Raw genomic sequence first — 56,733 nt, forward strand, 5'->3', positions numbered from 1 at the left:
ATCGTCGATACGCTGCGCCACTTCGGCCCGCGCTACGACTATCTCGTCACCGCCTACCCGCCCTTCCTCAAGCATCTGCGCGACCGGCTGGCCGCCGAGGAATGGTTCACCGCCACCCGCAAGGACTACCGGCTGGCGGCGATGGTCGGCGGCGAGGGCATGACGGAGGCGCTGCGCGACTACGTCGGCGACATCTTCGGCAAGGTCCGCTCCGGATACGGCGCCTCGGACCTGACCATCGGCATGGGCGGCGAGACCACCTTCACCGTCTGGCTGCGCCGGCTGATCCGTGCGGACGCCGCGGCGCGGGCCGCCTTCCTCGGCAGCGACGAGCAGCGGCTGCCGATGGTCTTCCAGTACAACCCGCTGGAGACCTATCTGGAGACGGCCGGTGACGGCCGCACCGGCGAGGTGCTGTGCACCATCAACTCCACCGCCGTGATGGCCCCGAAGCTGCGCTACAACATCGGCGACGAGGGAACGCTGACCACGTTCCCGCAGGTCTGGCGGAAGCTGGAGCAACTCGCCGTCTCCCGGCCCGAGTTGCTGGCCCAGGCAAAGGCCGCCGCGGGCCGTGAGCGGATGCGGCTGCCGGTGCTGTTCCTGTACGGACGGGCCGATTCCACCATCTCTTACATGGGGGCCAACATCTATCCACAGGACGTCGAATACGGGCTTTACACGGGAAATCCACTGGCCGAGCTGATCGAGGGGTTCTGCCTGGCACTGGACGCGGGCGGCGATCTGGAGGCGCGGCCGGTGGTGCATGTCCAGCTGCGGCGCGGGGCAACGCTGTCGGCCGTCGAGGCGGACCGGCTGGCGAAGGCCTGCCAGTACGGCGTGCTGCGCCATCTCACCGCCACCAGCCGGGACTTCGCCCAGTCGGTGGAGGAGGACCCCGCCACGGGCGAGATCTCCATAGAGCTGCATGCCTACGGCAGCGGACCGTTCGCCGGGGCCTCGTCCATCAAGAACCGCTATCTGCTCCGCGGCGGCCAGGTGGGGGCCTGACGTGCGCAGCACCGACTTCTCCCGCACGCCCGCCCCGGGTCCGGCAGGCGCCATGTTCGTCGGCGCCACACGGTATTCCGGCCTGCGCGCGATCCTGTCCCTGGGCCCCCGCTGGCTGCGCATGGTCGGCGAGATGAAGCGGATGCGCGGCTATGTCTGGCACAAGGTGTACTGGCGCTTTCCCTACACCCTGGGCACCATCGCCTTCTTCACCGACCGCGACGAGCTGCTGAAATTCGCCCGCGGCAAGGCTCATCACGAGCTGATGTGCTGGCTGACGGACGAGGGCACCAACCGGGCCACCGGTGGCTGGATCCGTATCTATACCGCCGAGGAGTCGGGCTACACCAACGGCATCTGGCGCGCAGAGGACGGCCGCCTCGGCCATATCGACACCTTCACTCCGCTGTCGTACGAGCACGCGACCCGTGCCGTCGGCCATCGCCACCCGGACGCCGGCCCATGACCACCACTGCCCCCCTCGCCCTCACTCCCGTCACGGACCGCCGCTCCCTGCGCGCCTTCTGCGAGCTGCCGCTCCGGCTGCATCCGCCCGGCAGCTACGTCCCGACCCTCGCCGCCACGATCTCCGACTGGCACCGCACCGGCGCCACCGCCCTGCACCTCGCCACCGACACCCGGACGGGCCGCCCGGTCGGCCGGATCTGTCTGCATCGCTCGGAGGCGATGGACCGCCGACTCGGCCGTCGCACCCAGCTGTTCGGGCTGACCGAGTTCACCGATGCGCAGGTCGCGGGGCACCTCTTCGCTCTCGCGCTGCGCTTTGGACGGGAGGCGGGGGCGGCCGGGGTCTTCGGGCCGGTCAGCCTCCTGCCCAACCAGTCCGGCGGGGTGATCACCTCGGGCTTCGAGGAGCGCGGCTTCATCGACTCGGCCTGGAATCCACCGCACTATCCGGCCGCGTACGAACGGCACGGCTTCACCCGCCGCTTCCCCTCCGACACCTGGATCTGCCCGGACCTGGACACCCTCGACCCGGACGGGAGATTCCGCTTCGACGACGCCCGCATCGCCGCCGAGGACCTCCGCATCCACCACGGCTCCCGCCGCCGTCTCGCCGAGCAGCTGCCGCTCCTGCGCACCATGCTCAACGCCTCCTTCGCCCAACTCCCGTACTACACCGAGATTTCCGCCGCCCAACTCGCCGCCCAGACGGACGGCCTGGCCCATCTCCTGGACGAGCGGCTGCTCCTCTACCTCACCAAGGCGGGCCGCCCGATCGCCTTCGTCCTCGCCGTCCCGGACATCTCGGCCTTCGTGATGCGCGTACGGGGACGGCTGACGCTCCCCCGTCAGCTGCAGCTGCTGGCCACCCGCTCCCGCTACCGCAAGGAGGCCGTACTGATCATCAAGGGCACCGTCCCGGACGAACAGGACAACGGCTATCTCACCCTGCTTTCCCGGGAGTTGCACCGCGGCCTGCGCACCGGCGGGTACCGGACCCTGCGCAGCACCTTCGTCGAGCACGCCAATCGCGCGTCGGCCGCCTCCTACCGCCGCGTCGGCGGCCGCCCGCTGCACGGCTACACCTTCTACGAACGGGATCTGTGATGACCCGCCTCGCGCCATGGGTACGCGCCCTGCGCGACCTCGAGGCTCTGTGCCGCCGGGCACCCAGCGCCCACAACACCCAGCCATGGACGCTGGGTTACCGCGCCGACGCGATCGTCATCGGCTGGACCGCCGACCGCGAACTCCCGGCCGGTGACCCGACCCGCCGTGATCTGTATCTGTCCCTGGGCGCATTCGTGGAGACCTGTCTGACCGTGGCGGCCGACGCCGGCCTGTCCCTACGCGCGGAGATCACCGTCGATCCGGCACAACGGACCGCCGCCCGCCTTGTGCCCGCCACGTCGCCCCACCCCACGCCCTTCACCTCCGCCGCGGTCACCCGCCGCGCCTGCGCCCGCGGCCCCCATCTCCCGGGCCGTCTCACCCGGCGCCAACTCGAAACCGTGCAAGGCGCGTTGACCGCGGTCCACACCGTCTCCGAACTCCCCGCCCGCGACCTCGCCGATCTCGCCGTACGCGCCGACCGTCACCTCTTCGCCACCGCCCCCGTCGCCAGGGAACTGCGCAACTGGCTCCGGCTGCACCCTGACCACCCCCGCTATCGCCTCGACGGACTCACCTACGAGGCACTGGAGCTCTCCCGTACGGACGCGGCCGCGCTCGGTGCCGTACTGGCACCCGGTCCCTACGCGGTGCTGCGGCGGCTCGGGCTGGCCAGGCTGCTGGCGCGCTCCCAGCGTGGCCTGTTGCGTTACGACGGCAGCGTGCTGGTCTTCGCCGGGCAGCGGGACCTGAGCGACAGCGATCTCGTCCGCGCCGGCCAGGATCTCGTCCGCGCCTGGTACGCACTCACCGAACTCGGCGTGTCCGTCCACCCGTTGAGTCAGCTGATCGACGATCCCGGCACCGCCGCGTCACTCCAGGCGCTGCTGCCGGGGGACGTGGGCCGGGTGCTGGCCGTCTTCCGGGCCGGCCGCCCGTCGGCCGCCCCCGCCCGTTCGGCCCGGGTCCTGGAAGTGGGCGACGGCCAGATCGCGGAAGCGCGCGGCGGCTGTGGAGAGATAACTGTCCTCGCGCCGGACGAGGCTGAGGGTGCGGGTGCAGCCGGGGGCGTCGAGGCGTAGCCAGGACAGGGCGGCCTGGGTGAGATCGGCGCGGGCGAGGGACGGCATCAGGCCGACGCCGATTCCGGCCTCGACCAGGAAGTGGGTGGCGCCGGGTTCGTCCCCCTCACAGGAGACGACCGGTCTGCGGTCGATGGACGCGAACAGCTCGTCGAGCAGCGTGCGCTGCCAGTGACCTGGCCGGGTGGTGATGAAGGGCTCGTCGACGAGGTCGGTCAGCGCGACCCGGTCCCGGCCTGCCAGGCGATGGCCGGCCGGCACCGCCAGCAGTACCTCCTCGTGCAGCAGTCGCTCCGCGCCGAGCCCCAGCCCGCGCAACGGCTGGGAGGCGAAGCAGAAGTCGACGTCGCGGGCGCCGAGTTGCTGGAGCATCACCTCGGGGGTGGACTGGAAGCAGCGGAGGGTGACTCCCGGGTGGGCGGCGCGGAATCCGGCCAGAAGTTCGGAGAGGGGCAGCAGGGTCTCCGCTGCGACGGCGACGGTTCCCTGGTCGAGGCCGGCGGCGTCGGTGATTTCCCGGCGGGCGTCGTCGAGTTCGTCCAGGGCGCGTTCCACGCGGCGCAGAAGGACGGATCCGTAGCGATTGAGACGGATGGTGCGGCCCTGGCGGTCGAAGAGCGGCACGCCGAACTCGGCCTCCAGGCGGGCGATCGTACGGCTCACCGAGGGCTGGGCCACCCGCAGTTCCTCGGCGGCCCGGCTGATGTGTTCACGGCGTGCGACCGCCCGGAAGTATCGCAAAGACAGCAGATCCACTGGTCGTCAGCCGCGCATCGACACCGTCGCCCAGACGGTCTTGCCCAGCCGGTCCGGCGGGGTCCAGCCCCAGGCATCGCTCAGCAGGTCGACGATGTGCAGTCCCCGTCCGGACTCGGCGAGCTCGTCATGGGTTTGTACGACCGGGGCGGTGGTGCCGGAGTCCGAGACCGCGCACAGCACGGTGGTGTCCTGCCGGGTCAGCGCGAGCCAGGCGGAGCAGACGTCGGCGAGTTCGCCGTCCGCGGTGCCGTAGCGCAGGGCGTTGGTGACCAGTTCCGACACGACCGTCGCGGCGTCCTCGGCAACACCGGCGCACATTTTCCAGCCTTCGAGGGTCGCGCGGGTGAAGCGGCGGGCGTCCGCGACGGTGCGCGCGGAACCGCTGAGAGCGCAGGCGGCGAAGCTGTCGGGGCCGGGCATCCACCAGGTGTCGTCACACGGTTCCTCCCGAAGGGCGTGGTGCACGGTCTCGGCCGGATGTGTGGTCATCACCATCTCCGCGAAGGGCTTTCGGGTCTGGGCGGGGAGTCCTCTGGAGAGCTAATATCCTCGTCAGCCGCCCCCCGCTGCAAGTGCATCTGCAATTACATCGGTAAGGACGGTCGCTCAGGAGCTCGTTCACGCCAACCTGATCGCGAGCTCGGAACGGTAGGAGGCACGGCCTCCAGCAAGGGAGCAGCTGTTATGGAGTCAGTGACCAACGGCATGCCGGCGACTGGCATCGAGGGCGCCCAATGGCGCAAGAGCCGTCGCAGCAATCCCAGTGGCAACTGCGTTGAGCTGGCCGTTCTTTCGGACGGCGGGGTCGCGGTGCGCAACTCCCGGTTCGCGTCGGGCCCGGCGCTGATCTACACCCACGAGGAGATGGCCGCCTTCGTCCAGGGCGCCAAGGACGGCGACTTCGACGATCTCGTCGGCCGCGGCTGACACAACTGGCGCATATGTCGGCCGGATAGTCGCCATGGCTGTACGTCCGCACCGGCCGATGGGACACTGGGCGCTCGCCCGAACACTCAGGGGAGTCACGATGATGGCCGCGAAGCCGAGCAGCCAACCGTCTCTGCGCCGCTATCTGGAACATCCGCGGGGCGGCCCGACCGTCCTGCGGATCGTGCTGGGCACGCAGCTGCGGCGGATGCGTGAGGCGGCGGGCATCACCCGGGAAGCCGCCGGGGACGCCATCCGTGGCTCCCACGCGAAGATCAGCCGCCTGGAGCTCGGCCGGGTGAGCTGCAAGGAGCGGGACGTCGCCGATCTGCTGACGCTCTACGGCGTCACGGACGAGGCGGACCGCACCGACTTCCTCACGCTCGCCCGCCGGACCAGCACTCCGGGCTGGTGGCATCAGTACGGCGATGTGCTGCCCAACTGGTTCGAGACGCATATCGGCCTGGAAGAGGCCGCGTCCGTCATCCGCACATACGAGGTCCAGTTCGTGCCGGGCCTGCTGCAGACGGAGGACTACGCGCGTGCGGTGACCAAGCTCGGCCATCCGCGGGCCGGCGAGGAGGAGATCGAGCGGCGGGTGGCACTGCGCGTGAAGCGCCAGGACCTGCTGACGATTCCGGATGCGCCGCGACTGTGGGCGGTGATCGACGAGGCGTCGCTACGCCGTCCGCTCGGCGGGCCGGAGGTAATGAGGGCGCAGCTGCGGCATCTGCGGTCGTTGGCGGAGCTGCCGAACGTCACGCTGCAGGTCGCGCCGTTCAGCCTCGGCGGTCTGGCGGCCGCCGGCGGTCCGATCACGATCCTGCGGTTCCTGGAGCCGGATCTGCCGGACATCGTCTATCTGGAGCAGCTGACCAGCGCGCTCTATCTCGACAAGCGCGACGACGTCGATCACTATCTCGCCGTCATGGACCGGCTCAGCGCGCAGTCCGAGTCACCGCGGGAGTCGCTGGCGATCCTGGACCGGCTGATCAAACAGGAGAGCTGACGGCCGCGAGGGGCCGGTCCCCGAAGTGGCCGACATGGTACGTGGAGCGGCGGGACCTCAACGGGGGCCCGCCGCTCCACACGTTTCGGGGCGCGCCCTAGACCTTGCGGGCCACTCCCCCGAACTCGATCCATTCCTTGGTGAGTTGCTTGGGGCCGAGGTCCGCGTCCGGATTCCAGGTGGAGACCTCCACCAGACCGGGCTCCTGGATCTCCAGCCCGTCCAGGAATGCCGTCAGCTCATGCGCCTGTCGCACCCGGCCCCACTGTCCATGAGTGCTCTCGTCCATGAACTTGGTGACGAAGTCGCGGGTCGCGGCGTCCTCGCTGACCAGCTGGCACACCACCAGGAAGCTGCCGGGGGCCAGCCGTTCGGCGACGCGCTTGATGAGTCCGGCAGGGTCGTCGGAGTCCGGGATGCAGTGGAGTACCGAGACGAACAGCGCGGCGACCGGCTGCTCGAAGTCGATCAGCCGCTCGACCTCGGCGCTGCTGAAGATGCCTTCGGTGTCCCGCATATCCGCCTGGATGACGGCGGTGTTGACGTTCTCCTCCAGCAGGGCACGGCCGTGTGCCAGCACGATGGGGTCGTTGTCGACGTAGACCACCCGGGACTCCGGGTCGACCTGCTGCGCGACCTGGTGGACGTTGTCCTGGGTCGGCAGGCCTGATCCGTGGTCGATGAACTGGCGGATTCCGTGCTCGCGGGCCAGCCAGCGCACCACCCGCTGCAGAAAACGCCGGTTGTTGATCGCCAGCACCTGGGTGCTCGGTACGACCTTGCTCAGCTCGTCGCAGGCCTCGCGGTCCACGGCGTAGTTGTCCTTGCCGCCGAGGTAGTAGTCGTACATGCGCGCCACGCTCGGGATACTGACATCGACGGCGCTGGACTGCGGTTGCGTTTCTTGGCTCATTCCACACTTTCCCGTCGCTTCGACAGTCACCAGCCATACGGCCATACGGCAGCGACGCGCCGTTCCGTATCGGAGCGACTACGCCGTGCGGCGTCCAACATACCCACCGGACGGCCGTTGTTGCAGGCAACAGACGTGCGAATAGGGGGCGTTCAACCGGCCATGGCGCGGTCGTCGTGGCCGGTCCCAGGCGTCGCTTTCGGGCCGCCTTCTCATTGCGCTCTCATCCCGCGCTTATCGCCCCGTCACTCCGTCTCCCTATCGTCACGGCAGGCCCGTCGCCCCGCCACGTATCCCCGGCCGACGGCCCGGAGGAGAGTGCACCGTGTACCACCTGACCGGCGTGACCAAGTGCTACCGGAACGGCCGGGGCGGGGTGCGGGCGCTGGAGGGCATCGGGCTCTACGTGGAGGACGGCGGCGCACTGGTGGTCCAGGGGGCGGCGGGCGCGGGCAAGTCGACGCTGCTGCGGATCCTGGGCGGGCTGGAGCGGCCCACCCGCGGCAGCGTGGAACTCGACGGCACGGATCTGGCGACGCTGACGGAGTGCCGGCTCGCGCGGATCCGGACGGAGTCCATCGGCATGGTGCCCCGCGGCGGGGGCCTGGCACCCGGCTGCAGCGCGCGGCAGAACGTTGCGAGCGCCCTTCTGCCGCTGCGGCTGCGGCCCGCCGACCGCTGGGAGCTGGCGGGCGAGGCCCTGCGGGAGATCGGCATGGGCGGCCAACCGGACCTACTCGCCGGTGAGTTGGATGACGGGGACCGGCAGCGGGTCGCGCTCGCCCGTGCCCTGGTGAAGCGGCCCACCGTACTGCTCGCCGATCAGCCGACGGCCGGGCTGGACGCGGCGGCCCGTGAGGAGATCACGGAGATGTTCGTACGTCTGTGGGGCGAGCGGCGCCTGACCTGTGTGGTGGCCACAGAGGACGAGGGGCTCGCGGGGCGGGCGCCCCGGCTGGCGACCCTGTCCGAGGGGAAGGTGACCGCGATCGCCCGTCAGCCGTCCGCCGCCACGGGCGGGTAGGCGGTGACCCAGCGGTGGCTCACCTCCCAGGTGCCGCCCCCGACGGTCGCGCCGCGGAGCTTGTGCAGCGTGTCCGGGCCGGTCAGGGCGGGCAGCCGGGAGTCCTGGAGGGAGGCGAAGGCCACCGTACGGGCCGGGTCCCAGTCGGTGCTGTGCCGCAGGCGGCGGGCGAGCTGGGCGAAGCCGAGCGGGGCCGCGGCGATGACCCAGGCGTCCGGCGCCTCGGCGGTCAGCCGGCCGGCCGGGCGCAGCCAGGAGGCCGCGGACTCGGGCCAGTCGACGACGGCGAGGACCGTGCCGCCGCGGGCCCGCCATGCGGCGGTGAAGGCCGCGGCCGCGGCGCGGGAGGCGGTATCGCGGCTGTGGCCGACGGTGACCGACTCGATCCGGGACCTGGGGCGCGTCAACAGGCCGATGAGGGCGTGGAGTTCGGCATCGGTGTGCGGGGCGGGCGGCGGCAGGTCACCGTACCGGTCGAGGGATTCGGCCAGCTCCTCGGCGCCGATGAGCGGCGATGCGGACTCGTCGCCCGACGGGTACCTGCCCATCAGGCGGCGTCGTGGAAGACCAGGCCGAGGGCGTGCCGGCGGCCGGAGCGGACGGTGCTCACGCCGTGCCGCATGGCGCCGGCCGACCAGCCGCGCTTGGTGGCCACGGGGCGGTCGCGGGTGGTGAAGATCAGGCCGTGGCCCTGCTTGAGGACGTTGGTGGTGCCGCGCGACTGGGCCCGCGGGCGCTGTTCGACGAGCAGGAACTCGCCGCCGGTGTAGTCGGTGCCGTGCTCGTCCAGGCCGATGACGACCTGGAGCGGGAAGAGCATGTCGCCGAAGACATCGCGGTGCAGGGCGTTCCAGTCGCCCGTCTCGTAGCGCAGGAGGATCTGCGCGGAGCGGTCCTGACCCGCTTCGTGGCACCTGGCCAGCCACTCCTCCAGGGTGTCCGGCCAGGGCGCGGGGCGGCCGAGCCGGGCGGCCCAGTCCCGGGCGATGGTGAGCAGATACGGGTAGAACGCGGCGCGCAGGGCGGCGACCGGCTCCGGAAGGTCGTGGTGGAAGTAGCGGTACTGGCCGGAGCCGAAGCGGTAGCGGGCCATGTCGATGGTGGTGCGGAACAGCTCCTCCTTCTCGTACAGCGCGGCGATGTCGGCGCACTGTGCGGGGGTCAGGAGCTGCGGGGTGAGCGCGCCGCCGTAGGTGTCCAGCTCGCCGGCCAGAGCGTCCCAGTCGGCCGCGTCGATCTGACGCTTGGCCTGGGCGGTGGCGTTCTTGGTGGTCATGTGGGGTCTCCGGGATGGGGGTGCGGTCAGGCCGCCGGGGTGATGCCTTCGAGCCGCAGAAGCTGCTGCTTGCGCTCCAGTCCGCCGGCGTAGCCGGTGAGCGAGCCGTTGGCGCCGATCACGCGGTGGCAGGGGCGTACGACGAGGAGGGGGTTGCGCCCGATGGCCGTGCCGACGGCGCGCACCGCGGCACGCGAGGCGCCGATCTGCGCGGCGATCTCTCCGTAGCTGAAGGTCTTGCCGTACGGGATGTCGTCCAGGGCGGTCCAGACCCGGCGCTGGAAGTCGGAGCCGGCGGTGACGTACTCGAGGTCGAACCGGGTGCGCTTGCCCGCGAAGTACGCGGTGAGCTGGGCGGTGATCTCCGCGAAGGCCGCCGCGTCCTCGGTCCAGCCGTCCTGGACGGTGGCGCCGCCCTTCTGGCCGGGGAGGGACAGCGAGGCGAGCGCGGTGCCGCCGGTGGCGGTGTCGGACCGCTCGCCGACCAGCAGCAGTTCTCCGAGCGGGCTGTCGATGGTGGTGTAGACCGTCATCGGTCCGTTCCTTTCTGTCGTTCACGTCTGTCGTTCAGGTCGACGCATGACCGCGTCGGTACATCCCATCCTGCGGTGCCACGCGGCGTATCGCTGGCGGTATTCGGACGTCGCATTTCCGCTTGATGCGGCCGCTTCATGCGGTGCTTCATGCGGTGCCTGCCGGGAGCTTGCGCTGCCGGGGCGCGGCGTTCCAGAAGTGGTGCATGGCATACGAGCGCCAGGGCCGCCAGCCGTCGGAATCGGCCATCGTCGCACCGGCGTTGCGCATGCCGGCGAGCACCGCGACATCGCCCTCCAGCAGCACGTCCGGGTCGCCGAGGGCGCGCATCCGGATGTAGCCGGCCGTCCAGGGCCCGATGCCGCGCAGGTTCAGCAGCTCCTTCTCGGCCTGGTCGCGGTCGGCTCCGGCGTCCAGCGGAACCCTGCCGTCGGCGAGCGCGGCGGCGAGGGTACGCAGGGTGGCGCGGCGGGATTCGGGCATGCCGAGCTCCGTCAGGGCGGCCTCGGCGAGGTCCGTGACGGCGGGGAAGAGGTGGGTGAGTCCGCCGCTGGGCTCACCGATCGGTTCGCCGTGGGCGGCGACGGCGGCATTGCCGAGCTTCTGTCCCGCGGCGACCGACACCTGCTGGCCGAGCACGGCGCGGACGGCGAGCTCATGGCCGTCGCAGGTGCCCGGGGAGCGCAGCCCGCGGCGCTCCGCCACGAGCGTGGCGAGCAGCGGGTCCTGGCTGAGGTGGTCGGCGACCGCATACGGGTCGGCGTCCAGGTCCAGCAGGCGGCGCATCCGCTGGGTGGCGGTGGTCAGATCGCGCAGTTCGCTCAGATGCAGCCGGCATTCCAGCCAGCCGCCGGTCTCCGGCGACAGCGGTGATGCACCGCCCGGACACTCGTCGACCTCGGCGATGCCGGAGCCATTGGGCAGGCGCAGGGTCCGGCGGTAGGTGCGGGTGCCGGGCTCGCCGAGGATCTCCTCGATGCCGGTCAGCGCGCGGCGCTGGAGGTAGTCGAAGACCTCGGTGGCGGCGTACGGCCCGCGGAAGGCGAGGCGTAGCGGTATGCCGCCCGCGCCGGCCTGCTGTGCCACCGGCCCGAACCGGGCGGCCTTGCCGGGCCGGGCGGCACGCAGCGCGGTGGGCGTGAGTGCGTAGATCTCCCGGATGGTGTCGTTGAACTGCCGCACGCTGGCGAAACCGGCCGCGAAGGCGATCTCGGCGATCGGCAGGGGCGTGGTCTGGAGCAGTATCCGCGCGGTGTGGGAGCGCTGCGCGCGGGCCAGCGCCACCGGGCCGGCGCCCAGCTCGGCGTTCAGCTGGCGCTGGACCTGGCGGGCGCTGTAGCCGAGCCGCTGGGCGAGTCCGGCGACGCCTTCGCGGTCGACGATGCCGTCGCCGATCAGCCGCATCGCGCGGCCGACCATATCGGCCCGGACGTTCCACTCGGCGGAGCCGGGCACCGCGTCCGGCCGGCAGCGGCGGCAGGCCCGGAAGCCTGAGCCCTGGGCGGCGGCCGCGGTCGGGAAGAAGCGGACGTTCTTCTGCTTGGGGGTGGTGGCCGGGCAACTCGGCCGGCAGTAGATCCCGGTCGTGGCGACGGCGAAGAAGAAGTCTCCGTCGAACCGCGCGTCGCGGCTGCACACCGCCTCGTACTTGCTGCCATCGCTCATCACCCTTCCACTGTGCGGCAGGCCACGGGGGCAGCGCTGGCGGAAATCGGACGCGGCGTTCGGGCCGTGTTCGCCCGTGGGTAGGAGGGGTGGATGACCACAGAGCAGAGCGAGCCGATGCACGGGGCGACGCCGGGGGCGGGCGCGGCGCCGCCGACCGTGACGGAGATGGTGCGGGCCAACCAGGCGAACTGGGACGCGCGCACGCCGGTCCATGTGGCCAGCGCGTTCTACGGCCTGGACGGCTCGCGGACCGCGGAGGACTGGTTCGCGCCGTTCGAATGGGCGGATCTCGGCGATCTGGCGGGGCGGGAGGTGCTGCATCTGCAGTGCCACCTGGGCACCGAGACGGCCGCCTTCGCGGAGCGGGGCGCCGCGCACACCGTGGGCCTGGACTTCTCCGCCGCGTCCCTCGCGCAGGCGCGACGCCTCGCGGCCGAGGCGGGCCGGGACGTGGAGTTCGTCGAGTCGGATGTCCATGACGCCGTACGGGCCCTCGGCGACCGCCGCTTCGACGTGATCTACACCGGCAAGGGGGCGCTGTGCTATCTGCCGGACCTGGCGGCCTGGGCCGGCACCGTCAGCTCCCTGCTGCGGCCCGGCGGCACGTTCTACCTCGTGGAGTTCCACCCCCTGCTCAACGCCCTGGGCCCGACACCCGGCCCCGACGGCGAGCAACTCCTGCTCCGCCACGACTACTTGGCGGGCCGCGGCCCCCTCCGGAGCGACACCCCGCACACCTACACCGACGGCCCGCCGGTAGTGGGCGCGACGACCAGCTACGAATGGCGGCACGGCCTCGGCGAGGTCATCTCCGCCGTCGTCGGCGCCGGTATGACGGTCGAGCTGGTGCGGGAGACCGAGCTGCTGCCCTGGAAGCGGTTCGAGGCGATGGTGCCGGCCGAGAACGGATGGTGGCGGCTGCCGGATTCGGAGCCGATCGTGCCGCTGCTCTTCGCCGTGCGAGCGGTCAAGAGGTGAGAGGGACCGGTCTCACGGGGCGGCCCGCCGGTACACCGACCGCAGCAGCTGGTCCTTCGCCGGGCCGCCGACCCGCCACTCCAGGTGCCACTCGTCCACCGCGACGACCGTGAAGGTGCCCGCGTAGCGGTCCGCGGCGCAGGGGTGGACGGCGGTCCAGCGGCCGGTGCGCAGATCCAGGTCGTGAAAGGGGCGGCCGTCGGCGAAGAAGACCTCGGCGGTGCCGTCCGGCAGGGGCCGCAGGCGCAGCGTCCGGGTCGCCGGATGGGCCGCCCCGCCCCAGGTCAGCTCGCCCTCCTCGGTATGCAGCAGCCCGGCCCCGGCCGCGTCGGGCCGGAACTGCGCCGTACCGCGGAAGCGGCCCTCGGCGCCGGTGCGCAGGTCGGACACGGCACGCTCGATGCGCCAGCCGCCCGCCAGATAGGCCGCGGCGTCGGGGACCGGGTACGGGGCGGGGCCGCCGGGACGGCGCGGATCTTCCTGGGCAGGCATGACCCGATTGTCCCGCGTCGCGACGCGGCCCCACGCCCGCGGCCCCTCGTACCGTGCGGTCCGGCAGCACCCGGATTACTCTCGGTGCAGAGATCGTCACCGCAGGGATCGTCACCGACCGGAGGCACGACCATGCCGGAGCTGTTCATCGGCGGTCAGTGGACCGCAGCGGCCGACGGGCAGGTGCGGGAGATCCGCTGCCCGGCGGACGGCACGCTGGTCGCGACCGTCGACGAGGGCGGGCCCAAGGACGCGGCAGCGGCGATCGGCGCCGCCCGGGTGGCCTTCGACGACGGGCCCTGGCCACGGACTCCGGCCGCCGAGCGGGGCCGGCTCGTGCTGCGCGTCGCCGAGCTGCTGGAGCGCGACAAGGACGCACTGGCCAAGGCCGAGTCCCTGGACACCGGGAAACGGCTGGTCGAGAGCGTCTACGACATGGACGACATCGCCAACTGCTTCCGCTACTTCGGCAACCTGGGCGCGGCGGGCGGTACGGACCGGGTCGTCGACACGGGCGTGGAGGAGACGGACAGCTCCGTGCGGCATGAGCCGGTCGGCGTCTGCGCGCTGATCACCCCATGGAACTATCCGCTCCTCCAAACGGCCTGGAAGGTCGCTCCGGCCCTGGTCACCGGCAATACGTTCGTCCTGAAACCAAGCGAGCTGACCCCGCACACCGCCATTCATCTGATGCGGCTGCTGGCCGAGGCGGGACTGCCGGACGGCGTCGCCAACCTGGTGCTCGGCACCGGTCCCCTGGTCGGCGCGCCGCTGACCGAGGATCCGCGGGTGGACATGGTGTCGTTCACCGGCGGGCTGGTCACCGGCCGCCGGATCATGGCGGCCGCCGCGCCCACCGTGAAGAAGATCGCCCTCGAGCTGGGCGGCAAGAACCCGAACATCGTCTTCGCGGACGCCGATTTCGACACCGCCGTCGACTACGCCCTGATGGCGATCTTCCTGCATTCCGGACAGGTCTGCTCGGCGGGCGCCCGGCTGCTCGTCCAGGACGATCTGCATGACGCGTTCGTCGACGAGCTGGTCTCCCGTGCGCAGCGGATCCGGCTCGGCGGACCGTTCGACGAGGCCGCCCGGACCGGCCCGCTGATTTCCGCCGCGCACCGCGCGAAGGTGGAGGCGTATGTCGCGGCGGGGCTCGACGAGGGCGCCGTACTCCTCTGCGGCGGTTCGGCGCCGGACGATCCCGCGCTGGCGGACGGCTTTTACTACCTGCCGACGGTGCTGGACGAGTGCACCCCGGACATGTCCGTCGTACGCGATGAATCGTTCGGCCCGGTGCTGACCGTGGAGCGGTTCCGTGACGAGGACGAGGCGGTCTCGCTGGCCAATGACACGGTGTACGGGCTGGCCGGGGCGGTGTGGACGCAGAACAGCGAGCGCGCCCACCGGGTCGCGGGCCGGATGCGCGCGGGGACGGTGTGGATCAACGACTTCCATCCGTATGTGCCGCAGGCGGAGTGGGGTGGGATGAAGCAGTCGGGCGTCGGGCGCGAGCTGGGGCCGGCGGGGCTGGCGGAGTATCAGGAGGCCAAGCACATCTGGCGCAATACGGCGCCGCGTCCGCAGAGGTGGTTCGAGTGACGGATTCCGGCGCTGGGTCCCCTGCCGACGGCGAGCCGGTACGTCCCGGTACCCGGGCCGATGGTTCGCACGACGACGACTCGCTCGCGGAACTCGGCTACAAGCCCGAACTCAAGCGGACCCTGGGCAACTTCCACACCTTCGCCGCCGGCATCAGCTATATCTCCATCCTCACCGGCACGTTCCAGCTGTTCTACTTCGGTATCAGCCACGGCGGACCGGCGTACTGGTGGTCGTGGCCGATGGTCTTTCTCGGCCAGCTGATGGTGGCGCTGTGCTTCTGCGAGCTCGCCGCCCGGTACCCGGTGGCGGGTTCGATCTACAACTGGGCCAAGCAGCTCGGCGGCCCCCATGTCGGCTGGCTGGGCGGCTGGATGATGCTGACGGCCAGTATGGTCTCGCTGTCCGCCGTGGCCCTGGCCTATCAGGTGACGCTGCCGCAGATCTCGTCGTGGTTCCAGTTCATCGGTGACGGCACCGGGAAGACCGATGCGGCGGCCAATGCCGTACTGCTGGGCACCGTGCTGGTCACCTTCACCACCCTGGTCAACGCTTTCGGCGTCAAACTGATGGCCCGGATCAACTCCGCCGGTGTGGCGATCGAGCTGATCGCCGCCATCGTGCTGATCATCCTCCTCGCCGCGCATGTCACCCGCGGCCCCAGCGCCCTGACCGAGACCTTCGGCCTGGGCGCCGGCCAGGAGCTGGGCTACTTCGGCGCGTTCCTGACCGCTGCGCTGGCCTCGGCATACGTCATGTACGGCTTCGATACGGCCTCGTCGCTCGGCGAGGAGTCCAAGGACCCGGGCCGCAACGCACCCCGCGCCATCCTGCGCGCCCTGATCGCGTCGTTCCTCATCGGCGGGCTGATCCTGCTCTTCGCGCTGCTGGCCGTGCCCGATCTGCACGCCAAGGAGCTGTCGGTCGACGGGCTGCAGTTTGTCGTGCTGTCCACACTGGGCTCGACCATCGGGCAGATCGTGCTGTGGTGTGTGGTCATCGCGATCACCGTGTGCGAGCTGGCGGTGCACACCGCCAGCATCCGGCTGGCCTACGCGATGGCCCGGGACAACAACCTCCCCGCCTCCGCGCAGCTCGCCAAGGTCAACCCGCGCTTCCAGACCCCGGTGCTGCCGGCCGTCATCATCGGCCTGGTGGCGGTCGGCATCCTCCTGATCAACGTCAATCAGCCGCAGATCTTCTCCGTGATCACCAGCATCGCGATCATCATGATCTATCTGGCGTATCTGCTGGTCACCCTGCCGATGCTGATCCAGCGGCTGCGCGGCAGATGGACCCCGGCCGAAGGACACTTCTCACTGGGGAAGTTCGGCCTCCCGGTGAACGTCCTCGCCGTCCTGTGGGGCGCCGCCATGTCCGTCAACCTCGCCTGGCCGCGGGCCACGGTCTACAACGCGACCGGCCCGCAGCACTGGTATCTGCGCTGGGGCGCCTTCTTGTTCATCGGCGTCGTGGCGTTCGGCGGCTTCGCCTACTACTGGTTCGTCCAGCGCAAGCGCACCGGTGTCCTGGCCAGCCACGCCGCCGAGGCGTCCGGTCCCCCCACCCCCAAACCCTGATCATTCGATCCCGATCTGGAGACGGCGCCATGCCCCAAGAGGCCCAGGTGGACGAATTCGACTACGTCGTGGTCGGCGGCGGTACGGCCGGCTCGGTTGTGGCGGCCCGGCTCAGCGAGGACCCTGACGTCAGCGTCTGCGTGCTGGAGGCCGGGCCGTCCGACGTCGACGACCCCAACATCCTCCGCCTCGAACAGTGGATGGCGCTGCTCGAATCGGGCTACGACTGGGACTACCCCGTCGAACCGCAGGAGAACGGCAACAGCTTCATGCGGCACGCCCGTGCCAAGGTGCTGGGCGGCTGCTCGTCCCACAACTCCTGTATCGCCTTCTGGGCACCGGCGGAGGACCTCGACGAGTGGGGCGCGCTGGGCTGTACGGGCTGGAGCGCGGCCGACTGCTTCCCGCTCTACCAGCGCCTGGAGACCAACGACGCGCCAGGCGATCACCACGGCCGCCGCGGCCCGGTGACCCTGCGTACCGTCCCGCCCCATGACCCCTGCGGTGTCGCTCTCCTGGAGGCGTGCGCCGCGGCCGGCATTCCCACCACCCCGTTCAACACCGGCGAGACCGTCAGCCACGGTGCGAACTGGTTCCAGATCAACTGCCGCCCCGACGGGACCCGTTCCTCCGCCTCGGTCTCCTACCTCCACCCCGTCATGGGAACCCGCCGCAATCTGGAGGTACGCACCGGAGTCCAGGCCAAACGCCTGCTGTTCGACGCCTCCCGGCGCTGCACCGGCGCGGAGTACCTCTCCCCCGACCTGATCCACTCCCGGACGGTCACCGCCCGCCGCGAGGTCATCGTCTCCTGTGGTGCCATCGACACCCCGAAGCTGCTGATGCTCTCGGGCATCGGGCCCGCCGACCATCTGCGGGACACCGGTATCGAACCAATTGCCGATGCCCCCGGTGTCGGCGCCAACCTCCAGGACCACCCCGAGGGCGTGATCATGTGGGATGCCAAACAGCCCATGGTCACCACCTCCACGCAGTGGTGGGAGATCGGCATCTTCACGCGCACCCGGCCCGGCCTCGACCGCCCCGACCTGATGTTCCACTACGGCTCAGTGCCCTTCGACATGAACACCTACCGCCGCGGCTACCCCACCTCCGAGAACGCCTTCTGCCTGACCCCGAACGTCACCCGCGCCCGCTCCCGGGGCACCGTACGGCTGGCCACCCGCGACTTCCGCGACAAGCCGAAGGTCGACCCGCGCTACTTCACCGATGAGCATGACGTACGGGTGATGACCTACGGTCTGCGCCTCGCCCGCGAGATCATCTCGCAGCCTCCGATGGCGAGTTGGGCCGGCACCGAACTCGCCCCCGGCCCCGCGGCCCAGTCGGACGCCGACCTCCTCGACTACATCCGCGCCACCCACAACACCGTCTACCACCCCGCCTGCACGGTCCGGATGGGCGCCGCCGGCGATCCGGACGCCCCGCTCGACCCGCAGCTGCGGGTCAAGGGCGTCACCGGACTGCGGGTGGCCGACGGCTCGGCGATGCCGTTCCTGACGGCCGTGAATCCCTGCATCACGACGATGATGATCGGGGAGAAGTGCGCGGACATGATCCGCGAGGGCTGAGACCGGGGCAGGCCGGCCGGCTCGCGCGCGCTCGGTCTCACCCTGAGACCGAGCAGGTGAGCCGCCGTATGCTGACCGCATGAGGCGGACATCCTTTGCGCACTGGCCCTGCTCGATCGCCCGCACGATGGATCTGCTGGGCGACTGGTGGACACCGCTGGTGCTGCGCGAGGCGTTCTACGGGATCCGGCGGTTCGACGGGTTCCAGGAGTCCCTCGGGATCGCACGCAATACCCTCACCGACCGTCTGCGGCGGCTGGTCGACGAGGGGCTCCTGGAAAAGCGGCCGTACCAGACCGAGCCGGTGCGCCATGACTATGTCCTCACGGACAAGGGGCGCGACTTCTACCCCGTCCTCCTGGCGATGAACAGCTGGGGCGACCGCTGGCTGAGCGGCGAGGCGGGCCCCCCGGTGGTCTTCCACCACGACTCCTGCGGCCGGCAGAGCCACGCCGAGGTGGTCTGCGCCCACTGCGGCGACCCGATGACACCCGACAACACCCGCCCCCGGCTGGGCCCCGGATATCCGCCGCGCCTGGCCGAACGCCCGGACGTGCGGGAGCGCTTCGCGGACTGAGCCACCGGCCGGGTCACCGCTACGCCATGGCCGCGCACCCCGTTGACAAGTAAGTCTATCTACGCAACTTTGGAGGTCAGACAGTCAGAACCCCTCTACCGTGGGGCGACGAGGAGGCTGGGGATCATGGAGTGGACGGGCGCGCGGTACGCGGACACCCCGACGGCCGAAGTGGAGACGCGGATCGCCGCCCCGCCGGAACGGGTGTGGGAGCTGGTGTCCGACATCGGCCTGATGCCGGGCGCGAGCTCCGAACTGCGGTCGACGCACTGGCTGGACGGCGCGACCGGCCCCGCCGTCGGTGCCCGCTTCACCGGCCGCAGCAGGCACGAAGCGCTGGGCGAGTGGACGACCACCTCGTACGTCGTGGAGTGCGAGCGGCCGAAGGTGTTCGCCTGGGCGGTCGAGGATCCCCAACACCCCACCGCCACTTGGCGGTTCACCCTCACACCGCAGGACGGCGGCGGCACCCTGCTACGGCAGTGGGTGCGGATGGGGCCGGGCCGCTCCGGCCTCTCGTACGCCATCGACCGGATGCCCGACAAGGAGCAGAAGATCGTTTTCGTACGGCTGCAGGAATTCGAGAACGCCATGACCGCCACCGTCCAACGGATCAAGAGCCTGGCCGAGCACACCCACGGGACGGAGGCGTAATGCGTACCGCCACCACCATCGAGGCATCCGGCGGGCCCTGGTCGGAGACGGTGGACTATGTCACCGAGGCCGAGAAACTGGGCCTGGACATCTGCTGGGTGGCCGAGGCCTGGGGCTCCGAGGCGCCGTCACCGCTCGGCTATCTCGCCGCCCGGACACAGCGCATCCTGCTCGGCTCCGGGATCATCCAGCTGGGCACCCGCACCCCGATGGCCATCGCACGCGCGGCGATCACCCTCTCCCAGATCTCCGAAGGCCGCTTCCTGCTGGGCCTCGGCCCCTCGGGACCGCAGGTGATCGAGGGGCTGCACGGCGTCCCCTTCGCCCGGCCGCTGGCCCGGATGCGCGAGACCGTCGACATTGTGCGCCAGGCCGCGACCGGGGAGAAGATCGCCTACACCGGGCGGGAGTTCACCATCCCCCTCCCCGGCGGGGATGCCCGGCCCATGCGTCTCTCGATGCGCGCCGAGCACTCCATTCCCGTCTATCTCGCCACCCTCTCCCCCAAGATGCTGCGCCTGACCGGCGAGATCGCCGACGGCTGGCTGGGCACCAGTTTCGTCCCCGAAGGCGCCCAAGAGGCCTACTTCGACCCGCTGTACGCGGGCCTTGCCGCAGCCGGGCGCTCCCGTACCGACCTCGACATCTGCCAGGGCGCCGAGGTCGCCTTCGCCGAGGACGAGGAGGCGCTGCGCACCATGCTCGCCGACCGGAAGAAGGAACTCGCCTTCAGTCTCGGCGGCATGGGCTCCGCCACCACCAACTTCTACAACAACGCCTACAGCCGCCAGGGCTGGGCCGAGGCCACCGCCGAGATCCGGCAGCGCTGGCAGTCCGGCGACCGGGCGGGCGCGGCCGGGCTGGTCACCGACGAGATGGTCCTCGGTACCACCCTCATCGGCACCGAAGACATGGTCCGGGAACGGCTACGGGTCTGGCAGGCCGCGGGAGTTGACACCGTGCGCCTCTATCCCGCGGGCGAGACACTGGAGGCCCGTCTGACGACACTGGGCCGGGCCCTCGACCTCGTACGCGAGATCTGACAGGTCCCTGACGGGCCCTCATATCCCTGCCCGCACCCCGTTCGTTTTACCCCTTACCCCGTACCCGTAGTACTTCAGAGCTACGCGCGAGGTGCACTCCCCGGTGGGACGCCGACCACACGGCGCGATTCATACCTTCCGTACCGCAGACACACATGACATCCGGTACGGACGGAAGGACCATCCGCCATGGCGTCCCGCCCGCGCAGCAGCCGCTTGCGCCGCACCCTGCTCGCCGCCATCACCAAGCGTCTCATCACCGAGTTCTCCCGCATGACCGGCGCCCCCCGCGCCCCCCTCAAGGACCGCATCGGCCACCTGACAGAACGCGAAACCGAGGTCCTGTCCCTGATCGCCCAGGGCCTGTCGAACGCCGAAATAGCCGAGCGCCTGGTCGTCGCCGAACAGACCGTGAAAACCCATGTGAGCCGCATTCTGGTCAAGTTGAGCCTGCGCGACCGGACGCAGGCGGCGGTCTTTGCGTATGAGACGGGGCTGGTTCGGCCGGTGGGGTACTGAGCCCGCGGCGACTACGGTGAGCGGGTGACCGAAACTTGGAAGGCCACCGACACCGGCGTCCTGCGGCTTCCCTCCGGGCGCCTGGTTCGAGGCCGCGCACTTCGCCGACCGCTGCCGGCCGGCTCGACGCCTGCCTACGCCGTCTACCTGCTCGGCAAGCGGCCCCCTGAGGTCCCCTGGGAAGTGCGGTGGCTGCAATGGCCGGATTTCCGGCTGCCCAGCAGTCACCTCCAAGCCCGAGCCGTCCTCAGTGAGGCCTGGGCCCGCGCCGAGGCCGACCGCGTCGAAATCGCCTGTGGCGGCGGCCGCGGCCGAACCGGCACGGCTATGGCCTGTCTCGCCGTCCTGGACGGAGTGCCCGCCGGCCGGGCAGTGGACTTCGTGCGCCAGAACTACGACCCGCACGCCGTCGAAACCCCTTGGCAGCGCCGCTACGTCCGCCGCTTCACCCCTTGACGAGCGGCCCGCATGACGGCGTGGTCACGCGGACGGCTGTTCACCGGGCCTCCAGGGTGTCGGCGAAGGCCCGGAAGACATAGGCGGTCGACGTGGCGCCCGGATCCTGGTGCCCTATGCTCCGCAGCCCCACGTAGGAGGCGCGCCCCTTGCGGGCCTGCATGGGGATGGTCTTACGCATTCCGGCTTCGGCCGCGTCCGCGGCGGCACGGGCCGCCGCATGGAAGCACCCGCCGGCTTCGGCCGTGTCACGGAAGGCGGTGACGGCGGGTGCGTAGGCGTCGATCATTGTCTTGTCGCCGGGAACGGCCGCACCGAGTTGCTGGATCTTCTCCAAGCCCGCCTGCAGCGCGATGGCGAACTGAGCCGTACCGACCTCACCCGCGCAACCGACCGCCTTGCCCATGGCGCGGAGCGCACTGCCGTACAGCGGGCCCGAGGCCCCACCCACCCCGGACACCAGCAGAGTCCCCATGGTGACGAGAAGGCCGCCGACCGATTCGGCCGGCCCGGTCAGCGCACCGCACGCCCGCGCGAAGCCGCGGGCCATGTTGACGCCGTGATCGCCGTCGCCGATGGGCGAGTCCAGCCGGGTGAGGTGGACCTGGTTGCGGCCGACAACCGAGTTGATGTTGTTGAACCACTCACGGGTGAGTGCGACGTCCACCGACACTCTCCTGGCGGGAGGGACTAATCGTGCTGGGCCGGCAATGCTCCTCACATGTCCCGGCGCGGCGCCGGGGCGTTCACCGGGGTGCACCGTCGGGCGAGCGAATCGGGGTCGGCCTGACAGCAGCGTCAGCGACACCCCTGCCGTGTGGGGGCTGGTCACGTAATTGCCTTCCAGGTTTTGGGCGATCGTCATCCTTCGCCCGCGCGAGATCGCAGCGGCCTCCGCGCACAACCGCATACCGCTCCGCCAGGGGCGTTCCATCGAGGTCATTGACCATCAGGGCCGAGCGGAGGCTCTCCCGCCGCCCCTGCCCGGCGAGGCAGTGCCGGAGCGGCAACTCCGGGGAGTTGGGGGGCATCGTCGCGGGTTTCCGCATGACAAGCACTCCTTTGCTCTCGTGGAGAGCTGTCGGGGGCGAGTCGGATGGTGGCTGGGTGACGGCACTGACACACGAGACATCAGAGTGTTAAGGACGTTCGGCAACGCTGAATGGTGGTCAAATCAAAACCCACGGAATCGGTTACGTCAACATGCCAAAAACCACAGATTTAGTTACATCAAGATGTCGTCAGAACCACGTACGGACGATGTCAACGGTTGGCGTTCAGGCCCGCGTTGCGGGGTGCACCGAGGTCCCGGGAGAGGTTCCTGGCGACCTCTCGCGTGGCGATGGCCCCGTCATGCCGTGCGGGCTTGGCGAACAGGTGCTCAATGGGCCCCACCAGGCCGATGGCGCCGACGACTTCGCCGGTGTGGTCGAACACGGGCGCCCCGATACCGGCGTCGCCCAGCGTCGACTCCTGGTTGTCCAGCGCGTATCCGATCTCGCGTACATGCTTCAGCTGGACCTCCAGCTGCTCCGGGTCGTCGATGCTGGCGCCGGTCACCCGCGCCAGCTCCCCGGCGAGCAGCTCATCGCGCTGTTCGGGCGGGAGGAATGCCGCGATGGCCTTGCCCAGCGCGCAGGTGTTCCAGGGGAGGCTGGCCCCGGTCTCCAGGGTCTGGACCGTGGTGCCGGGGCGGAAGGCATGGTGGATCACCAGGACTTGGCGGTCGACCATGACGCCCACCCAGACGGCCGAGCCGGTGCGCGTGGCCAGAATGTCGGCCCATGTGAGGGCGCGGGTGCGCAGTTCGTGCGAGTCGAGGTAGGCGTTGCTGAGTGTCACTAGGCCGGGCCCCAGCTGGTATTTGCTGGTCTCCCGGTCCTGGATGACCAGCCCCTCCGCCTCCAGGGTGCGCAGCAGGGCATGGGCGGTGGGCTTGGAGACCCCCAGGCGGTCGGCCAGTTCACTCACGCCGAGTCGCGGGGTCGCGGTAGCCAGCTCCTTGAGGACCCTGATAGCCCTGTGTACCGCCTGAACCATGGAAAGTTTCTCCCTGTTCACTATTGCTGAACGTGGTTCGGTGATTCTAGGCTCTGCCCTCATGACACCGTTGGTTGGCATCGTACTTGTGCCCCACAGGGCGGAGATCGCTCGTGGGCCTAAGGCCGTGGTCCACCCTCGAGATCGAGGACAAGCTGTTCACCCGCCCACCCGAGCTTGTCGAATTCTTCATCATCCCCAGCCGGGACGGCACCCATTCCTGAGGGTGCGCACCCGGGACGACAAGCCCCTGGAGCCCGTGGCCCGCAAGTCGGCCGTGGCGGATCTGCCCTGAGGGCCACGCCGGTCCGGTGAAAGCTCAACGAGCTTCTGCGGACCGCTACCAGCCGCTGGAGCCGGCCCGCCTGCCGACACCAGGCACCGGCCGCCAAGGCAGCCCGTTTCCTTCCTCACCGCCCGCTTCTCGCCGCCAACCCGCAACCGGCCCGGATCAGCCCCGGGGGCCGGCTGCGTGCTTGCCCTGCCCCAGAAACGGAGAGCTCGTATGAGCAGCAGTCACCTCGAAGTCTGCATCGTCGGTGCCGGTCCCAGAGGGCTGTCGGTACTGGAACGGCTGTGCGCGAATGAGCGCGGACAGCCGTCGCGCAAGGCGGTGACGGTGCATGTCGTCGACCCGCAGACGCCCGGAGCCGGCGCGGTCTGGCGCAGCGACCAGTCCACCCACCTGCTGATGAATACGGTGGCCTCGCAGATCACGGTGTTCACGGACGACAGCTCCACCATCGACGGGCCGATCGAGCCGGGGCCGAGCCTGTACGAATGGGCACAGGGCCTGGCCCTGCTCGGCGATCCCTCCGAACACGACCGGGTGACGCTGGACGAGGCACGGCGCCTGAACCCCAACACGTATCCCACGCGCGCCTTCTACGGCCGTTACCTGCACGACTGCTTCCAGCGCGTCATCTCCGGCGCACCCGGCCACATCACGGTCCGTCTGCACCGTTCACGTGTGGTCGCCCTGGCCGACACCCGGCGGAGCACCGACGGGCCACAGAATGTGCGCCTCGAGAACGGTGCCCGGCTCGCCGCACTGGACGCCGTGGTCATGGCGCAGGGCCATGTGCCGGCCCGGCTGACGGTGCAGGAGGACAGGACCGCGAGTCTGGCCCGCGATCACCACCTGACGTACTTCCCCCCGGCGAACCCGGCCGACCTCGATCTGAGCGGTATCGAGCCGGGTGAGAGCGTGCTCCTGCGTGGCCTGGGGCTGAACTTCTTCGACCACATGGCGCTGTTCTCACTGGGGCGCGGCGGCCGGTTCGTCCGCAAGGACGGCAAGCTCACCTACCGGCCTTCGGGCCGGGAACCGAAGCTCTACGCCTTCTCCCGCCGCGGGATTCCCTACCACGCCCGCGGAGAGAACGAGAAGGGCGCCCACGGCCGGTACTTTCCACAACTGCTGACCCCGGAGTACATCAAGGGCCTGCGCGAGCGCTCCGCGAACGGGCAGCCGGTCACCTTCAGCGCCGATCTGTGGCCGCTGATCTCCCACGAGGTGGCGAGCGTCTACTACGCCACGCTGCTCAACGCCCGGGGCCGGGAGGCGGAGCGTGCGGTCTTCACCGACACGTTCCTGGCCCTGCCGGTGGGCGGCGATCCGGCGCCCCTGCTGGACGCCTACGGCATCGAGGCGGACGCGCGCTGGGACTGGGACCGGCTCTCCCGCCCCTACGGGGAGCGCCGGTTCACCGACCGCGACGACTTCCACACCTGGCTCCTGGACTACCTGGCCAAGGACATGCACGAGGCCCGGTCCGGCAATGTCAGCGGTCCGCTGAAGGCCGCCCTCGATGTGCTGCGCGACCTGCGCAACGAAGTACGGCTGGCCGTCGACCACGGAGGCCTGGAGGCCACCTCGCACCGTGACGATCTGGAGGGGTGGTACACCCCGCTCAACGCCTTCCTGTCGATCGGGCCGCCGGCCTCGCGCATCGAGGAGATGAGGGCGCTCATCGAGGTGGGCCTGCTGACCGTGACCGGCCCCGGCACCCAGGTCCGTATCGACGCCACCGAGGGCGTGTACGTCGCTCACTCCACCACCGTGCCGGGCCCTCCGGTCCACGCCACCGCGCTGATCGAGGCCCGGCTGCCCGAACCCGATCTGCGCCGCTCCGAGGATCCGCTGCTGCGCCATCTGCTCGACACCGGCCAGGCCGCCTCCTACCGCATAGCCGGTGCGCACGGCACCAGTTACGAGACCGGCGGACTCGCGGTGACCGAACGCCCCTACCGGCTGGTGGACGGGCGCGGCCGCGCGCACCCACGGCGGTTCGCCTACGGGGTGCCGACCGAGTCGGTGCACTGGGTCACGGCGGCCGGCATCCGGCCCGGTGTCGATTCGGTGACCCTCGGCGACTCCGATGCGATCGCCCGCGCCCTACTGGAACTCCCCCTGGCGGCACAGGTCCCGGCCAGAGCCCGGCCGATGAGCAAGTCCGAGTCGGAGCTGGCGGGAGAGTCCGTATGAATACCACCGGACCCGACGAGCGCGATGCCCGGCCGACCGCCGAAGATGACCTCTGCGATGCGGGACTGCTGTCCCCCGTACGGGCCGGTACGCCGGTGGAGCGGGCCGTGAGCGACCGGGCCTGGCTGCAGGCCATGCTCGACACCGAGTCGGCGCTGGCCCGTGCGCAGGCGAACCTGGGCACCCTGCCGAAGCCGGCCGCCGACGCCATCACCCGTGCGGCCCGCGCCGAACTCCTCGACGTACGCGCCGTGGCGGTGGCCGCGCGCGAGACCGCGAACCCCGTGGTGGGCTTGGTCAAGGCCTTCACCGCGGTCGTGGCCGCGGCCGATCCGGCGGCCGCCGAGTATGTGCACCGGGGCTCGACCAGCCAGGACATCTTCGACACCGGTGCCATGCTGATCGCCCGTCGCGCGCTCGAGATCATCCGTGGTGATCTGCGGCGCACGGCCGAGGCGTTGGGTGGCCTGGCCGACCGGCACCGGGACACGCTCATCGCCGGACGCACGCTGGCGCTCCACGCCGTGCCGACCACCTTCGGCCTCAAGGTGGCGGGCTGGCGGCAGCTGGTGCTCGATGCGGACTTACGGCTCGGCCGGGTGCTGGACGGCGGGCTGCCCGTCGCGCTGGGCGGAGCCGCCGGAACGCTTGCCGGATATCTGGAGTACGCGGCCCTCGACGGGGGGCGGCAGCCGGACCCGGGCGACTACCTGGACCGGCTGACGGGCGCCTTCGCCGCCGAGACCGGACTCTCCCGCCCGGTGCTGCCCTGGCATGCGTTGCGGACCCCTATCGCCGATCTGGCCTCCTCGCTGGCGTTCACGGCCGGCGCGCTGGGCAAGATCGCCGTCGATGTGCAGGCGCTGGCCCGTACCGAAATCGCCGAAGTGGCCGAGCCGGGGCCCGCCGGGCGCGGCGGCTCCTCGGCCATGCCGCACAAGCGCAATCCGGTGCTGACCACGCTGATGCGTTCCGCCGCACTCCAAGTGCCGCCACTGGCAACGGGATTGACGCAGTGTCTGATCTCGGAGGACGAGAGGTCGGCCGGGGCGTGGCACGCCGAGTGGCAGCTGCTGCGCGAGTGCCTGCGGCTGGTCGGCGGCGCCGCCCATACGGCGGCCGAGCTCGCCGAGGGCCTCGAGGTCAGGCCGCAGCGGATGCGGGAGAACCTGGATCTCACCGGCAGCCAGGTGGTCTCCGAGCGGATCGCGGCCGTGCTCGCCCCGCGGCTGGGCAAGGCAGCGGCCAGGCAGCTTCTGACGGACGCCGCGGCCACGGCAGGGCGCGAGGGACGGCATCTGGCCGAGGTCCTGGCCGAAGCGCCGGGTCTGGCGGCGCAGTTGAACGCCGCGGAGCTGGCCGAACTGTGCGACCCCGCCGGTTACACCGGCGCCGCCGGCGCCCTCGTGGAGCGTGCGCTGCGCGGCTGACTGCCTGACCGGGCTCGCGGTGCGCAGGCTCCGTGGCCCGCCGAAGACTCCTACCACAGCAGGAGAGCAGGAGAGAGATGTCGAGCAGGCAGTCCGCCCGCGGGCGGTGGATCGAAGGCTGGGATCCGGAGGACGAGGAATTCTGGGAGCGCTCCGGCAAGCGGACCGCGCGGCGCAATCTGTGGCTGTCGGTGCTGTCCGAGCACATCGGGTTCTCCGTCTGGAGCATGTGGTCGGTGCTGGTGCTGTTCATGTCGCCGCGTATCGGGCTGAGCTTCGCGCCAGGCGAGAAGTTTCTGCTGGTCATCACGCCCACGCTGGTCGGGTCGCTGTTACGGCTTCCGTACAGTCATGCGGTGACGCGGTTCGGCGGCCGCAACTGGACGGTGTTCGCTTCCCTCGTGCTGTTCGTGCCCGCGGTGTCCGCGGTGTACTTCGTGCAGCGCCCCGGGACTCCGCTGTGGGTGTTCCTGCTCATCGCGGCCTCGGCGGGGGCGGGAGGCGGCAACTTCGCCTCGTCGATGACGAACATCACGACGTTCTTTCCGCAGCGCCATCAGGGCTGGGCCCTGGGCCTCAACGCGGGCGGCGGCAACCTGGGCGTCGCGGTGGTCCAGCTGCTGGGTCTGTTCGTGATCGCCACGGCCGGCGACACTCACCCTTCCTACGTCGCCGCCGCCTACCTGCCGCTGATCGCGCTGGTGTCGGTGCTGGCGGCGCTGCGGATGGACAACGTCGACGCGGTACGGACCGCGCCCGGCGCGCAGCGCGAAGCGACCGCCCACCGGCACACCTGGTGGATCTCCCTCCTGTACATCGGCACGTTCGGGTCGTTCATCGGGTACGGGTTCGCATTCGGTCTGGTGCTGCAGAGCCAGTTCGGCTCGTCTCCTCTGCAGGCGGCCTCGTTCACGTTCCTCGGCCCGCTGCTGGGGTCCGTGGCCCGGCCGCTGGGGGGCAAACTGGCGGACCGCTGGGGCGGACCCCGGGTCACGCTGTGGACCTTCCTGGGCATGGCAGCGGGGACCGGGGTGCTGCTCGTGGCCTCGCGTGCCGGGACGTTCTGGCTGTTCATTGCCGGGTTCACCGCTCTGTTCGTCCTCAGCGGCATCGGGAACGGCTCGACGTACAAGATGATCCCCGCCGTCTTCGCCAAGGAGGCGGAGGACGCCGTCACTTCGGGCCGTGACGCCCGGTCGGCGTTCGCCCGTGCGCGGCGGCTCAGCGGCGCGGTGATCGGCATCGCGGGCGCGATCGGGGCCCTCGGCGGAGTGGCCATCAACCTGGTGTTCCGCGCGGCCTACGGCAGCCCCTCGGGCAGCGGCACCCCCGCATTCATCGCCTTTCTCTGCTACTACGCGCTGTGTGTGCTGGTGGTCCGGGTCGTCTACCTGCGCCGTTCCATGGAAACTTCCCCGGCGCCCGAGCGTGTCCCTTCTCAGCCGCACCGCACGTAAGACACATGAATGTGGTCCGTGAACTACTTTCGAATGATGCGGATGAATGGAGTGAATTCAGCGCATGACCGTCATCACCGCGGCTCACGAACTGCTCGACAGCGATGTCTACATCGATTTACGCGCCAGCCTCGGCATCCCGCTGTACCTCAGATGCGAAGGCTTCAACTTCGCGGGCTCGATCAAAATCCAGCCCGCTGCCTGGATGGTCGCCGCCGCACAACGCGACGGCAGCATCGGCCCCGACTCCGTCCTCATCGAGTCCTCCTCCGGCAATCTCGGCGTGGCACTGGCCGTGATCGCCGCGTCGAAAGGGCTCAAGTTCGTCTGCGTCACCGACCTCAACTGCAACCCCACAACGGTCAGCCTCATGCGTGCCCTCGGCGCCGAAGTCGTGGTCGTCGACGAATCCGATGACACCGGCGGCTATCTCGCCGCCCGCAAGGCCTACGTACGAAAACGGTGCGAACAAGACCCCGCCTATGTCTGGCTCAACCAGTACGAGAATCCGGCGAACTGGGTGGCCCACTACGAAAGTACCGCCGCCTTCATCGCCAAGCACTTCCCCGATCTCGACACCCTGTTCATCGGCACCGGCACCGGTGGCACGCTCATGGGCTGTGCGCGCTACTTCCGCGAACACCGGCCCCAGGTCCGCATCATCGCCGTCGACAGCATCGGATCGGTCAGCTTCGCCGGAACTCCAGGGCCACGGCATATTCCCGGACTCGGCGCCGGCGCGCCCATGCCGCTGATCGCCCCCGCGCTCAGCGACGACCTCATCGACGACATCATCCGCGTCCGCGAAATCGACACCATCCGGACCTGCCGGCAACTCGCCGCTCGCGGCCTCCTCCTCGGCGGCTCCTCGGGGACCGTCATCAGCGCCGCCTCCCAGTGGCTCGCCCAGCACCACAGCCCCGCCCACACGGCGGTCGCCATCGCACCCGACCTGGGAGAGCGCTACATCAACACCATCTACAACGACACCTGGGTCACCCACCACTACGGCCGCGACGACGTCGACCAACTCCTGGAGAACATATGAGCAACCAGGGCGCAACCCCAGAGTTTTCCGTTATTCCGGGCGTCACGGTGCACCGGATGCTCGACGGCCGGCAGCAGGAGCTCATCGAACTCATCGAAAAGGCCTACCTCCTGCACGGTGAGGCACAAACCGTCAACCCGCCGTCGTACTTTCTTCGGTTTCCGGACCGGCCCACCGCCCGCATCATCGCCTTACCGGCGTCGGTCGGCGGCGACCGTCCGGTCGACGGCATCAAGTGGATATCCAGCTTTCCCACCAACCTGGAACGCGGAATCCCCCGCGCCTCCGCCGTCCTCATTCTCAATGATCCGGCCACCGGGTACCCGTATGCGTGCCTGGAGAGCTCCATCATCAGCGCGGTACGCACCGCCGCGTCCGCTGCGGTCGCGGCACGCACCCTCATCGCGGGACGCGCCACACCGCGCCGGGTGGGATACCTCGGTACCGGACTCATCGCGCGCTATCTCCACACCTATCTGTCCGTCCTCGGCTGGGAACCGGACGAATTCGGCGTTCACGACCTGTCGGCGGAATATGCCCAGGGTTTCGCGAACCACCTGGGCCGCACCGCCGGCGGTGCGTCCGTCCGCATTCACGATTCCGCGGAGCAACTGATCCGTTCCTCCGATGTGGTGGTCTGTGCCACCACGGCGGCCGCTCCGCACCTCCTCGAACCATCCTGGTTCGCACACCATCCGCTGGTGCTTCATGTCTCCCTGCGGGACCTCAGCACCGAGGTCATCCTCGACAGCGTCAATGTCGTCGACGATATCGAGCACGTTCTCAAGGCGAACACCTCGGTCCACTTGGCGGAGCAGCGGACCGGCGGCCGGGAATTCCTGGACGGCACCCTCTACGACGTCCTCACCGGAAAACTCACCGTGCCCACCGACCGCACCGTGGTCTTCTCGCCGTTCGGTCTCGGCGTGCTCGACCTGGCGGTCGGCGAGCATATCCACACCCGTGCCCGAGAGGCCGGTGAACTCACGGTGGTCGAGAGGTTCTTCCACGATCTGGAGCGCCACAGCAGCCCGAGCGCGGAGGCGGGGTCCCGATGACCACATCGCCGCGCACCGAGCGACCGACGGCGGTCCGGGCCGAACTCCCCCTGGCCCCCGGCACGGTGTCCCGGGCCAACGCCCTGGCCCTGCGCAGCGCCCAGAAGGTGGACACCGGGACCGCTGTGCTGGATCACGTCATCCGGCATGCGGAGACCGGTCCGGACCGTCCCGCCATCACCGACGGTGAACAGACCCTGAGCTACCGGGCCTTGCTGGAACGGGTCGCCGCGACGCGGCACGCCCTGCTCTCGCATGGCGTGACGGCGGGTGACGTGGTCGCCGCGGCCGGCCCCCGCAGCGCCGATACGCCGGTCATCTTCCTGGCGCTGGAAAGCGTGGGCGCGTCCTATCTGCCCATCGACCTGGGCTGGCCCGAGGTCCGGGTCCGGGATGTTCTCCACCGCAGCCGGGCCGCTCTGCTGCTGGACTACTCCGGTGCCGACGGTGCGACCGGTGCCCCCCGGGCCGCATGCTCGGCCGCCGCGGCCGAGCAGATCACCACGCTGCGTCTGCCGGCAGCGAGCGGAGCCGGCGAACCCCTGCTCGGGGACGCAACCGACCGCTCGCACGAGACCCGCTACACGATCTTCACCTCGGGAACGACCGGCCGTCCCAAAGGCGCTACGGTCGAACACCAAGGCATGCTCAACCACCTCTGGGCCAAGGTCGATGACCTGTCGCTGGGCTCCCATGACGTGGTCGCCTTCACCGCGCCGCTGGTGTTCGACATCTCGATCTGGCAGATGCTGTGCCCCCTGCTGGTCGGCGGTCACGTCGTGGTGGTGCAGGACGCCGCCATGCGCTTCCCGCGATGGCTCATCGGTACCCTCGATGCCGCGGGCGTGACCGTCGTCGAACTCGTCCCCACCGTCGTCGGCTGGCTCGTCGACGAAACACAGCGCCTCGGCGGCGGATCGCTGAAGAGCCTGCGCTCGCTGCTGTCCACCGGCGAAGAGCTCTATCCCGCCGTAGCGGCCCGGGTTCTCGAGACGCTCCCCGACGTCTTGGTGGTCAACGCCTACGGTCCCACCGAGTGTTCCGACGACGTCACCCATCACGTGGTGACGCATGCCGACCTCACGCGCGGCCGGCTCCCGGTCGGCTCACCCGTCCTCAACACCACGCTCTACCTGCTGGTACAGGACGCGGAGGGCACGTGGCGGGCCGCCGAACCCGAGGAGACCGGTGAACTGTTCGTCGGCGGGACCGGTGTGGGGCTGGGGTATCTGAACGACCCCGATACCACCGACCGCGCCTTCTTCCGCGATCCCTTCGACCCCTCCTCGCCCACCGGGAGGCTCTACCGCACCGGCGACCTCGCGCGGTTCGACGAGGGGCTCGTGTACTACCTCGGCCGCAGCGACCGGCAGGTGAAGGTCGCCGGCGTCCGTATGGAACTCGACGAAATCGAAGCCGTCCTGAGCCGGCATCCCGACGTCGAGAAATGCGCCGTCGCGGTCTCCGGCAACGGTGAGCAGAGCGAGCTGGTCGCCCACTACAGCCTGCGCAGTCCGGTGCCGCCGGAGGAACTGCAGGGATCCCTGAGCGCAGCCCTGCCTCTCGCGATGGTGCCGCGGCGCTGGCGCGAGTGGGATGCGCTGCCCCTCACACCCAACGGAAAGATCGACCACCGGTCGCTCCAGGCGGCCGCCGCCACCCCCCGGAAAGAGGCCCGATGACCACGGCAGCGGTGAAGGCATCCGAGTCCGCCCCGAACCGTCCCCCGCTTCGCGGGCAGTCGGCCGACGGCACACCGACCCTGGCGGAACGGGCCGCCGCCGTGGCCCGCGTCGTCGAACAGCACCTCGCCGAGACCGAGCGAGACGCGGTGTTCCCCGAGCAGGCGCTGGCGGAGATGCGCCGGACCGGTCTGCTCGCCCTCCTCGTGCCGGCGGCGGACGGCGGCCTCGGCGGCACGCTCGCCGACCTCGTCGACGTCAGCATGATCCTGGGGCGTACCGACATGTCGGTGGCCATGATCTTCGCGATGCACTGTCAGCAGTCGGAGGCGATCGTGCGCTACGCGCAGTCGCCGCTGCGCGAGGAGCTGCTGCCCCTGCTGGCGTCGGGAGATCTGTACCTGGCGTCGGTCACCACCGAGCCCGGTAAGGGCGGCCATCTGTTCAAGTCGTACGCACCACTTCGCGAGGTCGAGGAGACCTTGGAGATCGACCGGACCGCCCCGATCGTGACCGGTGGCACCACGGCGGACGGCTTCCTGATCACCATGCGCAGCCCGCATGCCACCGCGGACCACCATGTCTCCCTGGTCTATGCCCACCGCAGCCAGCTGCAGGTGGAGGCCTCCGGGCAGTGGTGCCCGATGGGGATGCGCGCCAGTCACAGCCTGCCGTTGAAACTCACCGGCACGATCCCCGCCCATCAGGTGCTCGGCGAACACGGCGCCTTCCACCGCATCGCCCAGTCCGTCTTCGGCCCGCTGGCTCATATCGGCTGGTCCGCGGCCTGGTTGGGGACCGCGGCCGGGGCGCTGTCCCGGGTGCTGCGCCTGCTGCGTGACCCGGAGGGCCGCAAGCGGTTCGATCTCGGCTCGGAACTGCTGTTGACGCGGCTGTCCCGGGCCCGGCAGCGGCTCGACAGCGTCCATGCCGTGCTGCGCCGCACGCAGGACCTGGTGCTGCGGGAGGCGGATCTGTCCGCCCCGAGCAGTCAGCTGCTGCTGAACAATCTCAAGATCACCGCCGCCGAGGAGTGCTACGCGGCGGTGAACGACCTCGTCGACGCCGTCGGTCTGCGGCACGGCTATCTCCAGGACTCGCCCACCCGTCTGGAAAAGTCGCTGCGAGACCTGCGCTCGGCCGCGCTGAACTACAGCAACGACCGCCTGCACCTGGCGGATGGGCAGCTGTGTCTGCTCGACCCGGACGTGCGACTCGGCTGATCCGCCTGCCCGCCCGGTGCCGGCGCGTGCATCGCGTCGCCTGATAACTCCTGCTCCGCAGATATCCGCACCGGTCAGGCGAACGCACACACCCGGAAATCCGGCCACTTGCCTATTCGCGCGGTAAATGAACGTCGATGCATGGCACGTAACTTGAATACAGCTCTTGTGCCACCAAGGGCTAACCGTTAGGGTCGAGTTACGCGAAGTGAGGGGCAATCTGTTGCTCTTGTAGAGCTCGCGTCATCGCGTTAGTGACCTCGATGAAGGTCACCTGGGAAATGCTGCACACCATCACGCGCACGCAGCTCTGTCGCTGCCGCCAACGGGCCGAGATCGAAGCAGTCACCACACCCGAATCTCACTCTTCGAGGGATCCATCGTGTCCGAAAACAGCACGGAAACCCCGACCGAAAACTGGACTACCGCCCTGCGATACATCGCGGGCCGAAAGTCCGCCGAGGAATCCCTGGGCTTCCTCGCCCACATCAGTGCGACCGTCCGGAACACCGCCGGCCTCCCGGATGTCATCCCGGCAGTGGCCAAAGCGAGTGTCCCCTTTATCGCCTCGGCGATCTCCCTGGGCGCACCGGCAACGCATTCCCAGCCCGTTGTCCAGGCCCCATCGGAATTTTCCGAGGCGCTGCAGGGAGTACGCACGCTTGCCGAAGACAGCGGCGAACCGCAGATCATCATCAGCGGTCATGAGGGATTCGCGAAGCAGACCGACTCTCAGCAGCTGGATCTGCTGCGCAAGTGGGAGGCCGACTCGGCAGTGGCGCTCGCCCTGAATTTCCGGGGCGTGGCCGGCGGCCATCTCGTCCTCGTACGCGGCGTGAAGCATCGTCGGGGTCCCATCAGTCCGGGCGATCTTGCGCTCATCTCCGAGATGGCCGATCGGGTCGCGGCGTTCAACGCGTTCGCCACGCAGCTGTCCGCCGGTGCCGGCCGGTAACACCGGAGAAGCGAATAAGGAGTGGTTATGGCGGCGAGTTGGACAGACGTGCGCTCCTGGATCCTCGAACGCAACCCTGACGTGTCCGACCTGGACCCGGAAACCGACATCCTCGAGACCCGCGTCATCAATTCCCTGCAGTTTGTGGAGCTTGTCCTCTACGTCGAAGAACTGCGCGGCACGATGCTGGAGTCCAGCGAGGTCGACCTCGATTCCTTCCGCACCCTCAAGGACATCGAGAAGAATTTCCTTCACCCATAGCCAAAAAATCGTGTGGCCGGCTGTGATGACGGCAGGAGCTCGGCAGGATGTCTGGACGATCCGTTGTTGTGCAGGGCAGTAGCGTCGAGAAGGCCGACGAGGTCGTGGTCTTTCTGCCGCCGGCGGGCAGTGTCACGTCGCCGTACTTCCCGATAGGAACCCATCTGCCGGCCACGTTTGCGGCGGTGCACTGCGAGGTGCCCGGCCGCGGCCGCCTGGTACGGGACGAGGCGCCCGCATCGGTGCAGGGTGCCGTCGACCGCTGGGCCGAGGACCTTGCCCAGCTGCTGCCGGGACGACGGCTGCATCTGTTCGGGCACAGCCTGGGAGCGTTGTTCGCGTATGAACTCACGACCCGGTTCGAGGAACAGTCCGGGTGCGAGGTCGCAAGTCTGCTGGTGTCGGGCGCCCGTGAGCCGGGAAATGCCCCGCGGCCCCTGATAGCCACGGCATTCGCCGCGTTACGTGGACAACAGCGCGCCACTGACAGAGAAGGCGACACCGAGGGGTCCTGGCTGTTCAAGGATCTTCAGATGCGGCGCGAGTATCAGATCACTAAGCAGCCGATCTGCGCTCCGCTCGCACTGTTGGGCGGCAGCGCCGATAAATTCGTCCGGCCCGACGAAATGGGGGAATGGAAGCGGTTTACCAGCGGCCCATTTCTAGGAACATTTACATTCGACGGCGGACATGATTACTATCTCTCCGGTCAAGACTTAGTCGCAGCAGCGATCAGTCGAATCGTGGATCGCAGTCAGAACTCGACACACACTGGGAGCGAGAAATGACGGTTGACAACGGCAACATCCCCTCCATTGAGCAGCTGATCGACGTCATCGGGAACAGCTCGGTGGGAATTACGGTAACCGACGGATCCGGCGCCGTCGTGCTGCACAACAAGGCGCAGTCCGTGCTCATGGGCGGGGAAGCGAACCATCTCGGCGAGCGGATCCTGATCGACGGTGCCGACGACGGACTGGCGCAGCTGCTGGAACTCCTGAAGAAGGAGAACAGGTTCGAGAACGTCCAGGTTTCCTACCGCAGCGCCGACGGAAAGGAGCGGGCGGCCCGCGTGAACGCCGTACTGGCGGGAAGCGGCGACAACGTACGCATCCACTGGGTGAGCCGGCCGGAACTCGGCGAGCGGCTGCCGGTGTCGAACACCAGCCCCGAGAATGCCACCGTCTCCGACGCCGCGAACTGGATTCGGACGGTCGATCAGAGCGCACACCCGTCCTTGGCCCCGCGCAAGGACAAGGAAGCGGAAATGCGCGAGTTCTACCAGGTGGCGCCGGTGGCGATCCACTTGATCGGTGTCAATGGCAATGTCATGCACGCCAATCCCGCAGACGTCGCCCTCGTCGAATACAGCTCGACGCCGTCCGAGTATGTCGGCGGGCACATCCGTAAGATCTACGAGGACCAGGGCCTGGTCGACGACTTCCTGTCGCGCTGGGACGAGGACTCTCCGATCATCAATTTCCGCGCGAATTTCGTGACCAAGGAAGGCGCCCCGAAGCCGGTGCTGATTTTCTCGACGGCACAGGCCGAGGGCGGCAGCGTCAGCAACACCCGCTGCTTCGTCTTCAATGACCCGGAGCCGGGCCGCACCCGCGACACGATCAGCGCTTTCGGCTGGCCGGCCTGATAACAGGGCGGGTGGGGCGCGGAGTTCCGCACGCCCCGCCCGCCTCCGCCGTTCGCTGCGACGAGAAAACCGTCAGCGGCACCGAACGGTTTCCCACTCCGGGTGACACGGCGTATCCCCACCGGCCGGAGTCGAGCGGACTCGCCCGGAACCGGCCGTGAGGAGTTGAGGATGGTTCGTACGCACTGCCCGTACTGCGCGCTGCAGTGCGGCACCAGACTGGAGGTCTCGCCCCACGGGGTGACCGTGTCCCCGGACGAGGATTTCCCGGTCAACGCGGGCCGGTTATGTGTGAAGGGATGGACGGCTCCCCAGCTGCTGTCCGCGCCGGACCGGTTGACCTCACCCCTCATGCGGCCCGAGCCGCGGACGGCGCAGCGTCCGGTGTCATGGGAGACGGCGCTGGAGCACATCGGCGGGCAGCTCCGGCGGATCATCTCCGCATCCGGGCCGGACGCGGTGGCGGTGTTCGGCGGCGGCGGACTGACCAACGAGAAGGCCTACACGCTGGGCAAATTCGCGCGGGTGGCGCTGGGCACGTCGCGGGTGGACTACAACGGGCGGTTTTGTATGTCCTCGGCCGCGGCGGCCGGTTCCGCGGCCTTCGGAGTGGACCGGGGCCTGCCGTTCCCGGTGACCGACCTGGCATCGGCCGAGGTGGTCCTGCTGGCCGGGGCGAACGTGGCGGAGACGATGCCGCCGCTGATGCAGCACCTGGACCACGCCGACCTGATCGTGGTGGACCCGCGGCGGTCCGCGACGGCGGAGCGCGCAGCGCTGCACCTGCGCCCCGCCCCGGGAACGGATCTGGCGCTGGCGCTGGGCCTGTTGCACGCCGCGGTGGTGGACGGCCACCTGGACCGTGACTACGTGGCACAGCGCACGACAGGGTTCGACGAGGCGTGGCGGCGGGCCGCGGAGTGGTGGCCCGAGCATGCCGAACGGATATCCGGAGTGCCGGTGGCCGACCAGTACGCCGCGGTGCGGATGCTCGCCGCTGCGCAGCGGCGGTATGTGCTCAGCGGCCGGGGCGCGGAGCAGCATTCCAAGGGCACGGACACGGTGTCGGCCTACATCAACCTGGCACTGGCGCTGGGCATGCCGGGCCGGGCGGGCTCGGGCTACGGATGCCTGACCGGGCAGGGCAACGGACAGGGTGGCCGGGAGCATGGCCAGAAGGCCGATCAGCTGCCCGGCTACCGCAAGATCACCGACCCGGCGGCGCGTCAACACGTAGCCGGTGTATGGGGTGTTGACGCCGACGCGCTGCCGGGAGAAGGCCCCAGCGGTTATGAGCTCCTGGACTCGCTGGGCCGGCCGGGCGGACCGCGAGCCCTGCTGGTGTTCGGCGCGAACCCGGTGGTGTCGGCACCCGCGGCACGCGGGATCACCGCCCGGCTGGCCGCACTGGACCTGCTGGTAGTGGCCGACTTCGTACCGTCGGAGACCGCGCGGATGGCCGATGTGGTGCTGCCGGTCACGCAGTGGGCCGAGGAGGACGGAACCATGACCAACCTGGAGGGACGGGTACTGCGACGCCGCCGCGCGATCGACCCGCCGCCGGGGGCGCGCAACGACCTGTGGGTGCTGCGTGAACTCGCCACCCGGCTGGGCCAGCCCGCTGACCGCTTTCCCGACGACCCCGACGAGGTGTTCGCCGAGCTGCGGCGCGCGTCGGCGGGCGGGGCCGCGGACTATTCCGGCATCGAGCTGAAAGATCTGGACGAGCCCGTGCACTGGCCGTGCCCGACGGACGGCGACTCGACACCGCGGCTGTTCCTGGAGCGCTTCGGCCACGACGACGGCCGCGCGCGGTTCCGGGCGGTCGGCTACCGCGACTCCGCGGAGCTCCCCGACGGTACGTATCCGCTGCGGGCCACCACGGGCCGGGTGCTGGCGCACTACCAGAGCGGTGCCCAGACCCGCCGCGTTCCCGAGCTGATGGACGCCGCAGGGGAGGCGTTCGTCGAGGTCCACCCCGACACCGCTCGCCGCGCCGGTGTGGCCGCGGGCGAACTCGCCCGGGTTGTCGCCCGCCGCGGTTCCACCGTCGCGCGGGTACGTACGGTGGCGTCGCTGCGTACCGACACGGTGTTCCTGCCGTTCCATTTTCCCGACGCCGGGCGCGCCAACCTGATCACCAACCCCGCGCTGGATCCGGTGTCGCGGATGCCGGAGTTCAAGGTCTGTGCGGCACGGCTGGAGCCGCTGGGCCGACCTCAGACCACAACCGGCAGTGGTGAGCTGTGAGGCGCATCGTCATCGTCGGCAACGGCCCGGCCGGGCACCGGCTGGCCGAACTGCTGGGTACCCGCGACAGCCAGGCCGACATCACCATCCTGGGCACGGAAGCGGAGCCGGCGTACAACCGAGTGCTGCTGCCTTCGGTGATCGCCGGAAAGCTCTCCGCCGAGGCGACGTATCTCGCCGACCACGGCAGCGGCACGGTGACCGTCCACAGCGGAGCCACCGTGGTCGAGATCGACCGGCAGCGGCGCACGGTGCGCACCACCAGTGGGCTGCTGCACCGCTACGACGAGCTCGTGCTGGCCACCGGCGCGCGCTGCTTCGTGCCGCCGTTGCCCGGCCTGGTCGACGACGACCACCGCCCGGCAAAGGGCGTGGTCGCGCTGCGTACGCTGGCCGATTGCCGCCGCCTGGAGGACTACCTGCCGGGTGCCCGTCATGTCGCTGTGCTGGGCGGCGGTCTGCTCGGCCTGGAGGCCGCTCGCGCCCTGAGCGACCGGGTCCGCGGCGTCGATGTCGTGCACATGGGCCCCCACCTGATGGAACGCCAACTCGACGCGCCCGCCGGGCGCACGCTGGCCGGCGTTCTCGAACGCCTCGGCATCCGCGTTCACGCCGGTCGCGCCGCCACCTCGTACACCGACGGCCGGCTCATCCTCGACGACCACTCCTCTCTGCCCGCCGACCTGGTCGTCGTCTCCGCAGGTGTCGTGCCCAACACCGAGCCGGCTCGGCGCGCCGGACTCCGGGTCGGCCGTGGCATCGTCGTGGACGACCACATGCGCACCAGCGACCTCCACATCCACGCACTGGGCGACTGCGCGGAACATGCCGGGCGGGTCCCGGGACTCATCGCCACCGCCTGGGAACAGGCCGAGACCCTCGCCGACGCGCTCACCGGGGGAAACCGGCCCTATACCGAGACCCGTACCGTCACTCGCCTCAAGGCCCGCGGTGTCGACCTCGCCGTCATCGGCGACGGCAATGACCCATTCCCCGACGCCGAGGTCATCACCCTGGCCGACCCCGCCCGCGGCCAGTACGCCCGCATGTCCGTCCAGGACGAACGCATCGTCGGCGCCATTCTGCTCGGCTTCCCCGAATCCGTCGCAGCGATCAGCCAACTCTTCGACGCCGACGCCCCCACCCCCGTCGACCGGCTTTCCTTGCTGGCCGGACGCGCCGCCACCGGCCGGACCGGCGCCCTCGAAGACCTCCCCGACCAGGCCATCATCTGCCGCTGCAACAACGTCACCAAAAGCGCCCTCGTGGCCGCCTGGCGTACCGGGGCCCGCGAAACAGCGGCTCTGGCCCGTGCCACGCGCGCCACCACCGGATGCGGCGGCTGCACCAGCGCCGTGGGAGGCCTCTGCCAATGGCTCCAGAAATCCCCCTCCCAAAACAGCCAGAACAATGCCGACGACGCATATCGCTCGTCACCACACCCGCAGCAGGAACAGCGTCTGCAACCGGAACTCCTTGCACAATGACCGGCAGCGGCTGGGCGCCGGCCGGCCACCTCCGTACCACGCAATGAGCACTCGGCCCGGCCAACCCTCTCGGCACCGCCGACTCACCAGATGAACGAACTCCGCGGCATCAGCAAGAATTCAAAGTCTCTTGACACTTCCAAGGAGTGGCCGTGTCCAAGGTTTTGGTAATCTCCGGCAGCCCGTCCCCGACCTCCAAGACCGAACGCTTCGGTGACCTTGTAGCCCAGCGGTTGGCCGACTCCGAGTGGCACGCCGGACACCTGAGGGTCCGCACCTTGCCCGCCGCGGCGCTGCTCACCGCGGATATCACGGACCCGGCGATATCCGAAGCGCTCGAGCAGGTCTCACGGGCCGATGGAATCGTGCTGGCCACACCGACCTATAAGGCAAGCTTCTCCGGCCTGCTCAAGGTCTTTTTGGATTTACTCCCCCAGTTCGGATTCACCCGCAAAGTGGTGCTGCCACTGGCTACCGGCGGCAGCGCCGCACATGTGCTCGTTCTGGACTATGCGCTGCGTCCGGTAGCGCATTCACTGGGTGCGCGGCATGTGGTACAGAGTTTCTTCCTGCTGGACACACACATGGACTGCAGCGACGGGGAGCTGCGCATCCTGCCGGAAAGTACCGTCATGCTGGACGACGTGATCGAGCAGTTCCGCAAAGCACTGATCGCGGCATCGTAGCCCGCGCAGCGCTCGTAATCTCTCCCGGCCCTCGAAGCCTTCGCGGCCTTCGCAGCACTTTTACAACAGCTATCGAGCTGAAGCGGATCAGCGGAATACGGACATTTCCCGCCTCAAACGCCTCCGCCCTCGATCTGGTGAACCCCTTCACTCACACGAGCGGAACCGTAGGACGACCAACGTGATTACTGCGACGCTCTGCGCGTGACCGAGCCACCGGTGCTCGGGTATCGCGTCCTCAAGAAGGAGTTGACCCGTGAGCGTTCGCCGTTCCTTGCCGGCCGTCCTCGGAGCCGTAGCCCTCATCCTCGGACTGTCCACCGCCGCCGCCCCGGCGGCCGTCGCCTCCCCCTGCGGGTTCTACAAGACCGGCAGCGACGCGTTCTACAACCACTGCACGAGCGACGGTTCACGCGTGGTCATCAAGGTGAAAGTAGCGTGGGCCGCGGACTACGAGCGCTGCGTAGGCCCCGGCAAGTCGTGGCTGGGATCGGCCCGCAGGATCCAGGGCGCCCACTACGTCGGCCGCACCTGCTGACCCCGACGTGAAGAAGAGCCCGGGGTGCCGAGCCCCGGGCTCTTCCCAGACACCGGCCGGGGTCCCGGCTGCATCCGCAGGAGGTTGTCCGTCCACAGCGGACGACAAAGGAAAAGGAAAGGAGATTCCCCACTCCTTTCCACTCTCAACGTATAGCGCACCGGGGGGCTTGCGGCAAGACCCGGGTCATGCCGCAGAATCGCCGACCGAGGCCAGAACTTACGGAAATGAGAGTCACGAATGCGCGTGTTGTTGTCGACGTATGGGTCGCGCGGGGACGTCGAACCGCTGGTGGGACTCGCGGTGCAGTTGCGGGCACTCGGCGCGGAGGTACGGATGTGCGCGCCGCCGGACAAGGAGTTCGCCGAGCTGCTGTCCGGTGTCGGCGTGGAGCTGGTGCCGGTCGGCCCGCCGATGGGCTCGATGGTGCGGCCGTCGTCGGCGGACGCCGCGTCCCGGCGCGCGGCCGAGCTGGCCGCACAGTTCGACACGGTCGCCGCGGCGGCCGAAGGATGCGACGCCCTCGTGGCGACCGGTCTTGCACATTTCGGCTCGCGGTCGGTGGCCGAGAAGCTGGGCATCCCTTACGTGTACGCGACCTTCTGCTCGTTCCTGCTGCCGTCGCCGCACCACGCACCGCCGCCGCAGGTGCTGCCGGGTCAGTCGCTCCCACCGGAAGGAGCCGACAACCGGGTTCTGTGGGACCTGACCGCCCAGACCTTCAACGCGCTGCACGGCGAGGCGCTCAACACCCATCGGGCCTCGGTCGGTCTGCCGCCGGTGGACGATGTCCTCAACTTCATCTTCACCGACCGCCCGTGGCTGGCGGCGGAACCGGCCCTGGACCCGTGGCCGGAGACGGCGGAACTCGACATCGTGCACACCGGTGCGTGGATCCTGCCCGACGAGCGCCCGCTCCCGGACGAGTTGGTGGCGTTCCTGGACGCCGGCGCACCACCGGTCTACGTCGGCTTCGGCAGCATGCGCCACGTCTCGCAGGACGTCGCCCAGGCGGCCATCGAGGCGGTCCGCGCGCAGGGCCGCCGCGTACTCGTCGGGCGCGGCTGGGCAGACCTGGCGCTGATCGACGACCGGGACGACTGCTTCGTCGTCGGCGAGGTCAACCACCGGGCGCTGTTCGGCCGGGTGGCCGCCGTCGTGCACCACGGCGGCGCGGGCACGACGACGACCGCCGCCCGCGCCGGCGCTCCTCAGGTGGTGGTGCCCCAGGCGGGGGACCAGCCGTATTTCGCCGACCGGGTGGCCGACTTGGGCATTGGCGTGGCACACGACGGTCCGACCCCGACCGCCGAGTCCCTGTCAACCGCGCTCAAGGAGGCCCTGACCCCCGAGACCCAGGCACGAGCGAGGGCCGTGGCCGGCACGATCCGCACCGACGGGGCGACGGTGGCCGCGAAACTGCTGCTCGAAGCGGTCAGCCAGGAAAGGCCGCCCATGTCCGCGTGAACCACACGGGACATGCGAGAGCTCCGACACAGGGCGACAGGGCCGACGGAAAGGGACCCGAACGACGGGCACCTCGCCGGCGGCCCACCCGCCCATTGCTGCGGGGCCCTGTTGCCGCAGGGCCCCGCATCCGGTCTCGCCCGTGCCCCCGCAATCAGCGGTCTCTGGTTGCCTCTTCGGCTATGCGCCTTGACCTGACTCGACGGGGTCCGGTGACAGCCGCCAACTCGCCCTGGCAGAGGACCACCATCGCCCCACAGGAGCACCGGCAGTACTCGACTTCGCCCTCGGATGTGGTGTGCTTGGACAGCAATTGCCACGAAGGATGTTGCAGAGCGGTCGAGCAGCCCCAGTCTGAGAGCGGGCACACGTCCTGCAGTGACATGCTCGGTAAGCCATTCACGTCTCTCACCTTCCGCGACCGGCCTGACAGAGAAACCTGCGGGTTACTTTTCTCGACAATTCCGCGGAAACTACCGCGCCCCCGAGTCCAAATAACGTCAGCGGTGATTCCGCTGGACGGGAGAAAGCTCCTTCTCTGTATCGTCTGCGGGCTGCGGTACCGGTGCCTCGGACTTCGGCACGGTGGGTTCGGGCAGTGTTCGGAACAGCAGCCAGCTCAGGGCGGGCATCGCGATCAGCGGAGCCAGGGCTGTCTGCAGAGAACTGGCATCGGCGATTTTGCCGATGAGGGGACTGACGAGGCCGCCGATGCTGATGGTCAGGCCGAGGGTGATCCCGCTGGCGGTGCCGACCCGCGTGGGGAGATAGTCCTGCCCAAGGGTGACCTGTAGCGAGAAGGGGATGTAGAGGCCGGCCGATGTCAGCGCCACGAACAAGTAGATCGCCGGGCCGGGGACGAAGACGACACCCGCGACGGCGGCGACGCTGATCAGGTACGACCCGCGCACGACAGTGACCCGGTCCCAGCGGTTGGCGAGGTTGCCGCCCACTACGGTGCCCACCGCGCCGCCGATGTAGAGCACGAACAGCGCCGCGGTACCCGCTGCGGTACCGCCTCCCGTTCGCTGCTGAGCGTAGAACGAAATGAACGTGCTCAGACCGATGAAGACGATGGACCGGCAGACCACCGCCAGCGCCAGCTTCACAAACGAGGCCTTGTCATCGGTCCCCGTCGCAACCGCGGCGCCGGAACCGCTCCGTGAGGTCTTGTTCAGTGCGCGCAGGATGGGCAGGCACAGCACGCTGCCGGCGAGCGCCGGCACCACGAGCAGAGGCGAGAACCGCAGACCACCGGTGCTGATGACGGCGGCGACCATGATGGGCGCGACGGCGAAGCCGATGTTGCCGCCGAGGGAGAACCAGCCCATCGCGGTGTGGCTCCCCTTGCTGGCGACACGCGCAACGCGGGCAGACTCCGGGTGATAGGCGGCGACCCCGATCCCGGACACGGCCACGAACGCCAGCGTCAGCGCGTAGGAGCCGCTGAGTCCACTCAGCGCGATCCCCAGCCCACCCAGGATCGTGCTCAACGGCAGCAGCCAGGGCAGCGCCCACCGGTCGGTGAGTGCACCGAACAGCGGTTGTGCCACCGAAGACAGCAGTGACGCGGCGAGCACGATGCCCGAGGCCGCGGCGTACGTGTAGGCACGCTCGGCGACGAAGAACGGTACGAGCGACGCCACAGCGCCCTGGTAGACGTCCACACAGGCATGTCCGACTGACAGGAGGATGATCGATTTATTCCTTGGCACATCGCCATGTTCACCGCTCGGCGGCGTGTCGCGCTTCCGATAAACTGCCAACTAATGAAGGAAATCCGCCATGAGCCGGTCGCACCGACCCGCACCCAGTGGTTGGCGCCCGGAGCGGCCATCGATGCCCACCGCCACGACGACCACCAGATCGTCTACGCCGCCCGTGGGGTGCTGGCCATCACCACCGACGCGGGCTCGTGGATTGCGCCCGCCACCCGTGCCATCTGGGTACCGGCCGGGACCGTGCACGCCCATCAGGCCCACGGGGGAATCGACCTGCATCTGGTCGGCCTGCCCGCGACCGACAACCCGCTCGGCCTCGACGAGCCGACGGTGCTGACCGTCGGCCCCCTGTTGCGTGAGCTGATCCTCGCCTACACCCATGCGCCGCACGACGACAGCCCCGTACGCAGCCGACTGCGGGCCGTCCTGCTGGACCAGTTGCGGGCCTCACCCCAGCAGCCGGTGCACCTGCCCGCGCCCACCGCCCCCCGGCTGAAGGCACTGTGCGAGATCTTGTTCGCCAGTCCCGCCGACAACCGCACCCTGGCCGCCCTGGGCAAAGAGGTCGGCGCAAGTGACCGCACCCTGTCCCGCCTCTTCAAAACCGACCTCGGCATGACGTTCCCGCAATGGCGCACCCAACTGCGCCTCTACCACGCCCTGATCCTGCTGGCCGAGGACACCGCGGTGACCACGGTGGCGCACATGTGCGGCTGGTCGTCCGCCAGCGCCTTCATCGACGTCTTCCGCCGCGCCTTCGGACACACCCCAGGCACCCGCCAGCCCCTCTGACGAAGCCGCCGGCCGGCGACCAGGGTGTTCCGGTTGCCGGCCGCGACACCCGCCAAGGGGGCCGTTCTCGACGGCCCGGCGTTTCCGGCACGTCGTGACCTGCATACTCCGCTCGCTGTCAGCGGTTCTTCCGGCCGCGGTCGCGCGGAGGCGCGACCGGACCCGTGGCATGACGCTCGGCGTGGGCGACGACCTCGGCATCCATCTGACCCACAGTCAATCTGTCCCAGCCGGCTCGCCAGATCCGGCTCACCCCGCACGGCACCGAGACCATCGACCGCATCCAGGCAGACGAGGCCGCCGAACTCCGCACTGCACTGGCCGACGTGACGGCCCAGGAGGTCGCCGCCTGCCTGCACGTCCTCACTCGCCTCGATGAGGAGTTCCACCGCCTCGCGACCAACGACGGCACCACGGGCACCACCGCGCAGGAAGGAAAACGGCATGACGGCACATGACACCCTCGCCCAAGGCCACCCCGACCCTCGCGACCACCACGACCACCGCGACCACCGGCACCGCCCCAGCCTCCGACGGCGGCGCGCTGTACTACGAGGCCCTTGGCGACCCCGACGGACTCCCCGTCGTCCTCGCCCACGGCGGCATGCTGGACCTGACGATGTGGGACGAACTCGCCCTCGCCCTCGCCCGCAGCGGCCACCACGTCGTCCGCTACGACCAGCGCGGCCACGGCCGCTCCTCCTCCGTCACCGGCGACTGGTCCAACCACGCCGACCTGCGTGCCCTCCTCACCCACCTGCGCCTCGAACGCCCGGTCCTCGTCGGCCTGTCCGGCGGCGCCCGCCTGATCATCGACCACGCCGTCGAGATCTCCGACGACGACCCCACCGCCCCCTCCACCCTCGCGCCGGGCGGCCGGTCGAGGCGGATGCCGCCCACCACCTCGACCGGCTCGACCGGCTGCGGGCCCGCCGCCTCGTCATCGTCGGCGAGCTGGACTCCGTCGACATCCACGCCAACGCCCGAGCCCTCGGCGGGCGCCTGGTGACCGTCCCCGGCGCCGGACACACCGTCAACCTGGAGGCACCCGACCGCTTCGAGCGCGAGGTCCTGGCCTTCCTCAACGAGTAGCCGCCCACCCGCCTCAACTCCCCGGCCCCACAACCTGGCCGTCTGGGCTGCGGGGAGGTCGACTCCGTACCAGGCACCAGCGGGATGGACATCGGCGGCGACCGGCACGACGTCATTCCCACCGCCAACGGACGGTGTGTCCCTGGTCATCGGGGACGTCGAGGGACACAGCATCGCCGCCGCGGCCATGGCCCAACTACGCAGCGCGGTAAGGGCCTTCGCCGCGATCGGCACCCGCCCAGTGACGTGCCGGCAGGCGCCATGCTCAGCCACCGCACGTGGGAAGCGGACATGTCCGCGGCCGTCTGGTTCGCGGGCGACGAACGCTTCGGCGGAGTGGTCGCCGTTCCCGGTGGCGGGGCCCCGATGTTCACCAAGCCCCGGCAATGGGACCAGCTGGAAGCCCGCAGGGCCAAGGCCAGTGCTGATGAGGTGGGCCGAGCCCAGCGAGCCGGGCTCGACGGGAAGAAGTGGTAGGAGACTTCACGCCGGCAGCGTGGAGTCGAGGTGACAGCGGCACGAGGCTGGTGGCGTCGCAGGGCGTGCGGGTACGCAAGGCGGGCACTGGTTCCCGTTGAGTCGCTCCGCGGAGGGAGCCGCACGCGGCTTGGAACGATGCTGACTGTTGTTGACTTCTTAAGCCTTCGGCTCCCACCGCTTGGTGATCGATGGCTGGCTATGCGGGGCAGGCCAGGCTTGCAGTCGAAGCTGCTCGGTGGTCTCGGGGGCCTTGTGTGAGTCGATGTCCGCGTGGACGGCGGCAGCCAGGTTCCGCCCAGAGGCCCGGATGCGGATCCAGCCGGGGGGCATGTCGAAGCGTGCTGCGGCGGGGAGGTAATCGGTGCAGCCCAGCACGACCAGTCGTCCCGAGGCCAGGTTGAGGCTGGCCTCGACGACGTGGTCGAAGTCCTCTTGGTCATCGTCCGGCTGTTCTGCGAGGACATGGACGCTGACTGCCACGGTGACGTTGACGGCGGTGCCGATGGCCAGGGCGTCTTCGGCGACGCCGAGCCGGTCCGCGACGGTCTGTTCGGTCCATACGTCGCCGAGGTCGTCCTCGGACTCGTCGTCCAGGACGTGGATCTGGAAGTAGTCCGCGAAGAGTTCGAGGTTGGTCGCCACAGGGGCATCATCGCCGCTGCCCGGGAAGGGCACGGCGGCGGGGGGCTGTCTGGTAACCCAGTCGTGATGCGGGGACAGGTATATGTGCCCCTGCCGTCCACGTGCAAGCCAGGACAGCGCCTTGCTGTCCGCAACGAGCTTGCGGTTCGCCGGCCCTCACTACCTGCATGGCGGTGAGCCGGCCGCCGAGTACCTGGAGTGTCCGGCCCCCTGCGGATCGGCGCGTTCCCCACCGCCGGCCGGGCGATAGTCCCCGCAGCGCTGGCCCAACTCGCCCACGAGCACCCTGGTCTGGAACCCATGGTGCGGGAGATCGATCCAGCGGGAGTTGCCCATGCCCTGCGCGCAGGCGACTTGGACGTTGCCCTGATCCATGAGTACGACTTCGTGCCGTCCCCTCGTGAACCTGGCCTGATGATCGAGCCGCTGTTCACCGAGTCCATGTACCTCGCGTCCACATTTCCCGTGCGGACGGGAGCATCCGACGGTTGTGTGATCGGGCGCTGCAAGGACCAGCCCTGGATCACGGCGACCCCAGGAACGCTGTGCCACGCCATGACTGTCCGGGCCTGCCAAGCCGCGGGTTTCACCCCACGGGTCCGGCACCAGGCCGACGAGTTCGCCACAGTTCTGGCCCTCGTCGCATCGGGCCAAGGCGTGGCCATTGTGCCGCAGCTCGCAATTGTCCACCCCCACCCCGAGGTGATCCTGACCCCGTTGCCCCTGCACAGGCGAACCGAGATCGCCTTCCGTAGTGGCGCCGCCCGACATCCCGCGGTCGCCGCCACCACTGCCGCGCTCCGCGAAGCCGTCACCCAGGAACTGTCCGGCACGCGGTGAGCGGTCACTTTCACCCCGGTCCTGGCCCGCCAGGAGCGGCCGCGTCAGGGCGATTGCGGTCTGTCAGCTCTTGACCGGGACGATGGACATCAGTCCGCTGAAGTACGTGACCGGCACGGTGTCCGTCTTGTTGGTGGTCGTCCCGCTGCTGGACGAGGACGTCTCGGACGAGGTGAGCCCCGCGCCGAATGAAATGACCTTGTCGAAGCTTGCGTTGATCTGCCCCGACACCGTCTTCTCCAGGCCCTGCTGCCGGATCTGCTGCTCGCTCAGCGTCACCGAGGGGCCCCACCCGGGTCAGTTGTCGACGTACTTGCGCAACACGGCCTGGTAGTCGGCGAATTCGGGCTCGGTGTGGAGCTTGTCGGTGTCCTTGTTGAGGTAGACCAGCCCCGGGCAGTCGGGCTTCCCGGAACCGCGCAGCCGCTCGCTGCCGACCTTCTTGCCCGTCCTGGCCTCGTACACGGTGACGTCGTACACACCGCGGTACAGCTTGATGGCGTCCGTCGTGAACTTGCATTCGGTCAGGAACTCGCCCTCGTCGGGGGAGTCCAGGCAGGCGATGAGCTGGACCCGGCGCGGGTCGAGGTTGTTTCCGCTCCAGTAGTCCGCCATGTCCAAGGCCGGGAAGGCCAGGCGGGGGGTGCCGGACTCGCTGATGGTGAACATCGCGATCGGGTGCGGGCCCGCGCCCGTGTGGCCGGCCGCCTGCGGGAAGTACTTGCGGGCCATGCCGTCGCCACACCCGGACTCGAAGTCGGAGACGCGGCCCAGGGCCTTGTCGCTGGCCTTCGGCTCGAACATCACCCAGTAGGTGCCATAGCCGACCGCCGCCACCATGACCACCGCGGTCACCCGGAGGAACAGCGTCCGCCGCCTGCGCTGTTCCGGCCGCAGGTCCTGGACGGACGCCCCGCCGGCCCTGCGCCTGTTCCCCAGGAGGTATCCGAGGTAGACGACCGGGGCGGCCGCCACCACGGCGAACAGGACGCCGACCGGCGGATTGCCGCCGTTGAAGGCGATCACCGAGAAGATCACCGCGATGCCGATGAGCAGGACTATCAGCTTGGCCATGAACACACCTTTCCGTGGGGACCAGCAGCGAGGCCAAAGGCTGCCGCCGACAGGCGAGTTCGCCTCGGCGTTTCCGTGCTGAGTGGTCGCGTTCGGACGTTCTTCGGGGAGCCGGTCCCTGACCTGGGCAAGGACGGTGAAGGGAGCGGGCGCCGCCCGAGGACGGCGCCCGACGGGATGTGCCGGCTCAGGACAGCATGTTGATCTTGTACTGCATGATCCGGTAGTTCTTCGGGTCGTACCACTGGCTGACGACGATGTGGAAGTTGCCGAACGTCGAGCCGGGGATGACGAACCCGCCGTACGGGCTGGCGACGAGGTTGGCCACCTCCTGCCCCGGGGCGCAGGGCAGGATCATCGTCTGCTCCAGCGTCCTTGTCAGGTCCGAGGTCGGGAGCGGGAAGACCATCACCCGGATCGACAGCGGGTTCATGTTCAGCCATGTGAGGACGTACTTGCCGTCCATGGCGCGGAAGCAGATCTCGCCCCACTTGCGGGCGCCGAAGACAGTTGTCGGGGGCGCGCCCCACCGCCAGTCGCCGTCGGCGTAGCCCCACGGCTCGTAGGCGTCCGGGTTGCCGAGGCTGTCCTTCCGTACCCGGTGCAGCAACATCCCCGATTCCACGTCACGGTTGAAGACCGTGGACAGGACGTAGCAGTAGTCGCCCTCGGCCACGGCGTAGGTCTTCTGCTGGAACTGGCCGCCGTGCAGGTCGCCCGGCCACTGGCACAGGTACTCCCAGGTCTCACCGTTGTCGGTGGAGCGCCAGAAGTCCGTGTGGTGGGTGTCGTAGATGACGCCGCGCATGAGATGCATGTACATGACGCCGTCGACGACGAACACGTCGGACGGGATCGCCGTCGTGGCCTTGTCACCGACCGGGTTGTGCGGCTCGTCGACAAGGCTGATGGCGTGGTCGCCGCCGACGCTGCCGTCGATACGCAGGTTGTTCAGGTCCGCGCTGCCGGAGCGCAGGCCGACCGGGGCGCGCCAGTCGTCGGCGGCCTCGCCGGGCTGCGGTACGTGGTCGCCGTTGAAGGTGTCGCCGCCGACGAAGAGCATGGTGCCGTTCGGGCACAGCGCGGGGATGCCGAGGTCGGTCCACGGCGAGGCGAACGGGCCGGTCTCGACCGGGCCGCTCAGGTTCTTCACCTTGGTTGCGAGCGTCGGGCTGGACGGGTCGCCCGGCCCGCCGGCCATCGCCACCTCGGTGCCCGGACCGACGACCCCAGCCCCCACGGCGACGCCGATGCCGATGCCGATCTTGAGGAGCTTACGGCGGGAGTAGCCGCCGGTCGTCGAATCCTTCTCGTCCGATGGACGCGTCATCCTGTCGATGCCTTTCAGATCAGAGTCAATTACGTGTGCCAGGAGATGCCCTCGGTGGCACGGCGCTGGTCCGCCGCGTGAGCCCTTCGGTAGAACACGACCGACGCTGGGCGGTCTGCCTGCACCGGACGGCGTCGACGCTAACCACGGCCGATGAAATGGCGATGACACGACGATGACCTCGCTGGTGGGCATGCCGGAGTCCGCGGGCGGAATGCGCAGGGTGCGCCGGCCTGGACGTGCGGGTGCCAACACGCGGAGATCCGGGGTGGATCCGCGTATCCACTGCACGTTTCGGCCCAGCGGCCCCCTCCCACCAGCCGATACGCCCACCGAGCAACCGACTTGCGCAAGACCGCTCAGTACACCGGCAGCGCCAGCAGTGTCGCGCGGTTGAGGACGAAGAGGCGGTTGTCGGCGGCGGCGGTGGAGCGGGCCTGGCCGCCGGTGAGGGCGTACGGCTGGGGCTGGCCGTCTCCGGAGCGCGGCAGACCGCTCACCCCGGTGTCGTCGCTCTCCACGATCCAGACGCTGTTCCCCTGGACGACCGGTGGCCGCCACGGCGGGGCGACGCCGGCGATCATCATCGGGTCGGCGGCCTGACTGCCGTCGGAGTGCAGCGAACGCAGCGCGTCGCAGTCCAGCGCGTAGACCACGCCACCGGCCACGGTGGGCGGGCCCCACCCGCCGACGCCCCGGCTGGGCGGTCGCAGCGGGTTCTGGGCCCACAGTTCGCGGCCGCCGGCGACCTGAACCGCAGCCAGACTGCGGCCGCCGAGATAGACGGTTGTGCCGTCGATGGCGGGCCGCAGGGGTCCTTCGGCCTGTCCCTTGCGGACCCATGCGCGGGAACCGTCCTCGGCACGGACCGCGGCCACGTCCCCCGTCTCCGTGCAGAGCACCAGATGGCCGGCGCCCAGGGCCGCGGCGGGGTGGCCGCCCGTCAGCGTCAGCGGTGGCCGCCGGGTCCACCGCACCTTCCCGTCGGTCCCCACGCAGCGCAGCCGGCCATCGGAGGTCAGCAGATAGACGGCGTGGGCGTCGGCGGCCAGCAGGGCACCCACCTCCGCGTCCACCGTCCACCGGGGGGACCCGGTGGCGGCCACCCAGGTGCGCAGCGTCCCCTCGCCGTCGGCGGTGGCCACCAGCCGGTCCCCGATCGACAGGTAGCCGGCGTCCGCCTTCGCATCGCCGATCCGCCACCGCTCCCGGCCGTCGGTGACCCGGCGCGCCGCGACGCCGCCCCCGGAGGCCGCGAACACCACCACATCGCGCACCGGCAGCGGAGCCGGCGACCCGGCGTCGGCCACGTCCTGAATGGGGCCCCACAGCGGTTGCGGGGAGCCTTCGGCGGAACCGAGCGGCGCGGCCCGCACCTTTGCGGCCGGCGGGATGTCGAACGGGTCGGACGGGGCGTGACCACCGTCACCACGGCTGAGCCACCAGGCGGTACCGCCGCCCGCCGCGGCCAGCAGCGCCCCACCACCGGCGGCCGCGGCCAGCAGCCGCCGCCGGGTGAGGCCAGGGGTGCCGTCGGCCGCGCCGCCCTCGGAAGCGGGCGAGAGGACGGCCGGACGGGACGTCAGGCGGCGGGCCGCCGCTTCCCGTTGCCGGATCTCCTGCCCCAGCCGGCCGGACTTCCACAGCCGTTCGGGCTGCCGCGGCGCCGCCGCGGCGTCGGCGACCTGGGTGGGCAGCGGGCGTGCCGCCGGGTCCTTGGCGAAGCAGGGCGTGAGGAGGTATCGCAAGCCCTCCGGAACGGCCTCCAGGTCGGGGCTGCCGTGCACGACCTCGTACAGGACGGCCGTCACCTCGGTGCCGGTGTACGCCGGCCGGCCGGCCGCGGCGAAGGCGAGGACGGCGCCGAGGGAGAAGATGTCGGCCGCCGGTCCGACGCGCTGCCCCAGGACCTGTTCCGGCGCGCCGAAGCCGGGTGTGACCGGGATCTGTCCGGTACGGGTGAGGGTCAGGCCGTGCTCGGGGCGGGCGATGCCGAAGTCGATCAGGCGGGGGCCGCGCGAGGTGAGGACGACATTGGGGGGCTTCACATCCCGGTGGACCAGCCCGGTGGCGTGCACGTCCTGGAGCGTGCGGGCCAGTGACCGCGCCAGCTCCCGCACGGCGGCGTCGTCGAGCGGCCCGAAGTGCGTGACGGCGTCGTCCAGCGTCGGGCCGGCCAGGAACTCCGTGGCGATCCACGGCCTGCCGCCCTCCAGTTCGGCGGCCAGTACGCGCGCCACGCCCTCGCTGGTCACCGCCCGCGCGGTCTGTGCCTCCCGGAGGAAACGGTCGGCCAGGTGCCCGTCGTGGGCGAGTTCCGGCAGCAGGACCTTCACCGCGGCGGGGTGTCCGGAGGCGTCCGCTCCGAAGTACACCTTGCCCATGCCGCCCTCTCCGAGGACGCCGTGGAGGCGGTAGGGGCCCAGGCGCAGCGGATCTCCCTGGCCGAGGGGTTTCACAGTCGGTCGTCTCCTGGATCGGTAACGGAGCGGGGCATCAGGCGAGCGGGAGGGCGATGGTCCGCTTCTCCTGGCGGACGTACAGCCGGCCGCCCTTGGGGTCGGCGGTCAGGACGAGGGGCTTGGTCTCGTACGTCCACACGGCCTTATGGGTGTGCAGGTCGACGGCGCGCAGGCCCTTGTCGTCGGCGCAGTAGGCGTACCGCTTTCCGAGCGCCGGGGCCACGTCCCGGAGGTTCTTCCTGCCGGACAGCCCCTTCTCCTGCCAGTTCAGCGTGCCGGAGAGGGCGTCGACGGCGACCAGTCCCCGGTCGGCCTCGGCGCAGTAGACGACTCCGTCCTGGACGATGGGCGCGCCGTACCGCCGCTCCTCGCCCGCGCTGTCGCCGACGTCGCGCCCGTTGCCGAAGAGCCACTCCAGCCCGCCGTCGGACAGCCGGCGGGCGGTGAGGGTCTCGGCGCCCAGGTAGAGGTTGTGGTCGTCGGCGACCAGGCGGGACGGCGGGGTGCCCGCGAACGTCTCGGACATCTCCCACAGTTGGCGGCCGTGGCCCTTGTCGTGCACGGAGAGGCGTATGAAGTGCGAGTCCGTGCTCGGGCTCCCGCACAGCACCACCCGGGACCCCACCACGCCGCCGCACAGCATGGGCGGGAGGCCCTCGGCCCGCGGCTCGTCCACCGGGCTGCGCCAGCGCTCCTTGCCCGAGTCCAGGTTGGCCGCGACCAGGTACCAGCGCTTGCCGGAGGCGAGCCGGGCGACCAGGTACGCGATGCCGTCGACCACGCACAGCAGCTGGTTGTACTGCTCCTTGCCGGTGAACGCGGAGAGTTCCACCAGGGGCTTGCCCAGTTGGCCATCGGTCTGCGAGACCTCGCACACCGCCAGCGACGCCGCCTTCTCCTGGTGCCCCCGCAGGGCGTACACGCGGGTGCCGTCGGTGGTCGACCGCCAGGTATCGGCGATGTTCGCCTGCCAGGTCGATTTGCCCGACTCGGCGTTGAAGCCGTTCAGCACGATCCCCGCGCGCATGGCCAGGTTCCGGCCCACGCTCATCACCTCGCCCCCGGAGTCCGGGCACCACAGGCCGGCGCTCCACAGTGGTACCGGGGGCTTCGGCCGGTCGACGGCGTCCTTCTTCTTGGCGCCGCCCCCTCCGTCCCCGGAGCCTCCGAGCAGAGCCCAGCCTCCGCCGCCGAGAATGCCGCCGCCCAGGAGGGCGCCGCCGGCCACGTACAGCAGCCGCCGCCGCGAGACGCCCGGTACGCCGGCGGACTCCGCCCGCGGCTCCTCGGCGGGCATCGGCGGCGGCAAGCGGTGCGGCGGCTCGCGCCACACCTCGTCGCTGCGCCGGGCGATCTCCCGCAGCACCGCGTCGGGCAGCAGGTCCGCGAAGCCGCCGGGGACGCGCGACGCGGCCCCGGCGCCACCCAGCGCGGTGGACAGCTCGGTGGTGGACGGGCGGTGCGCGGGGTCCTTGGCCAGGCAGCGGACGAGCAGGGGACGCAGCGACTCGGGAACCCGGCCGAGGTCCGGCTCGCCGAACCGGACGCGGTACAGCAGGTCGGTGGGGGCCCCGCCGCCGAACGGGCCGAGGCCGGTGGCGGCGAAGACCAGCACTCCGGCCAGGGCGAACACATCGCCCGCCGCCGCGTGTTCCAGGCCCGCCGCCTGCTCGGGCGACATGAACGCCGGCGTGCCCATGGCGCCGCCGACGCTCGTCAGGTGCTCGTCGCCGAAGGCTCGGGCGATGCCGAAGTCGATGATCCGCGGGCCCTGCGCCGTCACCAGGACGTTGGACGGCTTCAGGTCACGGTGCACCACCTCCGACCGGTGAAGCTGCTCCAGCCCGGCGGCGAGGGACGCGCCGAGGGCGCGCACGGCCGGCTCCGGCAGCGGCCCGCCCACTTCGACGGCCGTGTCCAGCGGCGGGCCGAGGACGTACTCCGTCGCCAGCCACGGGGTCGGTGCCTGGGGGTCGGCGTCGACGACCACCGCACCATGGCCGGAGCCGATGACGCGTGCCGCGTCCGTCTCCAGCCGGAAGCGGGTCCGCAGCGTGGTGTCCGCGATGAGACGGGTGTGCAGCGTCTTCACGGCGACCGTGCGTCCGCCCGCCGAACGGGCCAGGTAGACGGTGCCCATGCCGCCTCCGCCGAGGCGGGCGAGGATTCTGAACGGCCCGACGGTGTGCGGGTCGTCGTGCAGAAGTGGGGAGATCATGGCCTCAGCGCTCTTGGGTGGGGAGTGCGGCGGCGAGGACCTCCGCGGACTGACGGGACAACGCCTCGACGACACGGCCGGGCAGCGACACCGGCTCCGTGGAGCCGGCCAGCGCGCCGTAGGCCGCACCCGGCAGCAACTCCGCGAGTACCCTGGCCGGTTCGGGCCGCCCTTCCGGGTCGCGCGAGCGGCACGCCGTGACGATGTCCCGCAGGCCGGCGGGGATCTCCTGTCGCTCGGGCACGGTGTGCCCGGTCGCGGCGTACGCCAGCACGGCACCCAGGGCGTAGATGTCCCCGGCCCGGTCCGGCGGGCCGCCCGCCGCCAGTTCGGGAGCGAGGCAGCCGGTCTCCAGCCCGCTTGCCGGCATGGGGGAGGACTCTGTCACCGGGTTCGCACGGGTCGCGCCGAAGCAGCCCAGGAGCGGCCCGCAGGCGGTCAGCAGCACACCCGCCGGGAAGACGCCGCCGTGCACGATGCCCAGGACGTGGGCCGACGCCAGGGCTTCGGCCAGCGTGCCGCCGAGCGTACGGACCAACGGTTCCGGCAGCGGGCCGCCGTGCGCGGCCAGGACGGCGGGCAGCGGCAGCGCGGGCCGGTAGGGGGAGGTGTACCAGGGAAAGGCCGGCGTTCCCCCGAGCTGGGCCACCGGCCAGAACCCGGGCTGGGTCAGCCGGGTCGCCTGCTGCGCCTCGGCCGCCCACCGCGCCGGGTCACCGCCGGGTGGCGGCAGACACGCCAGCACGGTGTGCCCGCCGTCAGCGCTACGGGCCAGATAGCGGCGCTCGGGAACGCCCCGGCTGCCGTCGGCGTCGAGACGGGCCAACGTCACAAAGTCCCCGATCCGCGCAGGATCGTCCTGCCGCAGCCTCTCCACTCGGCTTCTCCCCCATCAGGCTCGTTAGGGGCGTGAGCCTATATACGGCGGGGACGTGGGGGGGAAAGGGGGGACCATTTCCGGGGCGACGGACACCCACTGGCGTCCGTAGTGCGCGTTTTGCCCGGGATAGCGAGCCGGTGCACCGCCGCCGGGGTGAGGTGGATCTGTCCCTGGTCAGCGTGGACTCCACCACCGCCCGAGCCCACCATGGCG

Annotated in this window: 53 protein-coding genes and 2 pseudogenes (1 of these 55 cut by a window edge); 37 read left to right on the plus strand and 18 right to left on the minus strand. The window is 70.0% G+C overall.

The window, feature by feature from the left end:
- The 3 genes in view from ACZ4S3_RS03010 to ACZ4S3_RS03020 are tightly spaced (at most 1 nt apart) and all read left to right on the plus strand, a layout consistent with a single transcriptional unit that may run on beyond the window.
- Positions 1-1,011: the 3' portion of a phenylacetate--CoA ligase family protein gene (locus ACZ4S3_RS03010; RefSeq protein WP_467924963.1), read on the plus strand. It extends 567 nt beyond the left edge of the window; only the last 1,011 of its 1,578 coding nucleotides appear in the window; its start codon lies off the left edge, out of view; its stop codon occupies positions 1,009-1,011.
- A gap of 1 nt (position 1,012) precedes the next feature.
- On the plus strand, positions 1,013-1,477 hold the full coding sequence (locus ACZ4S3_RS03015) for a DUF4188 domain-containing protein (RefSeq protein ID WP_467924965.1): 465 nt from the start codon (positions 1,013-1,015) through the stop codon (positions 1,475-1,477).
- Positions 1,474-2,583, plus strand: coding sequence for a hypothetical protein (locus ACZ4S3_RS03020; protein WP_467924967.1), 1,110 nt, complete (start codon positions 1,474-1,476; stop codon positions 2,581-2,583). The genes ACZ4S3_RS03015 and ACZ4S3_RS03020 overlap by 4 nt, the downstream gene beginning before the upstream one ends.
- A gap of 875 nt (positions 2,584-3,458) precedes the next feature.
- On the opposite strand, the gene ACZ4S3_RS03025 is transcribed toward ACZ4S3_RS03020, so the two are convergent.
- Both ACZ4S3_RS03025 and ACZ4S3_RS03030 read right to left on the minus strand, forming a co-directional pair.
- Complete coding sequence (locus ACZ4S3_RS03025) at positions 3,459-4,424, minus strand: LysR family transcriptional regulator (protein WP_467924969.1); 966 nt, start codon at positions 4,422-4,424, stop codon at positions 3,459-3,461.
- Between the two features lie 6 nt (positions 4,425-4,430).
- Positions 4,431-4,916 carry an ATP-binding protein gene (locus tag ACZ4S3_RS03030; RefSeq protein WP_467924971.1) on the minus strand — a complete coding sequence of 162 codons (486 nt, stop codon included), beginning with the start codon at positions 4,914-4,916 and terminating at the stop codon, positions 4,431-4,433.
- Between the two features lie 195 nt (positions 4,917-5,111).
- Between ACZ4S3_RS03030 and ACZ4S3_RS03035 the strand changes: the two genes are divergently transcribed.
- On the plus strand, positions 5,112-5,354 hold the full coding sequence (locus ACZ4S3_RS03035; RefSeq protein WP_467924973.1) for a DUF397 domain-containing protein: 243 nt from the start codon (positions 5,112-5,114) through the stop codon (positions 5,352-5,354).
- A 100-nt stretch (positions 5,355-5,454) separates the two neighbouring features.
- Positions 5,455-6,363, plus strand: a complete 909-nt coding sequence (locus ACZ4S3_RS03040; RefSeq protein ID WP_467924975.1) for a helix-turn-helix domain-containing protein — start codon at positions 5,455-5,457, stop codon at positions 6,361-6,363.
- Positions 6,364-6,460: 97 nt separating this feature from the next.
- Here the strand turns inward: ACZ4S3_RS03040 and ACZ4S3_RS03045 are convergent, their stop codons facing one another.
- A complete protein-coding gene (locus tag ACZ4S3_RS03045) occupies positions 6,461-7,276 on the minus strand; it encodes an SAM-dependent methyltransferase (protein ID WP_467924977.1) in 816 nt (271 codons plus the stop codon).
- Between the two features lie 325 nt (positions 7,277-7,601).
- Here ACZ4S3_RS03045 and ACZ4S3_RS03050 point away from each other — a divergent pair, with 325 nt between their 5' ends.
- The gene (locus tag ACZ4S3_RS03050; RefSeq protein ID WP_467924979.1) at positions 7,602-8,300 is read left to right on the plus strand and encodes an ABC transporter ATP-binding protein; all 699 of its coding nucleotides are present in this window, start codon (positions 7,602-7,604) and stop codon (positions 8,298-8,300) included.
- Here the strand turns inward: ACZ4S3_RS03050 and ACZ4S3_RS03055 are convergent.
- The 4 genes from ACZ4S3_RS03055 to ACZ4S3_RS03070 form a co-directional block, all read right to left on the minus strand.
- The gene (locus ACZ4S3_RS03055; RefSeq protein ID WP_467924981.1) at positions 8,273-8,848 is read right to left on the minus strand and encodes a hypothetical protein; all 576 of its coding nucleotides are present in this window, start codon (positions 8,846-8,848) and stop codon (positions 8,273-8,275) included. The two genes, ACZ4S3_RS03050 and ACZ4S3_RS03055, sit on opposite strands and share 28 nt — an antisense overlap.
- Positions 8,848-9,576, minus strand: coding sequence for a 2OG-Fe(II) oxygenase (locus ACZ4S3_RS03060; protein ID WP_467924983.1), 729 nt, complete (start codon positions 9,574-9,576; stop codon positions 8,848-8,850). The genes ACZ4S3_RS03055 and ACZ4S3_RS03060 overlap by 1 nt, the downstream gene beginning before the upstream one ends.
- Before the next feature lie 26 nt (positions 9,577-9,602).
- Positions 9,603-10,109: a methylated-DNA--[protein]-cysteine S-methyltransferase gene (locus tag ACZ4S3_RS03065; protein WP_467924985.1), complete on the minus strand. Its 507-nt coding sequence runs from the start codon at positions 10,107-10,109 to the stop codon at positions 9,603-9,605.
- Positions 10,110-10,257: 148 nt separating this feature from the next.
- A complete protein-coding gene (locus tag ACZ4S3_RS03070; RefSeq protein ID WP_467924987.1) occupies positions 10,258-11,775 on the minus strand; it encodes an AlkA N-terminal domain-containing protein in 1,518 nt (505 codons plus the stop codon).
- Positions 11,776-11,868: 93 nt separating this feature from the next.
- On the opposite strand from ACZ4S3_RS03070, the gene ACZ4S3_RS03075 reads away from it, so the two are divergent.
- The gene (locus ACZ4S3_RS03075) at positions 11,869-12,756 is read left to right on the plus strand and encodes a class I SAM-dependent methyltransferase (protein ID WP_467924989.1); all 888 of its coding nucleotides are present in this window, start codon (positions 11,869-11,871) and stop codon (positions 12,754-12,756) included.
- Between the two features lie 12 nt (positions 12,757-12,768).
- Here ACZ4S3_RS03075 and ACZ4S3_RS03080 read toward each other — a convergent pair whose 3' ends face one another.
- Positions 12,769-13,248, minus strand: a complete 480-nt coding sequence (locus tag ACZ4S3_RS03080; protein ID WP_467924991.1) for a DUF6314 family protein — start codon at positions 13,246-13,248, stop codon at positions 12,769-12,771.
- A gap of 132 nt (positions 13,249-13,380) precedes the next feature.
- Between ACZ4S3_RS03080 and ACZ4S3_RS03085 the strand changes: the two genes are divergently transcribed.
- The 8 genes and pseudogenes from ACZ4S3_RS03085 (at position 13,381) to ACZ4S3_RS03120 (ending at position 21,271) form a co-directional block, all read left to right on the plus strand.
- Positions 13,381-14,850, plus strand: coding sequence for an aldehyde dehydrogenase family protein (locus ACZ4S3_RS03085; RefSeq protein WP_467924993.1), 1,470 nt, complete (start codon positions 13,381-13,383; stop codon positions 14,848-14,850).
- Positions 14,847-16,430, plus strand: coding sequence for an APC family permease (locus ACZ4S3_RS03090; RefSeq protein ID WP_467924995.1), 1,584 nt, complete (start codon positions 14,847-14,849; stop codon positions 16,428-16,430). The genes ACZ4S3_RS03085 and ACZ4S3_RS03090 overlap by 4 nt, the downstream gene beginning before the upstream one ends.
- A gap of 29 nt (positions 16,431-16,459) precedes the next feature.
- The gene (locus ACZ4S3_RS03095; RefSeq protein WP_467924997.1) at positions 16,460-18,022 is read left to right on the plus strand and encodes a GMC family oxidoreductase; all 1,563 of its coding nucleotides are present in this window, start codon (positions 16,460-16,462) and stop codon (positions 18,020-18,022) included.
- A 79-nt stretch (positions 18,023-18,101) separates the two neighbouring features.
- Positions 18,102-18,599: a winged helix-turn-helix transcriptional regulator gene (locus ACZ4S3_RS03100; protein WP_467924999.1), complete on the plus strand. Its 498-nt coding sequence runs from the start codon at positions 18,102-18,104 to the stop codon at positions 18,597-18,599.
- Positions 18,600-18,725: 126 nt separating this feature from the next.
- Complete coding sequence (locus tag ACZ4S3_RS03105) at positions 18,726-19,253, plus strand: SRPBCC family protein (protein ID WP_467925003.1); 528 nt, start codon at positions 18,726-18,728, stop codon at positions 19,251-19,253.
- Complete coding sequence (locus ACZ4S3_RS03110) at positions 19,253-20,296, plus strand: LLM class flavin-dependent oxidoreductase (RefSeq protein WP_467925005.1); 1,044 nt, start codon at positions 19,253-19,255, stop codon at positions 20,294-20,296. The genes ACZ4S3_RS03105 and ACZ4S3_RS03110 overlap by 1 nt, the downstream gene beginning before the upstream one ends.
- A 228-nt stretch (positions 20,297-20,524) precedes the next feature.
- Positions 20,525-20,815: pseudogene (locus ACZ4S3_RS03115) on the plus strand (response regulator transcription factor); the annotation flags it as partial.
- A 24-nt stretch (positions 20,816-20,839) separates the two neighbouring features.
- A complete protein-coding gene (locus tag ACZ4S3_RS03120) occupies positions 20,840-21,271 on the plus strand; it encodes a phosphatase domain-containing protein (RefSeq protein WP_467925007.1) in 432 nt (143 codons plus the stop codon).
- A 40-nt stretch (positions 21,272-21,311) separates the two neighbouring features.
- Here the strand turns inward: ACZ4S3_RS03120 and dhaL are convergent, their stop codons facing one another.
- The gene (dhaL, locus tag ACZ4S3_RS03125; protein ID WP_467925009.1) at positions 21,312-21,938 is read right to left on the minus strand and encodes a dihydroxyacetone kinase subunit DhaL; all 627 of its coding nucleotides are present in this window, start codon (positions 21,936-21,938) and stop codon (positions 21,312-21,314) included.
- A gap of 596 nt (positions 21,939-22,534) precedes the next feature.
- A complete protein-coding gene (locus ACZ4S3_RS03130; RefSeq protein WP_467925011.1) occupies positions 22,535-23,311 on the minus strand; it encodes an IclR family transcriptional regulator in 777 nt (258 codons plus the stop codon).
- A gap of 505 nt (positions 23,312-23,816) precedes the next feature.
- On the opposite strand from ACZ4S3_RS03130, the gene ACZ4S3_RS03135 reads away from it, so the two are divergent.
- From ACZ4S3_RS03135 to ACZ4S3_RS03210, 16 genes are all read left to right on the plus strand, one after another.
- Positions 23,817-25,799 (plus strand): FAD/NAD(P)-binding protein, encoded by a 1,983-nt coding sequence (locus tag ACZ4S3_RS03135; RefSeq protein WP_467925013.1) that lies wholly within the window; start codon positions 23,817-23,819, stop codon positions 25,797-25,799.
- Complete coding sequence (locus ACZ4S3_RS03140) at positions 25,796-27,229, plus strand: nitrosuccinate lyase (protein WP_467925015.1); 1,434 nt, start codon at positions 25,796-25,798, stop codon at positions 27,227-27,229. Before ACZ4S3_RS03135 ends, ACZ4S3_RS03140 begins: the two co-directional genes overlap by 4 nt.
- A gap of 77 nt (positions 27,230-27,306) precedes the next feature.
- Positions 27,307-28,686 (plus strand): nitrate/nitrite transporter, encoded by a 1,380-nt coding sequence (locus tag ACZ4S3_RS03145; RefSeq protein WP_467925017.1) that lies wholly within the window; start codon positions 27,307-27,309, stop codon positions 28,684-28,686.
- 64 nt (positions 28,687-28,750) lie between these two features.
- Complete coding sequence (gene sbnA / locus ACZ4S3_RS03150; RefSeq protein WP_467925019.1) at positions 28,751-29,734, plus strand: 2,3-diaminopropionate biosynthesis protein SbnA; 984 nt, start codon at positions 28,751-28,753, stop codon at positions 29,732-29,734.
- Complete coding sequence (gene sbnB, locus ACZ4S3_RS03155) at positions 29,731-30,792, plus strand: 2,3-diaminopropionate biosynthesis protein SbnB (protein ID WP_467925021.1); 1,062 nt, start codon at positions 29,731-29,733, stop codon at positions 30,790-30,792. The genes sbnA and sbnB overlap by 4 nt, the downstream gene beginning before the upstream one ends.
- On the plus strand, positions 30,789-32,474 hold the full coding sequence (locus ACZ4S3_RS03160; RefSeq protein WP_467925023.1) for an amino acid adenylation domain-containing protein: 1,686 nt from the start codon (positions 30,789-30,791) through the stop codon (positions 32,472-32,474). Before sbnB ends, ACZ4S3_RS03160 begins: the two co-directional genes overlap by 4 nt.
- Positions 32,471-33,697: an acyl-CoA dehydrogenase family protein gene (locus ACZ4S3_RS03165; protein ID WP_467925025.1), complete on the plus strand. Its 1,227-nt coding sequence runs from the start codon at positions 32,471-32,473 to the stop codon at positions 33,695-33,697. The genes ACZ4S3_RS03160 and ACZ4S3_RS03165 overlap by 4 nt, the downstream gene beginning before the upstream one ends.
- Positions 33,698-34,079: 382 nt before the next feature.
- Positions 34,080-34,652, plus strand: a complete 573-nt coding sequence (locus tag ACZ4S3_RS03170; protein WP_467925027.1) for a hypothetical protein — start codon at positions 34,080-34,082, stop codon at positions 34,650-34,652.
- 27 nt (positions 34,653-34,679) lie between these two features.
- Positions 34,680-34,913: an acyl carrier protein gene (locus ACZ4S3_RS03175; protein WP_467925029.1), complete on the plus strand. Its 234-nt coding sequence runs from the start codon at positions 34,680-34,682 to the stop codon at positions 34,911-34,913.
- Positions 34,914-34,960: 47 nt separating this feature from the next.
- Positions 34,961-35,701, plus strand: coding sequence for a thioesterase II family protein (locus tag ACZ4S3_RS03180; RefSeq protein WP_467925031.1), 741 nt, complete (start codon positions 34,961-34,963; stop codon positions 35,699-35,701).
- 98 nt (positions 35,702-35,799) lie between these two features.
- Positions 35,800-36,561, plus strand: a complete 762-nt coding sequence (locus tag ACZ4S3_RS03185) for a hypothetical protein (protein ID WP_467925033.1) — start codon at positions 35,800-35,802, stop codon at positions 36,559-36,561.
- Positions 36,562-36,732: 171 nt separating this feature from the next.
- The gene (locus ACZ4S3_RS03190) at positions 36,733-38,811 is read left to right on the plus strand and encodes a molybdopterin oxidoreductase family protein (protein WP_467925035.1); all 2,079 of its coding nucleotides are present in this window, start codon (positions 36,733-36,735) and stop codon (positions 38,809-38,811) included.
- A complete protein-coding gene (locus ACZ4S3_RS03195) occupies positions 38,808-40,298 on the plus strand; it encodes an FAD-dependent oxidoreductase (protein WP_467925037.1) in 1,491 nt (496 codons plus the stop codon). Before ACZ4S3_RS03190 ends, ACZ4S3_RS03195 begins: the two co-directional genes overlap by 4 nt.
- Before the next feature lie 152 nt (positions 40,299-40,450).
- A complete protein-coding gene (gene ssuE / locus ACZ4S3_RS03200; RefSeq protein WP_467925039.1) occupies positions 40,451-40,984 on the plus strand; it encodes an NADPH-dependent FMN reductase in 534 nt (177 codons plus the stop codon).
- A gap of 256 nt (positions 40,985-41,240) precedes the next feature.
- Complete coding sequence (locus tag ACZ4S3_RS03205; protein WP_467925041.1) at positions 41,241-41,522, plus strand: DUF6355 family natural product biosynthesis protein; 282 nt, start codon at positions 41,241-41,243, stop codon at positions 41,520-41,522.
- Between the two features lie 240 nt (positions 41,523-41,762).
- Positions 41,763-42,989 (plus strand): glycosyltransferase, encoded by a 1,227-nt coding sequence (locus tag ACZ4S3_RS03210; protein WP_467925043.1) that lies wholly within the window; start codon positions 41,763-41,765, stop codon positions 42,987-42,989.
- A gap of 500 nt (positions 42,990-43,489) precedes the next feature.
- Here the strand turns inward: ACZ4S3_RS03210 and ACZ4S3_RS03215 are convergent, their stop codons facing one another.
- Positions 43,490-44,704 carry an MFS transporter gene (locus ACZ4S3_RS03215; RefSeq protein WP_467925239.1) on the minus strand — a complete coding sequence of 405 codons (1,215 nt, stop codon included), beginning with the start codon at positions 44,702-44,704 and terminating at the stop codon, positions 43,490-43,492.
- Positions 44,705-44,758: 54 nt separating this feature from the next.
- Between ACZ4S3_RS03215 and ACZ4S3_RS03220 the strand changes: the two genes are divergently transcribed.
- From ACZ4S3_RS03220 to ACZ4S3_RS03240, 5 genes and pseudogenes are all read left to right on the plus strand, one after another.
- Positions 44,759-45,502 carry an AraC family transcriptional regulator gene (locus ACZ4S3_RS03220; RefSeq protein WP_467925045.1) on the plus strand — a complete coding sequence of 248 codons (744 nt, stop codon included), beginning with the start codon at positions 44,759-44,761 and terminating at the stop codon, positions 45,500-45,502.
- A 326-nt stretch (positions 45,503-45,828) separates the two neighbouring features.
- Positions 45,829-45,960: a hypothetical protein gene (locus ACZ4S3_RS03225; protein WP_467925047.1), complete on the plus strand. Its 132-nt coding sequence runs from the start codon at positions 45,829-45,831 to the stop codon at positions 45,958-45,960.
- Positions 45,957-46,511, plus strand: a complete 555-nt coding sequence (locus ACZ4S3_RS03230; RefSeq protein ID WP_467925049.1) for an alpha/beta fold hydrolase — start codon at positions 45,957-45,959, stop codon at positions 46,509-46,511. Before ACZ4S3_RS03225 ends, ACZ4S3_RS03230 begins: the two co-directional genes overlap by 4 nt.
- Positions 46,512-46,660: 149 nt before the next feature.
- A pseudogene (locus ACZ4S3_RS03235) lies at positions 46,661-46,835 on the plus strand (SpoIIE family protein phosphatase); the annotation flags it as partial.
- 50 nt (positions 46,836-46,885) lie between these two features.
- On the plus strand, positions 46,886-47,071 hold the full coding sequence (locus ACZ4S3_RS03240) for a hypothetical protein (RefSeq protein ID WP_467925248.1): 186 nt from the start codon (positions 46,886-46,888) through the stop codon (positions 47,069-47,071).
- Positions 47,072-47,230: 159 nt separating this feature from the next.
- Here the strand turns inward: ACZ4S3_RS03240 and ACZ4S3_RS03245 are convergent, their stop codons facing one another.
- Positions 47,231-47,716: a hypothetical protein gene (locus tag ACZ4S3_RS03245; protein ID WP_467925051.1), complete on the minus strand. Its 486-nt coding sequence runs from the start codon at positions 47,714-47,716 to the stop codon at positions 47,231-47,233.
- 198 nt (positions 47,717-47,914) lie between these two features.
- Here ACZ4S3_RS03245 and ACZ4S3_RS03250 point away from each other — a divergent pair, with 198 nt between their 5' ends.
- Positions 47,915-48,556: a LysR substrate-binding domain-containing protein gene (locus tag ACZ4S3_RS03250; RefSeq protein WP_467925053.1), complete on the plus strand. Its 642-nt coding sequence runs from the start codon at positions 47,915-47,917 to the stop codon at positions 48,554-48,556.
- A 63-nt stretch (positions 48,557-48,619) separates the two neighbouring features.
- Here ACZ4S3_RS03250 and ACZ4S3_RS03255 read toward each other — a convergent pair whose 3' ends face one another.
- From ACZ4S3_RS03255 to ACZ4S3_RS03280, 6 genes are all read right to left on the minus strand, one after another.
- The gene (locus tag ACZ4S3_RS03255; protein WP_467925055.1) at positions 48,620-48,835 is read right to left on the minus strand and encodes a hypothetical protein; all 216 of its coding nucleotides are present in this window, start codon (positions 48,833-48,835) and stop codon (positions 48,620-48,622) included.
- A gap of 18 nt (positions 48,836-48,853) precedes the next feature.
- Positions 48,854-49,630: a hypothetical protein gene (locus ACZ4S3_RS03260; RefSeq protein ID WP_467925057.1), complete on the minus strand. Its 777-nt coding sequence runs from the start codon at positions 49,628-49,630 to the stop codon at positions 48,854-48,856.
- Positions 49,631-49,817: 187 nt separating this feature from the next.
- The gene (locus ACZ4S3_RS03265) at positions 49,818-50,960 is read right to left on the minus strand and encodes a DUF4185 domain-containing protein (RefSeq protein WP_467925059.1); all 1,143 of its coding nucleotides are present in this window, start codon (positions 50,958-50,960) and stop codon (positions 49,818-49,820) included.
- 359 nt (positions 50,961-51,319) lie between these two features.
- On the minus strand, positions 51,320-53,419 hold the full coding sequence (locus ACZ4S3_RS03270) for a protein kinase domain-containing protein (RefSeq protein WP_467925061.1): 2,100 nt from the start codon (positions 53,417-53,419) through the stop codon (positions 51,320-51,322).
- Positions 53,420-53,456: 37 nt separating this feature from the next.
- A complete protein-coding gene (locus tag ACZ4S3_RS03275) occupies positions 53,457-55,640 on the minus strand; it encodes a protein kinase domain-containing protein (protein WP_467925063.1) in 2,184 nt (727 codons plus the stop codon).
- Between the two features lie 4 nt (positions 55,641-55,644).
- On the minus strand, positions 55,645-56,517 hold the full coding sequence (locus ACZ4S3_RS03280; RefSeq protein WP_467925065.1) for a protein kinase family protein: 873 nt from the start codon (positions 56,515-56,517) through the stop codon (positions 55,645-55,647).
- Between the last annotated feature and the right edge of the window lie 216 nt (positions 56,518-56,733).

It is taken from the genome of Streptomyces sp. NPDC028368 (assembly GCF_055565615.1).

Excerpts from the sequence above, each read along its gene's own strand:
- ACZ4S3_RS03190 (WP_467925035.1), top strand. The coding sequence starts at position 36,733 with ATGGTTCGTACGCACTGCCCGTACTGCGCGCTGCAGTGCGGCACCAGA.
- ACZ4S3_RS03030 (WP_467924971.1), bottom strand. The coding sequence starts at position 4,916 with ATGACCACACATCCGGCCGAGACCGTGCACCACGCCCTTCGGGAGGAA.
- ACZ4S3_RS03260 (WP_467925057.1), bottom strand. The coding sequence starts at position 49,630 with ATGGCCAAGCTGATAGTCCTGCTCATCGGCATCGCGGTGATCTTCTCG.
- ACZ4S3_RS03130 (WP_467925011.1), bottom strand. The coding sequence starts at position 23,311 with ATGGTTCAGGCGGTACACAGGGCTATCAGGGTCCTCAAGGAGCTGGCT.
- ACZ4S3_RS03035 (WP_467924973.1), top strand. The coding sequence starts at position 5,112 with ATGGAGTCAGTGACCAACGGCATGCCGGCGACTGGCATCGAGGGCGCC.
- ACZ4S3_RS03075 (WP_467924989.1), top strand. The coding sequence starts at position 11,869 with ATGACCACAGAGCAGAGCGAGCCGATGCACGGGGCGACGCCGGGGGCG.
- ACZ4S3_RS03080 (WP_467924991.1), bottom strand. The coding sequence starts at position 13,248 with ATGCCTGCCCAGGAAGATCCGCGCCGTCCCGGCGGCCCCGCCCCGTAC.
- ACZ4S3_RS03060 (WP_467924983.1), bottom strand. The coding sequence starts at position 9,576 with ATGACCACCAAGAACGCCACCGCCCAGGCCAAGCGTCAGATCGACGCG.
- ACZ4S3_RS03220 (WP_467925045.1), top strand. The coding sequence starts at position 44,759 with ATGAAGGAAATCCGCCATGAGCCGGTCGCACCGACCCGCACCCAGTGG.
- ACZ4S3_RS03065 (WP_467924985.1), bottom strand. The coding sequence starts at position 10,109 with ATGACGGTCTACACCACCATCGACAGCCCGCTCGGAGAACTGCTGCTG.
- ACZ4S3_RS03110 (WP_467925005.1), top strand. The coding sequence starts at position 19,253 with ATGCGTACCGCCACCACCATCGAGGCATCCGGCGGGCCCTGGTCGGAG.
- ACZ4S3_RS03180 (WP_467925031.1), top strand. The coding sequence starts at position 34,961 with ATGTCTGGACGATCCGTTGTTGTGCAGGGCAGTAGCGTCGAGAAGGCC.
- ACZ4S3_RS03230 (WP_467925049.1), top strand. The coding sequence starts at position 45,957 with ATGACACCCTCGCCCAAGGCCACCCCGACCCTCGCGACCACCACGACC.
- ACZ4S3_RS03040 (WP_467924975.1), top strand. The coding sequence starts at position 5,455 with ATGATGGCCGCGAAGCCGAGCAGCCAACCGTCTCTGCGCCGCTATCTG.
- sbnA (WP_467925019.1), top strand. The coding sequence starts at position 28,751 with ATGACCGTCATCACCGCGGCTCACGAACTGCTCGACAGCGATGTCTAC.
- ACZ4S3_RS03020 (WP_467924967.1), top strand. The coding sequence starts at position 1,474 with ATGACCACCACTGCCCCCCTCGCCCTCACTCCCGTCACGGACCGCCGC.
- ACZ4S3_RS03275 (WP_467925063.1), bottom strand. The coding sequence starts at position 55,640 with ATGATCTCCCCACTTCTGCACGACGACCCGCACACCGTCGGGCCGTTC.
- sbnB (WP_467925021.1), top strand. The coding sequence starts at position 29,731 with ATGAGCAACCAGGGCGCAACCCCAGAGTTTTCCGTTATTCCGGGCGTC.
- ACZ4S3_RS03210 (WP_467925043.1), top strand. The coding sequence starts at position 41,763 with ATGCGCGTGTTGTTGTCGACGTATGGGTCGCGCGGGGACGTCGAACCG.
- ACZ4S3_RS03055 (WP_467924981.1), bottom strand. The coding sequence starts at position 8,848 with ATGGGCAGGTACCCGTCGGGCGACGAGTCCGCATCGCCGCTCATCGGC.
- ACZ4S3_RS03070 (WP_467924987.1), bottom strand. The coding sequence starts at position 11,775 with ATGAGCGATGGCAGCAAGTACGAGGCGGTGTGCAGCCGCGACGCGCGG.
- ACZ4S3_RS03145 (WP_467925017.1), top strand. The coding sequence starts at position 27,307 with ATGTCGAGCAGGCAGTCCGCCCGCGGGCGGTGGATCGAAGGCTGGGAT.
- ACZ4S3_RS03085 (WP_467924993.1), top strand. The coding sequence starts at position 13,381 with ATGCCGGAGCTGTTCATCGGCGGTCAGTGGACCGCAGCGGCCGACGGG.
- ACZ4S3_RS03240 (WP_467925248.1), top strand. The coding sequence starts at position 46,886 with ATGTCCGCGGCCGTCTGGTTCGCGGGCGACGAACGCTTCGGCGGAGTG.
- ACZ4S3_RS03175 (WP_467925029.1), top strand. The coding sequence starts at position 34,680 with ATGGCGGCGAGTTGGACAGACGTGCGCTCCTGGATCCTCGAACGCAAC.
- ACZ4S3_RS03095 (WP_467924997.1), top strand. The coding sequence starts at position 16,460 with ATGCCCCAAGAGGCCCAGGTGGACGAATTCGACTACGTCGTGGTCGGC.
- ACZ4S3_RS03135 (WP_467925013.1), top strand. The coding sequence starts at position 23,817 with ATGAGCAGCAGTCACCTCGAAGTCTGCATCGTCGGTGCCGGTCCCAGA.
- ACZ4S3_RS03100 (WP_467924999.1), top strand. The coding sequence starts at position 18,102 with ATGAGGCGGACATCCTTTGCGCACTGGCCCTGCTCGATCGCCCGCACG.
- ACZ4S3_RS03160 (WP_467925023.1), top strand. The coding sequence starts at position 30,789 with ATGACCACATCGCCGCGCACCGAGCGACCGACGGCGGTCCGGGCCGAA.
- ACZ4S3_RS03140 (WP_467925015.1), top strand. The coding sequence starts at position 25,796 with ATGAATACCACCGGACCCGACGAGCGCGATGCCCGGCCGACCGCCGAA.
- ACZ4S3_RS03105 (WP_467925003.1), top strand. The coding sequence starts at position 18,726 with ATGGAGTGGACGGGCGCGCGGTACGCGGACACCCCGACGGCCGAAGTG.
- ACZ4S3_RS03045 (WP_467924977.1), bottom strand. The coding sequence starts at position 7,276 with ATGAGCCAAGAAACGCAACCGCAGTCCAGCGCCGTCGATGTCAGTATC.
- ACZ4S3_RS03265 (WP_467925059.1), bottom strand. The coding sequence starts at position 50,960 with ATGACGCGTCCATCGGACGAGAAGGATTCGACGACCGGCGGCTACTCC.
- ACZ4S3_RS03165 (WP_467925025.1), top strand. The coding sequence starts at position 32,471 with ATGACCACGGCAGCGGTGAAGGCATCCGAGTCCGCCCCGAACCGTCCC.